General features: G+C 74.4%; 47 protein-coding genes and 3 pseudogenes (2 of these 50 only partly in view). 22 read left to right on the top strand and 28 right to left on the bottom strand.

Annotated elements, in window-relative coordinates:
- A protein-coding gene (locus tag STTU_RS35575) for a hypothetical protein (protein ID WP_234019279.1) crosses the window boundary here: on the top strand, positions 1–100 show its 3' portion. It extends 53 nt beyond the left edge of the window; 100 of the gene's 153 nt are visible here — the last part of the coding sequence; its start codon lies beyond the left edge, outside the window; the stop codon is at positions 98–100.
- A 10-nt stretch (positions 101–110) separates the two neighbouring features.
- Positions 111–1054, top strand: a pseudogene (locus STTU_RS20475) (ADP-ribosylglycohydrolase family protein).
- A gap of 249 nt (positions 1055–1303) precedes the next feature.
- Here the strand turns inward: STTU_RS20475 and STTU_RS20470 are convergent.
- A complete protein-coding gene (locus STTU_RS20470) occupies positions 1304–2473 on the bottom strand; it encodes an adenosine deaminase (protein WP_010261787.1) in 1170 nt (389 codons plus the stop codon).
- A 121-nt stretch (positions 2474–2594) separates the two neighbouring features.
- Between STTU_RS20470 and STTU_RS20465 the strand changes: the two genes are divergently transcribed.
- From STTU_RS20465 to STTU_RS34990, 4 genes are all read left to right on the top strand, one after another.
- Entirely contained in the window at positions 2595–3344 is a 750-nt protein-coding gene (locus STTU_RS20465; RefSeq protein ID WP_007826337.1) for a hypothetical protein, read from the top strand.
- Complete coding sequence (locus STTU_RS20460) at positions 3341–3820, top strand: hypothetical protein (protein WP_078519014.1); 480 nt, start codon at positions 3341–3343, stop codon at positions 3818–3820. The genes STTU_RS20465 and STTU_RS20460 overlap by 4 nt, the downstream gene beginning before the upstream one ends.
- Before the next feature lie 185 nt (positions 3821–4005).
- The gene (locus STTU_RS20455; protein ID WP_007826335.1) at positions 4006–5226 is read left to right on the top strand and encodes a helix-turn-helix domain-containing protein; all 1221 of its coding nucleotides are present in this window, start codon (positions 4006–4008) and stop codon (positions 5224–5226) included.
- A gap of 54 nt (positions 5227–5280) precedes the next feature.
- On the top strand, positions 5281–6072 hold the full coding sequence (locus STTU_RS34990; protein ID WP_234019278.1) for an ATP-binding protein: 792 nt from the start codon (positions 5281–5283) through the stop codon (positions 6070–6072).
- A 459-nt stretch (positions 6073–6531) separates the two neighbouring features.
- Here STTU_RS34990 and gdhA read toward each other — a convergent pair whose 3' ends face one another.
- Positions 6532–7863, bottom strand: a complete 1332-nt coding sequence (gdhA, locus tag STTU_RS20440; protein WP_043255819.1) for an NADP-specific glutamate dehydrogenase — start codon at positions 7861–7863, stop codon at positions 6532–6534.
- A gap of 126 nt (positions 7864–7989) precedes the next feature.
- A complete protein-coding gene (locus STTU_RS20435) occupies positions 7990–8973 on the bottom strand; it encodes a LysR family transcriptional regulator (protein ID WP_043255818.1) in 984 nt (327 codons plus the stop codon).
- Positions 8974–9141: 168 nt separating this feature from the next.
- Here STTU_RS20435 and STTU_RS20430 point away from each other — a divergent pair, with 168 nt between their 5' ends.
- Together STTU_RS20430 and STTU_RS20425 are read left to right on the top strand one after the other, a co-directional pair.
- The gene (locus STTU_RS20430; protein WP_007826328.1) at positions 9142–10413 is read left to right on the top strand and encodes an MFS transporter; all 1272 of its coding nucleotides are present in this window, start codon (positions 9142–9144) and stop codon (positions 10411–10413) included.
- A 209-nt stretch (positions 10414–10622) separates the two neighbouring features.
- Complete coding sequence (locus STTU_RS20425; RefSeq protein ID WP_007826327.1) at positions 10623–11624, top strand: sigma-70 family RNA polymerase sigma factor; 1002 nt, start codon at positions 10623–10625, stop codon at positions 11622–11624.
- A 112-nt stretch (positions 11625–11736) separates the two neighbouring features.
- Here STTU_RS20425 and STTU_RS20420 read toward each other — a convergent pair whose 3' ends face one another.
- Positions 11737–12639, bottom strand: coding sequence for a DUF3152 domain-containing protein (locus tag STTU_RS20420; RefSeq protein ID WP_007826326.1), 903 nt, complete (start codon positions 12637–12639; stop codon positions 11737–11739).
- A 159-nt stretch (positions 12640–12798) separates the two neighbouring features.
- On the opposite strand from STTU_RS20420, the gene STTU_RS20415 reads away from it, so the two are divergent.
- The 3 genes from STTU_RS20415 to STTU_RS20405 all read left to right on the top strand — a co-directional run bounded on the left by STTU_RS20415 (position 12799) and on the right by STTU_RS20405 (position 15724).
- Positions 12799–13482 (top strand): response regulator transcription factor, encoded by a 684-nt coding sequence (locus STTU_RS20415; RefSeq protein WP_007826325.1) that lies wholly within the window; start codon positions 12799–12801, stop codon positions 13480–13482.
- Between the two features lie 266 nt (positions 13483–13748).
- Positions 13749–15176, top strand: a complete 1428-nt coding sequence (locus tag STTU_RS20410; RefSeq protein ID WP_007826324.1) for a sensor histidine kinase — start codon at positions 13749–13751, stop codon at positions 15174–15176.
- Positions 15173–15724, top strand: coding sequence for a GerMN domain-containing protein (locus STTU_RS20405; RefSeq protein WP_043255816.1), 552 nt, complete (start codon positions 15173–15175; stop codon positions 15722–15724). Before STTU_RS20410 ends, STTU_RS20405 begins: the two co-directional genes overlap by 4 nt.
- Here the strand turns inward: STTU_RS20405 and STTU_RS20400 are convergent.
- Positions 15687–15980, bottom strand: coding sequence for an STAS domain-containing protein (locus STTU_RS20400; protein ID WP_043255814.1), 294 nt, complete (start codon positions 15978–15980; stop codon positions 15687–15689). The genes STTU_RS20405 and STTU_RS20400 overlap by 38 nt on opposite strands.
- Before the next feature lie 527 nt (positions 15981–16507).
- Between STTU_RS20400 and STTU_RS20395 the strand changes: the two genes are divergently transcribed.
- From STTU_RS20395 to STTU_RS20375, 5 genes are all read left to right on the top strand, one after another.
- Positions 16508–17431: an AEC family transporter gene (locus STTU_RS20395; RefSeq protein ID WP_007826321.1), complete on the top strand. Its 924-nt coding sequence runs from the start codon at positions 16508–16510 to the stop codon at positions 17429–17431.
- Between the two features lie 101 nt (positions 17432–17532).
- Positions 17533–17970, top strand: a complete 438-nt coding sequence (locus tag STTU_RS20390; protein WP_043255812.1) for an SRPBCC family protein — start codon at positions 17533–17535, stop codon at positions 17968–17970.
- A 72-nt stretch (positions 17971–18042) separates the two neighbouring features.
- Positions 18043–18690 carry an ArsR/SmtB family transcription factor gene (locus tag STTU_RS20385; protein WP_052862392.1) on the top strand — a complete coding sequence of 216 codons (648 nt, stop codon included), beginning with the start codon at positions 18043–18045 and terminating at the stop codon, positions 18688–18690.
- A gap of 7 nt (positions 18691–18697) precedes the next feature.
- Entirely contained in the window at positions 18698–19999 is a 1302-nt protein-coding gene (locus STTU_RS20380; protein WP_007826318.1) for an MFS transporter, read from the top strand.
- Positions 20000–20038: 39 nt separating this feature from the next.
- Entirely contained in the window at positions 20039–20728 is a 690-nt protein-coding gene (locus STTU_RS20375; protein ID WP_007826316.1) for a PIG-L deacetylase family protein, read from the top strand.
- Positions 20729–20783: 55 nt separating this feature from the next.
- Here STTU_RS20375 and STTU_RS20370 read toward each other — a convergent pair whose 3' ends face one another.
- From STTU_RS20370 to STTU_RS20310, 13 genes are all read right to left on the bottom strand, one after another.
- A complete protein-coding gene (locus STTU_RS20370; RefSeq protein ID WP_007826315.1) occupies positions 20784–22064 on the bottom strand; it encodes a thymidine phosphorylase in 1281 nt (426 codons plus the stop codon).
- Between the two features lie 76 nt (positions 22065–22140).
- Complete coding sequence (locus STTU_RS20365; RefSeq protein ID WP_010271774.1) at positions 22141–22545, bottom strand: cytidine deaminase; 405 nt, start codon at positions 22543–22545, stop codon at positions 22141–22143.
- Complete coding sequence (locus tag STTU_RS20360; protein WP_009065986.1) at positions 22542–23810, bottom strand: ABC transporter permease; 1269 nt, start codon at positions 23808–23810, stop codon at positions 22542–22544. The genes STTU_RS20365 and STTU_RS20360 overlap by 4 nt, the downstream gene beginning before the upstream one ends.
- Positions 23807–25036: an ABC transporter permease gene (locus tag STTU_RS20355; RefSeq protein ID WP_078519011.1), complete on the bottom strand. Its 1230-nt coding sequence runs from the start codon at positions 25034–25036 to the stop codon at positions 23807–23809. The genes STTU_RS20360 and STTU_RS20355 overlap by 4 nt, the downstream gene beginning before the upstream one ends.
- Positions 25033–26625: an ABC transporter ATP-binding protein gene (locus tag STTU_RS20350; protein ID WP_007826310.1), complete on the bottom strand. Its 1593-nt coding sequence runs from the start codon at positions 26623–26625 to the stop codon at positions 25033–25035. The genes STTU_RS20355 and STTU_RS20350 overlap by 4 nt, the downstream gene beginning before the upstream one ends.
- Positions 26626–26982: 357 nt before the next feature.
- Positions 26983–28047 (bottom strand): BMP family lipoprotein, encoded by a 1065-nt coding sequence (locus STTU_RS20345; RefSeq protein WP_007826309.1) that lies wholly within the window; start codon positions 28045–28047, stop codon positions 26983–26985.
- A 225-nt stretch (positions 28048–28272) separates the two neighbouring features.
- Positions 28273–29349, bottom strand: coding sequence for a BMP family lipoprotein (locus tag STTU_RS20340; RefSeq protein ID WP_043255808.1), 1077 nt, complete (start codon positions 29347–29349; stop codon positions 28273–28275).
- Between the two features lie 302 nt (positions 29350–29651).
- A complete protein-coding gene (locus STTU_RS20335; protein ID WP_007826307.1) occupies positions 29652–30953 on the bottom strand; it encodes an amidohydrolase in 1302 nt (433 codons plus the stop codon).
- A gap of 135 nt (positions 30954–31088) precedes the next feature.
- Positions 31089–32024 carry an aminoglycoside phosphotransferase family protein gene (locus tag STTU_RS20330; protein WP_043255807.1) on the bottom strand — a complete coding sequence of 312 codons (936 nt, stop codon included), beginning with the start codon at positions 32022–32024 and terminating at the stop codon, positions 31089–31091.
- A gap of 98 nt (positions 32025–32122) precedes the next feature.
- The gene (locus tag STTU_RS20325; protein WP_007826304.1) at positions 32123–33328 is read right to left on the bottom strand and encodes a hypothetical protein; all 1206 of its coding nucleotides are present in this window, start codon (positions 33326–33328) and stop codon (positions 32123–32125) included.
- A 13-nt stretch (positions 33329–33341) separates the two neighbouring features.
- Positions 33342–34313, bottom strand: a complete 972-nt coding sequence (locus STTU_RS20320) for an N-acetylneuraminate synthase family protein (protein WP_007826302.1) — start codon at positions 34311–34313, stop codon at positions 33342–33344.
- A gap of 14 nt (positions 34314–34327) precedes the next feature.
- Positions 34328–35617: an acylneuraminate cytidylyltransferase gene (locus tag STTU_RS20315; protein WP_043255805.1), complete on the bottom strand. Its 1290-nt coding sequence runs from the start codon at positions 35615–35617 to the stop codon at positions 34328–34330.
- A gap of 56 nt (positions 35618–35673) precedes the next feature.
- A complete protein-coding gene (locus tag STTU_RS20310) occupies positions 35674–36972 on the bottom strand; it encodes a DUF6716 putative glycosyltransferase (protein WP_007826298.1) in 1299 nt (432 codons plus the stop codon).
- A gap of 298 nt (positions 36973–37270) precedes the next feature.
- On the opposite strand from STTU_RS20310, the gene STTU_RS20305 reads away from it, so the two are divergent.
- Both STTU_RS20305 and STTU_RS20300 read left to right on the top strand, forming a co-directional pair.
- Positions 37271–38248: a glycosyltransferase family 2 protein gene (locus STTU_RS20305; protein ID WP_007826296.1), complete on the top strand. Its 978-nt coding sequence runs from the start codon at positions 37271–37273 to the stop codon at positions 38246–38248.
- A complete protein-coding gene (locus STTU_RS20300; protein WP_043255802.1) occupies positions 38245–39591 on the top strand; it encodes a polysialyltransferase family glycosyltransferase in 1347 nt (448 codons plus the stop codon). Before STTU_RS20305 ends, STTU_RS20300 begins: the two co-directional genes overlap by 4 nt.
- Positions 39592–39978: 387 nt before the next feature.
- Here the strand turns inward: STTU_RS20300 and STTU_RS20295 are convergent, their stop codons facing one another.
- Both STTU_RS20295 and STTU_RS20290 read right to left on the bottom strand, forming a co-directional pair.
- Entirely contained in the window at positions 39979–42354 is a 2376-nt protein-coding gene (locus STTU_RS20295; protein ID WP_007826292.1) for a glycosyltransferase, read from the bottom strand.
- A gap of 61 nt (positions 42355–42415) precedes the next feature.
- Positions 42416–43975: a glycosyltransferase family 29 protein gene (locus STTU_RS20290; RefSeq protein ID WP_007826291.1), complete on the bottom strand. Its 1560-nt coding sequence runs from the start codon at positions 43973–43975 to the stop codon at positions 42416–42418.
- A gap of 342 nt (positions 43976–44317) precedes the next feature.
- Here STTU_RS20290 and STTU_RS20285 point away from each other — a divergent pair, with 342 nt between their 5' ends.
- Positions 44318–45496 (top strand): acyltransferase family protein, encoded by a 1179-nt coding sequence (locus STTU_RS20285; protein WP_043255801.1) that lies wholly within the window; start codon positions 44318–44320, stop codon positions 45494–45496.
- Positions 45497–45644: 148 nt separating this feature from the next.
- Here the strand turns inward: STTU_RS20285 and STTU_RS20280 are convergent, their stop codons facing one another.
- Positions 45645–46307 (bottom strand): TetR/AcrR family transcriptional regulator C-terminal domain-containing protein, encoded by a 663-nt coding sequence (locus tag STTU_RS20280; protein ID WP_007826284.1) that lies wholly within the window; start codon positions 46305–46307, stop codon positions 45645–45647.
- 102 nt (positions 46308–46409) lie between these two features.
- Here STTU_RS20280 and STTU_RS20275 point away from each other — a divergent pair, with 102 nt between their 5' ends.
- On the top strand, positions 46410–47891 hold the full coding sequence (locus STTU_RS20275) for an FAD-dependent oxidoreductase (RefSeq protein ID WP_007826282.1): 1482 nt from the start codon (positions 46410–46412) through the stop codon (positions 47889–47891).
- 85 nt (positions 47892–47976) lie between these two features.
- Here the strand turns inward: STTU_RS20275 and leuE are convergent, their stop codons facing one another.
- Positions 47977–48630: a leucine efflux protein LeuE gene (leuE, locus tag STTU_RS20270; protein WP_007826274.1), complete on the bottom strand. Its 654-nt coding sequence runs from the start codon at positions 48628–48630 to the stop codon at positions 47977–47979.
- A 77-nt stretch (positions 48631–48707) separates the two neighbouring features.
- Positions 48708–49094 carry a hypothetical protein gene (locus STTU_RS20265; RefSeq protein ID WP_420713559.1) on the bottom strand — a complete coding sequence of 129 codons (387 nt, stop codon included), beginning with the start codon at positions 49092–49094 and terminating at the stop codon, positions 48708–48710.
- Positions 49095–49113: 19 nt separating this feature from the next.
- Here STTU_RS20265 and STTU_RS20260 point away from each other — a divergent pair, with 19 nt between their 5' ends.
- Positions 49114–49704 (top strand): L,D-transpeptidase family protein, encoded by a 591-nt coding sequence (locus STTU_RS20260; protein WP_007826271.1) that lies wholly within the window; start codon positions 49114–49116, stop codon positions 49702–49704.
- A gap of 194 nt (positions 49705–49898) precedes the next feature.
- Here STTU_RS20260 and STTU_RS20255 read toward each other — a convergent pair whose 3' ends face one another.
- From STTU_RS20255 to STTU_RS20235, 4 genes and pseudogenes are all read right to left on the bottom strand, one after another.
- Positions 49899–50957 (bottom strand): hypothetical protein, encoded by a 1059-nt coding sequence (locus STTU_RS20255; RefSeq protein WP_007826270.1) that lies wholly within the window; start codon positions 50955–50957, stop codon positions 49899–49901.
- Positions 50958–51618: 661 nt separating this feature from the next.
- Positions 51619–52165: pseudogene (locus tag STTU_RS20245) on the bottom strand (RNA polymerase sigma factor); the annotation flags it as partial.
- A 384-nt stretch (positions 52166–52549) separates the two neighbouring features.
- A pseudogene (locus STTU_RS20240) lies at positions 52550–53313 on the bottom strand (hypothetical protein).
- 68 nt (positions 53314–53381) lie between these two features.
- Entirely contained in the window at positions 53382–54239 is an 858-nt protein-coding gene (locus tag STTU_RS20235) for an IclR family transcriptional regulator (RefSeq protein WP_106432163.1), read from the bottom strand.
- Positions 54240–54328: 89 nt separating this feature from the next.
- Here STTU_RS20235 and STTU_RS20230 point away from each other — a divergent pair, with 89 nt between their 5' ends.
- Complete coding sequence (locus STTU_RS20230; RefSeq protein WP_106432162.1) at positions 54329–55336, top strand: amidohydrolase family protein; 1008 nt, start codon at positions 54329–54331, stop codon at positions 55334–55336.
- A gap of 48 nt (positions 55337–55384) precedes the next feature.
- Here STTU_RS20230 and STTU_RS20225 read toward each other — a convergent pair whose 3' ends face one another.
- Positions 55385–56621, bottom strand: partial view of a beta-N-acetylhexosaminidase gene (locus STTU_RS20225; protein ID WP_007826264.1) — the 3' portion only. It continues 431 nt past the right edge of the window; the window shows 1237 of its 1668 coding nt (coding positions 432–1668); its start codon lies beyond the right edge, outside the window; the stop codon is at positions 55385–55387.

Genomic DNA, 56621 nt, shown 5'->3' with positions numbered 1-56621 from the left:
GTTCGGCGTCAAGCCGCACATCGTGGAGACCTGGAGGCTGTCGACCGACCCGCAGTTCGTGACCAAGGCCCGCGACGCGGGCCGCATCTCCCTCGCGTGAGCGTGCCGGGATGGAACGCCTGGAGCGGGTGGTGGGGGCTGTCGTCGGCTCGGCGGTCGGGGATGCGCTCGGGGCACCCTTCGACTTCGGGGAGGATGGCGCCTTCTCCGCGCGGTTCCCGGCGGCGGGGGCGGGCGGGGAGATGTGCGGGGGCGGCGGGTGGGAGCCGGGGAAGCCACTGACGACACGCAGATGGCGGTGCTGGTCGGGGAGTCGCTGCGGGAGCGGGGCGGGCTCGATCTGCCGGACGTCTTCGAGCGGTTCCAGCGGTGGGCTCGGGGCGAGCCCAAGGACATCGGGCTCGAGACGGAGGGCGTGCTGACCAGTGGCGACCCGTGGGATCAAGCCGCCGCGCGGCACTTCCAGGTCACTATCCGCGCCGCGGGGAACGGTGCGCTCATGCGGGCCGCCCCTTCCGCCGTCCGCTTCGCGGGCGCCGGGCGGACGGCCACGATGGACGCGGGCCGACGGCTCGCGGCGCTCACGCACGGCGACCGGGCCGCCTGGGAGGGCACGGCGATCTTCCACGAGCTCGTACGCCTCGCACTGAGCGGCGCCGACCCGCTCGCCGCGCTCCCGGAAGTCCTCGGCCACGTGCATCCCGGGCACCGCGAGTGGTACGCGACCGTGCTCGCCCCCACGTGGCACCCCGACGAGGCCACCGAGTTCGACGGCGCCGTCTGGCCGTGCCTCGGCTCGGCGGTGTGGGCGCCGCGCACGACGGGCGGCTTCGAGGCGGCGTTGCGGGCCGCGATCGATCTCGGGGGCGACACGGACACGGTGGCGGCGGTGACGGGCGGGCCGGCCGGGGCCCGGTACGGCGCCGGGGCGATCCCCGCGCGGTGGACGGAGCCCTTGCACGTTCCGCTGCCGGGGTGGGACGGGCGGGTGCTGCGGGCGGAGGACCTGCGACGACTCGCGGAGGAGTGGGGGGGGGCCACGCGGGGTGAGTGAGCGCTCACCCACTCGACCGCTGCTCCCACCCCGCGCTTCCGGCCCCGCAGACGCGCCCCCAGCCCCGCAAGCGCATCCCCCGGCCCCACAGCCCCGCAGGTGCTCCCCCGGGCCCGCAGGTGATCCACCGGGCCCGTCGGCGCATCCCCGGCCCCGCAGGCGCTGCCCCCGGCCCGCGCAAGCCCCCCCCGGCCCGTCAAGCGCCATCCGCGCCCCTCAGCGCCGCCCGTCGCGCGCCATCAGCTCACCTCAGGCCCCCTGGAAGAGCCATTCCGCGCGCAGTTCCGCGTAGCGCGGCTTGATGACCTCGTTGATCATGGCGAGGCGCTGGTCGAAGGGGAGGAAGGCGGACTTCATGCCGTTGGTGGTGAACCACTGGAGGTCGTCGAGGGTGTAGCCGAAGACGTCGACGAGGTGTCCGAACTCGCGGCTCATCGTCGTGCCCGACATGAGGCGGTTGTCGGTGTTGACGGTGCAGCGGAACTTCAGGCGGCTCAGGAGGCCGATGGGGTGCTCGGCGTAGGAACTGGCCGCTCCGGTCTGGAGGTTGGAGGTGGGGCACAGCTCCAGCGGGATGCGCTTGTCCCGTACGTACGAGGCGAGCCGGCCGAGCGAGACGGTGCCGTCGTCGGCCACGGTGATGTCGTCGATGATGCGGACGCCGTGACCGAGCCGGTCGGCGCCGCACCACTGGAGGGCCTCCCAGATCGAGGGCAGCCCGAACGCCTCGCCCGCGTGGATCGTGAAGTGGTTGTTCTCGCGCTTGAGGTACTCGAAGGCTTCGAGGTGGCGGGTGGGAGGGAACCCGGCCTCGGCGCCCGCGATGTCGAAGCCGACGACGCCGCGGTCGCGGTAGGCGTTGGCGAGCGTCGCGATCTCCAGGGAGCGCGCCGCGTGCCGCATCGCGGTGAGCAGCGCGCCGACCTTGATGCGCCGGCCCTCGGCGGCGGCGAGGCGTTCGCCCTCACGGAAACCGTCGTTGACGGCCTCGACGACCTCTTCGAGGCCGAGCCCGCCTTCGAGGTGCTGCTCGGGCGCGTACCGCACCTCGGCGTACACGACGCCGTCAGCCGCGAGGTCCTGGGCGCACTCGGAGGCGACCCGGAAGAGCGCGTCGCGCGACTGCATGACGGCGGTCGTGTGCGCGAAGGTCTCCAGGTACCGCTCCAGGGAGCCGGAGTCGGCGGCCTCGCGGAACCAGATGCCGAGCTTCTCGGGATCGGACTCGGGGAGCCCCGTGTACCCGGCGTCGCGCGCGAGTTCGGCCACGGTCGCGGGCCGCAGTCCGCCGTCCAGGTGGTCGTGGAGCAGCACCTTGGGGGCACGCAGGATCTGGTCGGCTGTGGGCAGTGCGCGGGCGGCCTTGACGGCACGGTCGGTGGCCGCGCCCGGGGTACCGGAAGGGCTGGGGCGTGTCATGGCGGCACTCTAACCGTCCGGCGCCTACGCGCGTAGACGAAGGGCGGGAAACGTGCGCCGATATCCAACAGTGACCGTGCGGACGGGCAGCCTCCGGTCTCGTTTCTGTCAAGGTTCATCCATGGCACAGCGAACGACGCCCGAGGACGGACCCCGCCTGGGGCGGCTGACGGGAGCGGGCCCGGAGGCGGTGAACGCCGTCGCCCTGGTGCTGCCCTCGCGTACCGGGCGCGCCGGGGACGGATTCGGTACGGGGGCGACGGTGCGGCGCCTGGCGCGGGCGCTCGCGCGGCGCGGCGCGAGCGCGGGGCTCGCCACGTACACCGTGCGGGTGCCGGGCGGCGGGGACCCGGTGGAATCGGCGGAGCGGGCGGCTCGCTGGGCGGCGGACGAGAGCGTGCGGCGGCACGGCGACGTGCCGCTCGCGCTCGCGGGCGCGGGCAGCGGGGCCCGCGCGGCGCTGCGCGCGGCCGGGCACGAGGCCGTCACGACGGTGCTCGCGCTCGCTCCCCGTCTCCCCGAGGACGACGACCCGGCGGCGGAGCCCGAGCCGGTCAGGCACCTCGCGGGCCGTCACGTCCTCCTCGTCCACGGCACGGACGACCGCCGCACCGACCCCGAACTCTCCTTCCGCCTCGCGGAGCGCGCGAAGAAGGCGAACCGCGACGTGTGCCGCTTCGAGGCCCACACGGACGGCCACTCCCTGCGCCGCTACCGCTCCGAAATCCTCGCCCTCTCCTGCGACTTCACCCTCGGCTCGCTGTGCGGCCTCCCCTACGCCCGCACGGTCGAGGACGCCCTGGCGGCCCCGCCGCCGCTGGGCCTGCGGATGCCGCTGGCGGCGGGATTCGGGGAGACGCTGCGGGGGTGACGCCGGTGCTGACGACGGCGCTCGCGGTCCTGGGCACGCTGCTGGGCGCGACGGTGACGGGCTTCTTCCAGCATCTGGCGGCGGGCCGTACGGAGCGCGCGGCGGCCCGCGCCCGGTCGCGGCAGGACGCGCTCGACGCGGTGGCGGACCTCGTCGCGGCCGACTCGGCGCACCGTCAAGCGCTGCGGATGCGCCTGGAGGCCAAGCTCTCCGGCACGGCGACCGACGCCGAACTCTTCGAGCTGCGCACGGCTTCGCACGTCACGAGGGCCGCCACGAAGCGCCCGTACGCCCTCGTCCGCCTCCTCGTCCCGGACCCCGGGGTGAAAACGGCGGCCGACACGATGATCACAGCCACGTACGACATGGCGGACGCACGCACTCCGGACGAGCTGGACACAGCGCAGAAGCGGTCCCGCACGGCCCACGACCACTTCATCGACACGGCGGCGGAGTTCTTCGACACGGAGCGCTGAGGCGAGCGGGGGCGGGAGCGGCGCCCGCGCAAGGGGCGTAGGCGGGCGATGCGCCTCGCCCGCGCTGCGGGCTTTCCGCTCCACCCGCTCCTGACGGGCCGGTACCTTCATGAATACGGCGGTCCGCGACCAGGCATGCCGCCGCGACTGAGATCCGCACCGCACGGCGAAAGGGACGTGGCGTGATGCCCGACGAGGCGCAGGAGATCGGACGGCGAGTGCGGCGGGCGCGCTTGCGACTCGGGATGCCGCAGGCCGACCTCGCGGCGGCGCTCGGGAAAACGCAGGGATGGGTCTCGCGGGTCGAGCGAGGGCACATCGAGCTCGACCGGGTGAGCCTGCTCAACCAGATGGCCGCCGAACTCCACGTTCATCCGAACGACTTGATCGGCCGCCCGTACAACACCTCGCCCGCAGAGAACCAGTGGCAGGCTGCTGCCGCGTCGATCCTGCGCGAACTGCGGCGCTACGACCTCGTCCCGGTCTTCGACGGCACGCCGCGCGACGCCGCCCGCCTGTGGGAGGAGACGGCCCGGCTGCACCGCTTGCGGGACGCGGCGGCGAACACGTCGATCCTCCGCGTACTGCCCGATCTCCTGCGGGAGGCAAGGGCGTTGGCCGAGATCAGTGACGGCCGGGAACGCGAGGAGGCGTACGGGGTGTACGCGGTCGCCTGCAAGTTCGCGCACACGGCGGCGCACGCGCTCGGGCACCCCGAGCTGATCGCGATGACGTGCGAGCGTGCGGCCTGGGCGGCGGCCCGCTCCGGGGACCCCGTACTCCCCGCCGTGACGGACTGGATGCGCGTGTGGGACATGTGGGCCACGGCCGACTGGCACGACGCGCTGGCACTCTCGGACCGGGCACTGGCCCGGGTACAGCAACAGTACGAGAGTGGAGAGCAGTTGGCGGTACGCGTATGGGGCTCCCTGCAACTGCGGGCCGCCGTTTCCGCCGCCAGGGCCGGGAGCAGGACCGAGGCAGAGGAACGCGTCGCGCACGCCAAGGACGCCGCGGCACGCCTGAGCACCCGTCCCGTCCACGACCGCCACTCGCTCACCTTCTCGCCGGGCAACGTGCACCTCCACGCGATCAGCGTCGCCATGGAAATGGGCGATCACACAAGGGCATTGACCATAAACCGCCGCACTCCACCGGCCCTCGTCGAAGCTCTCCCGCATTCCCGCAGGGGCCACCACCACATGGACCTCGCCCGCGCGTGGATGTGGGACGGCCACCGCGACAACGCACTGCGCGAACTGGAGACGGCCGAGCGTCTCGCCCCCCAGCTCATCCGCAACCACCCCCTCGCCCGCGCGACCCTCCGCACCATCGTCCACGCCGAACGCGCGGCCACGCGCGAACGCCTGCGCAGCATGTCCAACCGCTTCCACCTGGACGGATAAGCCCGTATTCGCCCTGTTCATATTCACGTACGCACGGTCGTCGACACTGCCGTCATGGCAGACATGACGGGGCATCAGCCCCAAAATTGGCAATCCCTCGCACCCCCGGTCGGCTCCCCCTTCCGCCCCCGCCTCGGGGACCTGGCTCTCGACCTGGCCAAGGACGGCCGCATCGGCGTCGTGGTCGACATCCCCGGCGATACCGCGTCCTCGTACCACCTGCGGGAGCCCGGCGGGGGCGGCGACTGGCGGGCTCCCGGGACCGGGGCGACGCTGCGGCCCGTAGCAGTCCCCGTCACGCACGTGACCCTGAGAAGGGCGGAGCCGGTCCTCGACCGCAGGGCGCGGCAGGTGGGCCTGGCGGTCGGCGTCCACCACGAGGACGGCCACAGTACGGACTCCCTCATGGTTCTCTTGTGGAAGGAGGCGAAAGACCTCTGTCAGGCGCTCACTCGCATGGTCGCCGAGGCTGCTCCGCCTGTGAGCGCCGAACTTCCTCGTACCGCCGAATCGGCGGCCACCGCCCGCATGTTGATCCGCGAAGTGCTCACCTACTGGGACCTAGCCCACCTCACCGAGCCCGCCGCCCTCATCATCTCCGAGCTGGTCGGCAACGCGGTCACGCACACGGAGGGCGGCGTGATCCGCCTCGCCGTGAAGAAGCTCGATGTCGAAGGCGTGCGCATCACCGTCTCGGACTGCTCCCACGCCCGCCCTCTCCCTCGCACGCCGTGCCCCGAGGCGTTGAAGGGGCGCGGACTCACCCTTGTCGACGCCTTCGCGTCGGCCTGGGGGACGGATCCGGAGCCCGAGGGCAAGCGGGTCTGGGCGGAGGTACGGGCGTGAGCATCCCGCACCGTGAAGAGTGCCCGCGTTGCGTCGAGTTGAGGCGTGCGGAGCGGGCCGCCGAAGCCGTGGGGGACCACTCCCGTGCCACGGATTGCCGCGTGCTCGTCAAGCGGCATCCGCATCATCCGCCCCGCGCTTCCGCGTGTGCGCGGGGCGGACCTGCCGCGGCTCTCCGCGTCGGCCCTCCCGGTCCCCCGGCGGGCGCCCCTCGGGCCGCCGTGCTGCCCCTCCGCGCCGGATGCCCCTCGGGTCGCCCGACTGCTGGGGCCGCCGCGGTCCGCGCCGGACGCCCCCCAACGCCGCCCAGCCGCTAGGGCCGCCGTCCACGCCGGACACCCCCCAACGCCGCCCAGCCGCTAGGCCCGCCGTCCCCACGCCCCCCCAACCCCGCCCGGCTCCTGGGGCCGCCGTCCCCGCGCCGGACGCTCCTCAGGTCGTCCGGCGCGGAGGCGGGTGTCAGATCAGGCCCTGGGCCAGCATCGCGTCCGCGACCAGTTCGAAGCCCGCGATGTTCGCGCCGACCACGTAGTTGCCGGGGGCGCCGTAGCGCTCCGCCGTCGTGTAGCAGGAGTCGTGGATGTGGCGCATGATCCGGGCGAGGCGCTCCTCCGTGTAGGCGAAGGTCCAGGAGTCGCGGGAGGCGTTCTGCTGCATCTCCAGGGCGCTCGTGGCGACGCCGCCCGCGTTGGCCGCCTTGCCGGGGGCGAAGGCGACGCCCGCCTCCTGGAAGACGCGGACGGCTTCCGGGGTCGTCGGCATGTTGGCGCCCTCGGCGACCGTCTTCACGCCGTTGCGGACGAGCGTGCGCGCGTCCTCCTCGGTCAGCTCGTTCTGCGTCGCGCAGGGCAGCGCCACGTCGCAGGGGACGTTCCACACGCCCGTCCCGGGGACGAAACGCGCGCCGCGGCGCTCCGCGTACTCGGAGATCCGGCCGCGCCGCACCTCCTTGATCTCCTTGAGCAGGGCGAGGTCGATGCCCTTCTCGTCCACGACGTAGCCGTCCGAGTCGGAGCACGTCACGACGGTCGCGCCGAGCTGCTCGGCCTTCTCGATCGCGTAGATCGCCACGTTGCCCGAGCCGGAGACCGCGAGCGTCTGTCCGTCGAGGGACTCGCCGCGGCTGCGCAGCATCTCGGCGGTGAAGAGCACGCAGCCGTAGCCGGTCGCCTCGGTGCGGGCCTGGGAGCCGCCCCACGTCACGCCCTTGCCGGTGAGCACGCCGGACTCGTGGCGGTTGGTGATGCGCCGGTACTGGCCGAAGAGGTAGCCGATCTCCCGGCCGCCCACGCCGATGTCGCCCGCGGGGACGTCGGTGTACTCGCCGATGTGACGGTGCAGTTCGGTCATGAACGACTGGCAGAAGCGCATGATCTCGGCGTCCGAGCGGCCCTTCGGGTCGAAGTCCGCGCCGCCCTTGCCGCCGCCGATGGGCATCCCGGTGAGCGCGTTCTTGAAGATCTGCTCGAAGCCGAGGAACTTCACGATGCCGAGGTTCACCGAGGGGTGGAAGCGCAGTCCGCCCTTGTACGGGCCGAGCACGCTGCTGAACTCGACGCGGAAGCCCCGGTTGACGTGGATGTCGCCGGAGTCGTCCGTCCACGGCACCCGGAAGGCGATCTGCCGCTCCGGCTCGCAGAGCCGCTCGACGATCCGCGCGTCGACCAGCTCGGGACGCCGTTCGAGCACCGGGTCGAGCGTCTCCAGGACCTCGCGCACCGCCTGGTGGAATTCGTGCTCGCCGCGGTTGCGGCGGAGGATTTCGGCGTACAGCGGCTCGACAAGAGTCATACGGACAACCTTCCGTGGGTCGGCATCGCGCGTGTGGAGGCGCCCCGTCCCGGGGGCGCCGACGGTCCCCCTCGCCATTGAGGACGTCCGTGGTGACACTCGTATTGTCCCAACAGCACGCCCTGTTTACCCCTCCCCCCTCGGCAGCAGCCTCCCCCGCCGCCCCAGGAGGAACCGCTTGAAGGCCGCGACGGGCGCCGTGTCCGGGGCCCCCTCGCGCCAGGCGAGGCCGATCTCGCGCACGGCGCGGGGCGCGGTGATGCCCAGCTCGACGACCCCCGGGCGGGGAACGGCCGGCGGGGGCAGCAGGGCGACGCCGAGACCCGCCGCGACCAGCCCGCGCAGCGTCTCCGCCTCCTCCCCCTCGAAGGCGATACGGGGCCGGAAGCCCGCCTCCGCGCACAGGTCGTCGGTGATCCGGCGGAGCCCGTAGCCCGGTTCGAGCGTCACGAACGTCTCACCGGCCGCCTCCGCGAGCCGCACCCGGCGGCGCGGGGCCAGGGGGTGGTCGTCGGGGACGACGAGATGGAGGCGCTGTTCGTCGACGCGGCGGGCGACGAGGCCGGTCTCCTGGGGCACGGGCGAGGTCAGGCACAGGTCCAGCCCGCCCGCGCGCAGGCGTTCGAGCATGGCCTCGCCGTAGTTCTGCACGAGCGAGAAGCGCACGCCCGGGTGGTCGGCGCGGAAGGCGCGCAGGAGACCGGGGACGGTCTCGGGGCCGAGCGTGTGCAGGAAGCCGAAGGCGACCTTGCCCGCCGCCGGGTCCGCGTCGGCCCGTACCTCGTCCGCCGCCCGCTCCACCTCGCCGAGCGCCCGTTCCACGCCCGCCAGGAACGTCCGTCCGGCGGGGGTGAGCGCGAGCGTCCTGCCGCGCCGCGCGAACAGCGCGACGCCCAGGTCCTCTTCGAGGCGCGCGAGCGAACGCGACAGCGTGGACTGCGGCATGCGCATCTCGTGCGCGGCCCGCGTCACGTGCTCGCTGCGGGCCACGCCCGCGAAGTGCGCGAGGCGCGGGGCGAGCACGGTGGCCCAGGACTCGGGATCGAGCGCGGCGAGGGGGCGGGAGGGCGGCTCGGGGCGCGGGGGGAGCGGCGGGGGCGGGCTGGTCACGGGCGTCCTCGGCGGGGTGCGGCACGGATACGGCGGGGCGGGGGCGGAGATCCGGCGGCGGTCCGCACCGTCCCGTACCGCCTCCTGCCTGCTGTCATGCTGCCATGGATCGGTTTCGGCGTTTCCATGCATTGGACGCATGAGTGCGGGCCTCCGTACGTTCGGCTCATGCCCGCCGTCAGTACCGAGGCGCCCGAGGCCCCGCGCCCGGACGCCCTCCGCCCCGTCACCCGCCCCGCCTCCCCCGCCCCCGATCGCCGTCTGCGCCCCGGCGGTCCCGGCTTCCGGCGGATGTCGCTCGCGCTCTTCCTCGCGGGCGTCGCGACCTTCGCGCTCCTCTACGCCACGCAGGCCCTCCTCCCGCTCCTCTCCGCCGACTTCCACGCGAGCGCGAGCGACACGAGCTGGACCGTCTCGGCCGCGACCGGTGCCCTCGCGCTCGCCGTCGTCCCGCTCAGCGCGCTCTCGGAGCGCTTCGGGCGGCGCACGATGATGACCGCCGCGCTCTGCGTCGCCGTCCCGCTCGCCCTCCTCGCCCCCTTCGCCCCGACCCTCGGCACCCTCATCGCGCTGCGCGCCGTCCAGGGCGCCGCGCTCGCCGCGCTCCCCGCCTCCGCGATGGCCTACCTCGCCGAGGAGGTACGGCCCAAGGCGCTCGTCGCCGCGATCGGGCTCTTCGTCGCGGGCAACAGCGTCGGCGGCATGAGCGGGCGCGTCCTGACCGGCTGGGTCGCGCAGTGGTGGGGCTGGCGCGCGGCGGTCGGCGCGGTCGCGGTCCTCGCGCTCGGCTGCGCCCTCGCCTTCCGCGCCCTGCTCCCCGCGCCCCGTCACTTCACGCCCGCGCCGCTCGCGCCCCGCGCGCTCGTACGGACCGTGCGCGGCCACCTCGCGAACCCGCTGCTCCTGCGCCTGTACGCGATCGGCGGGCTCTTCATGACCGTCTTCGGCGCGGTCTACACGGTCATCGGCTACCGCCTCGCGGCCCCGCCACTCGCGCTCCCGCAGGGCCTCGTGGGCTCGGTCTTCCTCGTCTACCTCGTCGGTACGGGCTCCTCGGCCGCCGCCGGACGGCTCGTGCGGCGCACCGGGCGGCGCGGCGCGCTCTACCTCGCGGCGGGCACGACGGCGGCCGGGCTCCTCGTCTCGCTCGGCGGCCCGCTGTGGTGCGTACTGCCGGGGCTCGTGCTCGTGACGGCCGGTTTCTTCGCCGGGCACGCGGTCGCCTCCTCGTCCGTGAGCGACACGGCCCGTACGGGACGCGCCCAGGCGTCCGCGCTCTACCAGTCCGCGTACTACCTCGGCTCCAGCCTCGGCGGCACGCTCGGCGCGAGCGCGTACCACACGGCGGGCTGGAGCGGCACGGTCCTCCTCGGGCTGCTCGCGGTGGCGGGCGTCGTGGGCGTGACGCTGGTGGGGACGGTGACGGCACGGCGGGCGTGAGGGGCGCGGCGAGCGTGAGGGCACGGCGGGCATGGGCGGCACGGCGGGCGTGAGCGGTGTCGCGGCGGACGGGGGCGGCACGGCGGGCGCGGGCGCTGTCCCGGCGGGCGCGGGCCGTTGTCAGTGGGCTCTTGTAGCGTCCGCAGGACCGTCGTCGCGTCAGTGCGGGGGCGGCTTCCGCACGCTGTTTTCCGAGCCGGGGGTATGTCGTGGGCGAGGCCGGGGCGACCATCACGGACGCGCGTCTTGAGGAGTACCGCCGGGAGTTGACGGGGTACTGCTACCGGATGCTCGGCTCCCCCTTCGAGGCCGAGGACGCGGTGCAGGACACGATGGTGCGGGCGTGGAAGGCGCTCGACTCCTTCGAGGGCCGCTCCTCGCTGCGCTCGTGGCTCTACCGCATCGCGACCAACGTGTGCCTCGACGCGCTCAACGCGGGCAACAGGCGCGCGCTCCCCATGGACCTCACCTCGCCGCAGCCCGCCGCGAGCGCCGTCCTCAAGGAGCGCCCCGAGCCGACGTGGCTGGAGCCCGTGCCGGACGCGAAGGTGCTCCCCGCCCATCCGGACGACCCCGCCGAGACCGCGGCGCTCCGCGACTCCGTGCGGCTCGCCTTCGTCGCCGCGCTCCAGCACCTCCCCGCGAAGCAGCGCGCCGTGCTCATCCTCAGGGAAGTCCTCGCCTGGCGCGCGCAGGAGGTCGCCCACCTGCTCGGCACGACGGTCGCGGGCGTCAACAGCGCGCTCCAGCGCGCCCGCGCGACCCTCGCCGAGCACCCGGTCCGGCAGACCGACACCGTCGCCCCGCTCGACGCCGGGCAACGCGCGCTCCTCGACCGGTACGTGGCCGCCTTCGAGGGCTACGACATGGAGGCCCTCACGGCGCTGCTCCACGAGGACGCCGTGATGTCGATGCCCCCGTACGACCTGTGGCTCGTCGGCCCGGAGAACTTCACGGGCTGGATGCTCGGCACCGGCTCCGTCTGCCGGGGCTCGCGCCTCGTCCCGACCGTCGCCAACGGCGCCCCCGCCTTCGGGCACTACCACCGGGAGCCGGACGGCTCGGGCTTCACGCCGTGGGCGGTGCAGGTCATGGACCTGGACGCGGGCCGCGTCCGGGGCGTGCACTGCTTCCTGGACGCGGCCCGCTGGTTCCCGCTCTTCGGGCTGCCGACGCGGCTCGACGCGGAGGGGCGGGGGGTCGTGGGCTGAGGGGCGGACGGGTAGGACGGGTAGGACGGGTACGAGGGGGCCCGGTGGGCGCGGCCGGGGTCGGGCGCGGCGGGCGCGGTGGGCCCAATGGACGCGGTGGGCGCGGTCCGGGTCAGGCCACGGCGGGCCCGCCCAGGTACGTCCCGTTCCTGTCGTACGGCCACGCGTTGGGCGCGCAGCCCTTGAGCCCGTAGATCTGCTGCATCATCGCGGGCGCGGGGCGCCCTGCGCCGGGGCAGGTCTCGTGGCCGTGGCCGATGCGGTGGCCGACCTCGTGGTTGATGATCAGCGCGCGGTACTCCTCGACCGGGCCCGAGAACTCGGGTGAACCGGTCAGCCAGCGCTTGAGGTTGACGATGACCTGACTGCCGACGTCGCAGTTGACCTCGCCGTGCGTGTCGAGCCCGGCCTGCCCGCACAGCCGGTCCACGGTGTCGGGCGTCGCGATCTTCACCTCGAAGTCGTGCGGGCCCGAACCGACGAGCTGGAAGGAGTCGCGGCCGTTCGCGGTCCAGCCGCGCGGGTCGGCGAGCACGCGCTCGATCTGCCGCGCCGCCTCCGTCGCGGATATACCGCTGCCCCCCTCGACCTGCACGGTGTACCGGCGGACGGTGGCGCCGTGCCCGACGAGGCCGCCGCTCGCCGAGGCGGTGGTGAAGAGCCCGGTGCCGCTCTTCGGGCCGGGGCCCGGGGACGCGGACATTTCGGGGGACTTCGACGGCTTCGCCTTCGGGGACTTCCCCGCCCCGGTCGAGGCACTGGGCCTGCCGCGCGCCTCGGTGCGGACCGCCTCCGGCGAAGGGCTCGTACGGGACGTGCCCGCGCTCCCCGCCTCCGCACCCCCGTCGCCGCCGTGGCCGCCGTGGCCGCCGCGCGCGACGAGGCCGGCGGCCAGGAGGGTCACGACGGCGAGCGCGGCGAGCCCGAGGAGGCCGCGCCTGCGGCTCGTGGCCTTGCGCTCCTCCGAGCGGCGGGCGGTGCGGGAGTCGCGGGCGGCGGGTTTCTTCTGGCGCATGGGGCGGGCCGGGTTCCTCGGTGTCGGCGACGGGGCCGCTCCAGGCTGCACAGCGGGCGTCACCGTGCTTGGCCGCCCGTACGACCGTTCCGTAACAACCGCCCCGCGCGCACCCGCACCCGCACGGATGACCGCCCTGCGCACACGCATACTGGCCGCATGTCCCGCGTACTGCTCATCGAGGATGACGAGCCCGTCCGCCGGGCCGTCACCCTCGGGCTCCGGCGTCAGGGGCACGAGGTGCGGGCGGCGGCGAGCGGCGAGGAGGGGCTCGCGGCCTTCGCCGCGGCCGTGCCCGACGTCGTGGTGCTCGACTGGATGCTGCCGGGCATGGACGGGCTGGAGGTGTGCCGGAGGCTGCGCACGCCCGAGCGGGCGCACGTACCGCTGCTCCTCGTGACCGCGCGCGGCGATGACATCGATGTCGTCGTGGGCCTGGAGGCGGGCGCGGACGACTACGTGGTCAAGCCCGTACGGGCCCGTGTGCTCGACGCGCGCATCCGCGCGGTCCTGCGCCGCCTCGACACGCCGGGCACCCCGCCGCCGGAGACGCACGGCCCGCTCACGATCGACCGCACGGGCCTCCGCGTCGCCCACGAGGGCGCCCCGGTCCCGCTCGCCCCTTCCGAACTCCGCCTCCTGCTGACCCTCTCGGCCTCCCCGGGCCAGGTCCTCAGCCGCCAGCAACTCCTGGAGGCGGTCTGGGAGCACAGCTACCACGGCGACATCCGCCTGGTGGACGCCTGCGTGAAGCGCCTGCGCAACAAGCTCGCCGCGGCGGCGGACCGCGTCGAGACGGTCCGGGGCTTCGGCTACCGCTTCCGCGGGGGGAGTACGGGATGAGGGGCGCGGGGCCCCCGCGGGCCCGCCGAGACCGCGCGCCCGGCCCGACACGCACGCAAGCGCCGCCCACGACCTCGCCCGCCGCCGCCCCGGCCGACCAGGAGGCCACCGCCGGCAGCGAGGCCACCACCGGCGCGGAGGCCGTCGCCGAGCAGGAGACCACCGCCGACAAGGGAGCCACCGCCGACAAGGGGGCCATCGCCGAGCGGGAGGCCGCCGTCTCCCGTCGTCCCCGGCTCCCCTCGTTCGGCGGGCTGCGGGGCCGCATGGTGCTCGCCTTCGCGCTCGTCGCCGTCGTCAGCGCGCTCGGGACCGGGGCGCTGACCTTTCGCGAGGCGCGGAACGGGCTCCTGCAGCGGAGCCAGGACGGCGTGGTGGATCAGTTCAGGGACGAGGTCGGGCAGGTCGCGCCCGGCTTCGCGACGCCCGCCGACCAGGACACGCTGACAGAGCTCGCGAGCCGCCTCGTCTCGGGGCACCGCGCGCAGAGCTGGCGCGTCGTCGCCACGTACGGGGCCCTGCGGGCCGACGCGGGCAGCGGGCCGGCGCCCGAGCTGATCGGGCGGGAGCTGCGCGGCCGGGTGGAGACGCACTCGGTCGCGGTCTTCCAGCGGGTGCGCGCGCGCAGCGGCACCGTGCTCGTCGTCGGCCTGCCCGTCACGTACGCGGGCGACTCCCGCGGCCTGAGCGGTCTCTCGGTCTACCTCATCGTCCCGCAGTCGGGCGAGGAGGCGTACGTGGCGGCTCTCGTGAGCGCCGTCGAGCGGGCCGCGCTGCCGTCGCTCGGGCTCGCCGTGCTGCTCGCGCTGCTGCTCGCGCGCGGGGTGCTGCGGCCCGTGCGGGAGTTGCGGGGGGCGCAGCGGCGGATGGCCGAGGGGGACCTCGGGACGCGGCTGAGAGTGCAGGGCTCGGACGAACTCGCCGGGCTCGCGGGGGCGTTCAACGAGACGGCGGCGGCGCTGGAGAAGTCGGTCGCGGAGTTGCGCCGGATGGAGGCGCGGGCCCGGCGCTTCGCCGCCGACGTCTCGCACGAACTGCGCACGCCGCTCGCCGCGATGGCGGCGGTGACCGACGTACTCGCCGAGGAGGCACCGCGTTTCGACAAGGACACGGCGGACGCGGTGCGGCTCGTGACGGAGGAGACGATGCGCCTCGCGCGCCTCGTGGAGGACCTGATGGAGATCTCCCGTTTCGACGCGGGGGCCGTGGAGCTGCACGCCGACGATCTCGACCTCGCGGAGTCCGTGCGCCGCACGCTTTCCACCCGTGGGTGGACGGGCCGGGTGGAGACGGAACTCCCGGCGGGGGTACGGGCCCGCGTCGACCCGCGTCGCCTCGACGTCGTCGTCGCGAACCTCGTCGGCAATGCGCTCAAGCACGGCGCCGCACCGGTCCGCCTCGCGCTGCGCCCGCTGCCGTCCCCGCGAGGCGTCGAGATCGAGGTGAGCGACCGGGGCCCCGGCGTTCCCGAGGCCGCGCTCCCGCACCTCTTCGACCGCTTCTTCAAGGCCGGGGCGGCCCGCACCCGCAGCGAGAGCAGCGGCCTGGGCCTCGCGATCACGCACGAGAACGTCCGGCTGCACGGCGGTGACGTCACGGCGGCCAACCGCCCGGACGGGGGCGTGGTCTTCACCGTACGGCTGCCGCTCGCCCCGCCGGAGGACGCGGGGAAGACCCCGGAGGCACGGGCATGAGGCGGCCCCGCTCTTCGCGCACGCTCGGCGCTCTCGCTCTCGCCGCCGCGGGGCTGCTCGCCGGGTGCGGGGTGCCGCCCACGGACGTCATCGAGGTCGGCGCCCCGGCAACGGGCCTGCGTCTGGCGCACGGCGTCTACTTCCTCGTACGGGACGAGCCGGGCACTCTCCGCGCCGCGCCGCGCCCGGAGACCTCCGGGCGCGGCGCACTGCGCGCGCTCCTCGCGGGCCCGTCGCCCGCGGAAGGCCCGACGCTGATGACGGCGCTCCCGAAGGATCTCCCCCTCCCGGGCCTCGCCGTGCGGGACACGACCCTGGAGCTGCGCTTCCCGAAGCGGACGCCGCCGCTCTCCGCGGGCGCGAGCCGCCAACTGGCCTGCACGGCCCTCCTCAACACCTCCGTGCCGACCGCGCTGCCGCACGCCACCGCCGCCCCCGACCAGGGCGCCGCCCTCCCCGCGCCCCGCCTCACGACGGCGCGCGTGAGCGTCCCCGGCACGCCCGCCACGCTCACCGACCGCGCGGAGTGCCCGGGGCTGGCGGACTGACGCCGAGCACGTCCGCCAGGCCCAAGGCGCCCAACAGCGCGTCGAGTTCGTGCGGGGCGCCCCGCAGCCGCACCCCGCACCCGTGCTGCCGGGCCGTGAGCGCGAGCCGGGCGAGCAGGTCCACCGCGGCGAGCCCCCCGGCCGCGAACCCGTCGAGATCGAGCACGAGCGTGCCGGAGCGCCGGGCGAGCGCGGCGACCCTCCGGTGGAGCGCGGGCAGGTCGGCGGGGGCGGGGAGCGCGGGGAGCGCGAGCACGGGGACGCGGGGAGGGGGGTCCGCCGGCCCGCCGGGCCCGGGCGGTCCGCCCAACCCTTCGGACGCGCCCGGACCTTGGGACGCACCCGGACCTTGGGACGCACCCGGACCTTGAGCTTCGCCCGGCTCTGCGCATGAACCCGCACCTTGGGCCTCGCCCGACTCCCGGGACGCACCCGCACCTCGGGCCGCACCCGGACCCTGGGCCTCGCCCGGACCTCGTGGTTCGCCCGGGACCGGTCCCGGTGGACCACCCGGTCCTCGGGGTGGACGCGGGGCTGCGGGTTCGCTCGCTTCTTGGGCCACGAAGGGGTGACCGGACGGGACCGCCCGACTCATCGCGGCGCCACCGGGCCCGCGTTCGGGGCCCGCCCCGTACCGCCTCGCCCGCCCGCGCACCCGGGCCCCCGCCCCCGTACCGGCGCCCGCGCCCCACCTCGGACAATGACCCGTATGCGTGCACCCACCACCGAGCCCCCGGTCCCCCTCTCCGCCGCCCCCGAGGTCCCCGCTCCGGAAGGCTCCCCGTGCGTGGCGTGCTGACCGGGTTCTGGGTCATCGCCGCGGTCATCGCCGTGGGGTACGCGCTCGGGCGGAGCGGGCGGCTCGGGGAGGGCGGGCGCGAGACGCTGACGCGGCTCGCGTTCCACGTGGCGACGCCCGCGCTGCTCTTCACGACGCTCGCCGACGCCGATCTCGGCGTGCTGCTCTCGGCGAAGCTGCTGGTCACGGCGGGGAGCGTCGTCGCCGTGGGCGCCGTGTACGGGGTCGTCGCCGCCGTGCGCGGCTGGGGGGTCGGGCCCGGCACGATCGGCGCGCTGTGCTCCGGGTACGTCAACGCCGGGAACCTCGGCATCCCCATCGCCGTGTACGTGCTCGGCGACGCCTCGCTCGTCGCGCCCGTCCTCCTCTTCCAGCAGATCGTGGCGACCCCCGTCGGGCTCACGATCCTCGACCTGCGGCGCCCCGACCGTACACGGGGCGGCCTCGTGCGGCAGGCCCTCACGCCGCTGCGGAACCCGGTCGCGGTCGGCTCGCTGAGCGGGGTCGCCGTCGCGGCGCTCGGCCTCGACGTCCCGGGGCCCGTCATGGACCCGCTCACGCTCGTCGGCAACATGTCGGTGCCCGCCGTGCTGCTCGCCTTCGGCATCTCGCTGCGCGGCTCGGCGCTCCCGGCCCGGGGGCCGGAGGCAGGGCAGGTGCTGCTCTCGGCCGGGCTCAAGGCGGTCGGCCAGCCGCTCATCGCGTGGTTCCTCGCGGCGTGCGTCTTCGGGCTGCGGGGGCACGACCTCCTCGCGGTCGTCGTGACCTCGGCGCTGCCCGCCGCGCAGAACCTCTACACGTACGCGGTGCGGTACCGCGTGGCCGAACGCCTCGCCCGCGAATCGGTGTTGCTCTCGACAGTGCTCTCGGTACCGGTGCTCGTGGGGGTGGCGGCGGCGCTGGGGTGAGTGTGGCGGGGGGTGGTACGGGGAAGAGGTGCAGTCCACGGCGGACGGCGGGCCCCATCCCGTACCCCGCCTCCCGCAGCCCTCGTACGAGGAGAGCCGCCATGATCCGAGTGACCCGCACGCTCGCAGTGCCCTACCCGCAGGCGAAGGTGATCGCCTACCTGGCCGACTTCGCCCACGCCGTGGACTGGGACCCCGGCACGGTCTCGTGCGAACGCCTCGGCGAGGGCACGGTCGGCGAGGGCTCCCGCTGGCACAACGTGACGGAGTTCCGGGGGCGCCGCACCGAACTGACGTACCGCCTCGACACGTACACCCCCGACCGCCTCGTCTTCTCCGGCGTCAGCAAGACGGCCGAGACGACCGACGACCTCAGCTTCACGCCCGGCGCGGGCAGCACCGTCATCACCTACCACGCCACAATCCGCTTCAAGGGCCTCAGCGCCCTGGCCTCGCCCGTCCTCCACCGCGAGTTCGAACGCCTGGGCGACGAGATCACGACGACGATGCCGAGGGCGGTGGCACAGGCGCTGGGGTAGCGGAACCTGATTGCCAAGACTTCTTCGCGAAGAACTCTTTGCGAAGGAGTCTTCGCGGTCTACGCTGCCCGTATGAGCGCAGAAGACACGCCCACGCCTCCCACCGCCTTGCCACCCGTCGCCCCCGTCGACCTCGACGCCAAGGGCCTGCGGGCTCTCGCGCATCCCGTTCGGGTGCAATTGCTCGGAGCGTTGCGGCGGTTCGGGCCGTCCACCGCGACCGCGCTCGCGCAGCGGCTCGGGGTCAGTTCGGGGACCGCGAGCTACCACCTGCGGCAGCTCGGGGGTGCCGGCTTCGTCGTCGAGGACAGCGAGCGGGGCAACAACCGCGAGCGGTGGTGGCGGGCCGCGCACGGCGGGACGCTCTTCGACTCCAGTACGTACGTGGAGCGGGAGCCCGAGGCGACCTTCCTCTACCACCAGGCCGTCGCCGCCGCGCACGCGCGCCGGATGCAGGACGCCGTGAACGAGTACGCGACGCTGCCCGCCGAGTGGCGCGAGGTCTCCGACATGAGCGACTACTCGCTGTGGCTCTCGCCCGGGGAGGCGCTGCGGCTCGGCGAGGAGGTGCGCGAGGTCATCGCCCGCTACCGGCAGGCGGGCGCGGGGGAGGCACCCGACGGCACCGGACGCGTCTCGATGATCGTGCACGTCATCCCCGAGGTGGACGGGTCCCCCGCGAGCGACGTCCCTCCGCCGGCCGCCTCCGGCGAGGAATGAGCCCGCCATGACCACCGCACCCCGCTCCCTGCGCCCCCTGATCGGCGTCCTGCTCGCCCTCGGCGTCGCGCAGACCGCGACGCGCATATCCGCGATCGCGCTCCCCTGGTACGTACTCGCCACGACCGGCAGCGCGACGCAGACCGGTCTCGTCGCCTTCTGCGAGATGGGCCCGTACGTGCTCGCGCAGACCTTCGGCGGACCGCTCGTCGACCGCGTCGGGGCGCGCGTGGTCTCCGGGACGACCGACCTCGTGAGCGCCCTCGCGGCGGCGGCGATCCCCCTGCTGGACGTCAGCGGCGGCCTGAACATCGGCGTCCTGCTCGCACTCGTCGCCGTGATCGGCACGGCGCGCGGGCCCGGCGACCTCGCCAAGCACGTCATGGTGCCCGAGGCCGCCGACCTCGCGCGGGTCCCGATGGAGCGGGCGACGGGGCTGTCCGGCACCGTCGAACGGCTCGCGAGCACGCTGGGGCTCGCGGGCGGCGGCGCGGTCGTGGCCCTCCTCGGCGCGCTGACCTCGCTGACCGTCATGGCCGGGCTCTTCGCGCTCGGTTCGCTCGTCGTGCTGACGACGCTGCCGCGCCGGGCCACGGCCCCCGCGCACCACGCGACGGAGACGGAGGAGGACGAGGGCTACTGGCGGCGGCTGCGCGCGGGCGCCGCCTTCCTGCGCCGGGACCGGCTGCTGCTCGCGGTGTGCGTCGTGGTCGGCGTCACCAACCTACTCGACGCGGCCACCTCCAGCGTGCTGATCCCCGTGTGGGCGCGGGACTCGGGCGGCGGGGTCGGGTCGATCGGGCTCGTGGGCGCCGCGATGGGGATCGGGGGCGTCGCGGGGAGCGTCGTGGCGGCGATGTACGCGCACCGGCTGCGCAGGCGGCCCGTCTTCTTCTTCGGCTACCTCATGGCGGGCGCGCCACGCTATGCCGTCCTCGCCCTGGACGTGCCGCTGTGGCTCGTGGTCACCGTCTTCGTGGCCTCCGGCCTCGGCGCGGGCTTCCTCAACCCGATCCTCGGCGCCGTCCAGATCGAACGCGTGCCGCGCCCGCTCCTGGGCCGGGTCAGCGGCCTCGTCACCGCCTTCGCCTGGGCGGGCATCCCCTTCGGCGGCCTCGTCGCGGGCTCCCTGCTCGGCGCGACGGCCCTCGTCCCGGCACTCCTGGTCTTCGGCGCGCTGTACTTCCTGACGACGAGCCTGGCGGGACTCCTCCCGGAGTGGCGCGAGATGGACCGGCGACCGCGCTCGGCGGTGGCGGGGGCCGTTCCGCGTACCGGCGACCACGAATCAAGCCCTTCCGGGGTTTGAGGAGCGGGGGCCGGGGGGCGCGCCCCCTACGCTGCCCCCATGCCCGCTCTCCTCGCTGTCTTCGCCCATCCCGACGACGAGTCCCTGTCCGCCGGTGGTCTGCTCGCGCGGGCGGCCGACGCGGGCTGGCACACGGGGGTCGTGACGGCCACGTGGACGGCGGGGACGCATCGCGAGCCCGAACTCCGCGAGGCGCTGCGGGTGTTGGGGGCCGGGGCGCCGAGGTTCCTCGGGTACGCGGACGCGAGGGTGCCGGAGTCGGCGCCGGGCGAGGTGCGGTTGCTGGACGCCGCGCTCGAAGACGCGGTGGCGCGGCTCGGCGGGTACGTGTCCGAGTTCGGGCCCGACGTGATCGTCACGCACGACGCGCTCGGCGGGCTGACCGGCCACCCCGACCACGTCCGGACGCACGAGGTCGCCGCCGGGGCGGCCGAGGCGGCGGGCGTCCCGCTGTGGTGCGCGACGCACCCCGGGTCGGCGCTGCGGGACTGGGGCGTCCTGCTGCGGGCCGGGCAGGCCGCGCACGTCCTGCCGGAGGAGCGGGTGGACCTGCGGGTGGACGTACGGCCCTGGCTGGAACGGAAGTGGGCGGCGGTTCTCGCGCATGCGAGTGAGGTGGAGCGGGGGGCGGCTCCCGGGCGGCTGGCCGCCATGTCGGCGGAGGAGCGGGGGCGGTTGCTCGGGACGGAGTGGTACGAGACCGGCGGGGCCGGGCCGGAAGTCCCCTGACACCCGGGCGGGCCTTTCCCGGGGCTCCGCCCCGGAAGGGACGGCCCGTTGGGGGTCAGCCCGCCGCCACCCGGTCCAGCACGATCGGGCGGGCCATCAGGCCACCCGTTTCCTCGATGTCGTACGAGCCCTCCACCGACTCCAGCGCGTACGCGAAGCGGTCCGGGGTGTCCGTGTGCAGCGTCAGCAGCGGCTGGCCGGCCCGGACCGGTTCCCCGGGCTTCGCGTGGAGTTCGACGCCCGCCCCGGCCTGTACCGGGTCCTCCTTGCGGGCGCGGCCCGCGCCCAGGCGCCAGGCGGCCACGCCGATGTCGTAGGCGTCGAGGCGGGTCAGGACGCCGTCGCGCGGGGCCGTGACCACGTGGGTCTCGCGGGCCACCGGCAGATCGGCGTCCGGGTCGCCGCCCTGCGCCGCGATCATCCGCCGCCACACGTCCATCGCCGAGCCGTCCGCGAGCGCCTTCGCCGGGTCCGCGTCCGTCAGGCCCGCCCCGTCCAGCATCTCCCGCGCCAGCGCGAGCGTCAGCTCGACGACGTCCGCCGGGCCCCCGCCCGCCAGGACCTCCAGCGACTCCCGTACCTCCAGGGCGTTGCCCGCCGTCAGGCCGAGCGGCGTGGACATGTCGGTGAGCAGCGCCACCGTCCGTACCCCGTGGTCCGTGCCCAGGCCGACCATCGTCTCGGCGAGTTCGCGTGCGTCGGCCGCGTTCTTCATGAAGGCACCGGACCCGCACTTCACGTCCAGGACGAGCGAGCCCGTGCCCTCCGCGATCTTCTTCGACATGATCGAGGAGGCGATGAGCGGGATCGCCTCGACCGTCCCGGTCACGTCGCGCAGCGCGTACAGCTTCTTGTCGGCGGGGGCGAGGCCGTCGCCCGCCGCGCAGATGACGGCGCCCGTCGAGTCCAGTACGTCCATCAGCTCGGCGTTCGAGAGGCTCGCGCGCCAGCCGGGGACGGCCTCCAGCTTGTCGAGCGTGCCGCCCGTGTGCCCGAGCCCGCGCCCGCTGAGCTGCGGCACCGCCGCCCCGCACGCCGCGACGAGCGGCGCGAGCGGGAGCGTGATCTTGTCGCCCACGCCGCCGGTGGAGTGCTTGTCGGCGGTCGGGCGGCTGAGCGAGGAGAAGTCCATGCGCTCGCCCGAGGCGATCATCGCGGCGGTCCAGCGCGCGATCTCGCGGCGCGTCATGCCGTTGAGCAGGATCGCCATCGCGAGCGCGGACATCTGCTCGTCCGCGACGGCGCCCCGCGTGTACGCGTCCACGACCCAGTCGATCTGCGCCTCGCTCAGCTCCCCCCGGTCGCGCTTCGTACGGATGACGGAGATGACGTCCACTGACGGCTCCCAACATGAAGAACGGTACGGGCCCGGCGCGTGCGCCGGGCCCGTCATGACGTGTGCCCACTACGGGTCAGAGCTTGTGCGGCCCGAAGGCGTCGGGCAGTTGCTGCGCGAGGGTGCGGACACCGGCCGCCGTCTCCAGGAGCAGCGCGTCGCCCCCGTGCTCGTGGAGGAGCTGGCGGCAGCGCCCGCACGGCATGAGGACCTGGCCCTCGCCGTCCACGCACGTGAAGTGGGTGAGCCTGCCGCCGCCCGAGAGCAGGAGCTGCGAGACGAGCCCGCACTCGGCGCACAGGCTCAGCCCGTAGCTCGCGTTCTCGACGTTGCAGCCGGTCACGGTGCGGCCGTCGGCGACGCGCGCGGCGGCTCCGACGCGGTAGCCGGAGTACGGCGCGTACGCCTGGAGCATCGCCGTACGGGCGGCCTCGCGCAGCCCGTCCCAGTCGAAGTCCGCGTCCGCCCGCGTCACCGTCATCCGCCCTGGCCCTTCCGGTACGGCATCCCGTCCGCCTTCGGCATCCGCAGCCGCTGCGCCGAGAGCGCGAGCACCAGGAGCGTCACGACGTACGGCGTCATGGAGACGAACTGCGAGGGGACCTCGTCGCTCAACAGGTACCACACGAGCAGCAGCGCCCCGACGACCGTCGTGACGGCCGCCGCGAGCCACTTCTTGCGCCACACGAGCCACGCCACGGCGAAGACGAGCAGGATGACGAGGAGGAGGAGCACCGCGTGCACGTTCTCGCCGCCGCCGCGCAGGCGGAGCGAGTCGGTGTAGCCGAAGAGCCCGGCGCCGAGGGCGAGTCCGCCCGGCATCCAGTTGCCGAAGATCATCGCGGCGAGGCCGATGTAGCCGCGCCCGCCGGTCTGGCCCTCCAGGTAGATGTTCGAGGAGACGAGCGCGAGGAAGGCGCCGCCGAGCCCCGCGAAACCGCCGGAGATGATCACCGCGAGGTACTTGTAGCGGTAGACGTCCACGCCGAGGGACTCGGCCGCGACCGGGTTCTCGCCGCAGGAGCGCAGCCGCAGGCCGAAGCTCGTGCGCCACAGCACCCACCACGTGAACGGCACGAGGAGCAGGGCGATCAGGGTCAGCGGCGAGAGGTCGGTGAGGACGCCGCCGACCAGTCCGGCGAGGTCCGAGACCAGGAACCAGTGCTTGTCGGCGAGGTCGCCGAGCCCGTCCGCGATCCCGGGCACGGTCCAGGTGCCGAGCGAGTCGATCGGCGGGGACTGCTTCGACGTGCCGCCGTCCGCCTCGGCGAAGGTGAAGATCGAGAGGTAGCGCGTGACGCCGAGCGCGAGGATGTTGATCGCGACACCGGAGACGATGTGGTTGACGTTGTACGTCACCGTGATGATCGCGTGCAGCAGGCCGCCGATCGCGCCGCCGACGACGCCCAGCAGGATGCCGGTCCACGGGCCCCACTGGTAACCGGCCCAGGCGCCGAACCAGGTGCCGAGGATCATCATGCCTTCGAGGCCGATGTTGACGACGCCCGCGCGCTCCGCCCACAGGCCGCCGAGCCCGGCGAGGCCGATCGGCACGGCGAGGCGCAGCGCGGCGGACATCTGCCCGGTCGAGGTGATGCCGTCCGCGCCCGTCACGAGGCGGACGACGGAGACGATGATCAGCAGCCCGGCGACGAGCAGCAGCGCGACGGGCCAGGTGAGTGTGGTGCGGGGACGGGCCGAAGCGGCCCGCGCCTTCTCCGGTGCGGTGGTGGTGGGCGTACTCATCGGGCCGCCGCCTCCTTCTTGACCTCGGTGGACGGGGTGGCGGCGGCAGCGGCTGCCGCGAGTTCGAGCCCGACGCGGCGCTGCTGGCGGCGCAGGCCCCACAGGCGTACCTGCTCGTAGGAGACGACGACGGCGATCACGATGATCCCCTGCATGATCGTCGCGATCTCCTTCTCGTAGCCGTTGTAGTCCAGGACCGAACTGGCCTTGTCGAGGAAGGCGATCAGGAGCGAGGCGGCGGCGATGCCGAGCGGGTTGTTGCGGCCGAGCAGGGCGATCGTGATGCCGGTGAAGCCGAGGCCGCTGGGGAAGCTCTGGCTGTACGTGTGCGTGTCGCCGAGCAGGATCGGCAGGCCCGCGAGCCCGGCGACCGCGCCGGAGAGGAGCATCGCGGTGAGCGTCATGCGCTTGGCGCTGACGCCGCTCGCCGCCGCGGCCTCCTCGGAGGCGCCCGAGGCGCGCAGGTCGAAGCCGAAGCGGGTGCGGTTGAGGACGAGCCAGTAGACGACGCCCGCGAGGACGGCGACGAAGACGAAACCGTAGATCTCGCCCGCGTCGCCCATGCCGATGCCGGGGAACCAGCCGGCCTTGTCCATGGCGCCCGTCGTCTGGTTGTTGCCGACGGGGACGCCGAAGTTGTCGGTGAGGCACAGCCACACGATGAGCGCGGTCGCGATCGAGTTGAGCATGATCGTCGCGACGACCTCGCTCACGCCGCGCGTGACCTTGAGGACACCGGCGACCCCGGCCCACAGCGCCCCGGTGAGCATCGCGATGATCAGCAGCACGGGGATCTGGAGGACCTGCGGCAGCGCGAGGTGGAAACCGGCGATCGCGGTGACGCAGGCGGCGAGGCGGTACTGGCCGTCCACGCCGATGTTGAAGAGGTTCATGCGGAAGCCGACGGCGACCGCGAGCGCGGCGAGGTAGTAGACGCCCGCCTGGTTGATGATCAGGACCTGCTGGTCGGAGTAGCCGATCTGCTCGAACATGAGCTGGAACGGCTCGACCGGGTTCTTGCCGGAGGCGAGGAGGACGACGCCGGTCACGACGAGGGACAGCACGAGGGCGATGACGGGGCCCGCCGCGGCCAGGATCAGGCGCTCGGAGTCCCACTTCTTGCCGGAGGGGCCGTGCGCCGTGCCGGTGGGGGCCTTGCCCGGCGCTCCGGGCTTGCCCGGCTCCAGCGGCGACTCGTCCGGCTTCTTCGCGGAGAGGTTGCTCATCGGGGGGTGTCCTTCTCCTGCCGGGCCTTCGCGGTCTGCGGGGGTACGGGTTTCTGCACGGCGTCCGGCGCGGGGGCGTCCGGCGCGGGGGCGGCCGGCGCGGGGGCGGCCGTCGTGGGCGCCGCCTCCTCCAGGTGGCCGCTGCTCGCGCCCGTCATCGCGGAGCCCAGCTCCTCGGGGGTGATGTGCGCGGGGTCGGCGTCGGCGACGAGGCGGCCCCGGTAGATGACCCGCAGCGTGTCCGAGAGGCCGATGAGTTCGTCGAGGTCGGCGGAGATGAGGAGGACCGCGAGTCCTTCGCGGCGTGCCTCGCGGATCTGGTCCCAGATCTGCGCCTGCGCGCCGACGTCCACGCCGCGGGTGGGGTGCGCGGCGATGAGGAAGCGCGGCTTGTGGCTCATCTCGCGGCCGACGATGAGCTTCTGCTGGTTGCCGCCGGAGAGCGAACCGGCCGTCACGTCGATGCCGGGCGTACGGACGTCGTACTCGGCGACGATGCGGCGCGTGTCCTCCTGCGCGGCCTTCGGCGTGAGCCAGAAGCCCTTCGCCGAGGGCTCCTCGGTGACGTGCCCGAGCATGCGGTTCTCCCACAGCGGCGCGTCCAGGAGGAGGCCGTGGCGGTGGCGGTCCTCGGGGATGTAGCCGACGCCGTGCTCGCGGCGCTTGCGCGTCGGCCACGGCGTGATCTCCTCGCCCGCGAGGAGGATGCGGCCCGAGTCGGCGCCCTTGAGGCCGATGAGCGCCTCGATCAGCTCGGTCTGCCCGTTGCCCTCGACGCCCGCGATGCCGAGGACTTCGCCCTCGTGGATCGTGAAGCCGATGTCGTCGAGCACGGGGCGCCCGCCGTCGGCGCACAGCCGCAGGCCCTCGACGCGCAGCAGCTCGCGCTCCGTCACGGTCGACTCGGCGGTCTCCGGGGTCGGCAGTTCGCTGCCGACCATCAGCTCGGCGAGCTGCTTGGGGGTCGTCTCGGCGGGGACGGCGGTGCCCACCGTCGTACCGCGCCGGATGACGGTGATGTCGTCGGCGACGGAGAGGACCTCGCCGAGCTTGTGCGAGATGAAGATGACGCTGAGGCCCTCGGCCTTCAGCTCGCGCAGGTTGCCGAAGAGCGCGTCGACCTCCTGCGGGACGAGCACCGCGGTCGGCTCGTCGAGAATGAGCGTCGTCGCGCCCCGGTAGAGGACCTTGAGGATCTCGACGCGCTGCCGCTCGGCGACGCCGAGGTCCTCGACGCGCGCGTCGGGGCGGACCCCGAGCCCGTACCGCTCCGACAGCTCGATGATCCGGCGGCGCGCGGCCCCGCCGATGCCGTGCAGCTTCTCGCTGCCGAGGACCGTGTTCTCCAGGACCGTGAGGTAGTCGGCGAGCATGAAGTGCTGGTGCACCATGCCGATGCCGCGCGCGATGGCGTCGGCCGGGGAGCCGAAGGCGGCCTCCTGGCCGTCCACGCGGATCGTGCCCTCGTCGGGCTTCTGCATCCCGTAGAGGATCTTCATGAGCGTCGACTTGCCCGCGCCGTTCTCGCCGACGAGCGCGTGCACGGTGCCCTTGCGGACGCTGAGGTGGATGTCGTGGTTGGCGACCACGCCCGGGAAGCGCTTGGTGATGCCCTGGAGCTCGACCGCGGGCGCCTGGCCGCCGGACGGGGGGCTTTGAGACGCGTTGATGGCGCATTCTCCTCGGAAGGGGGCCCGCGTGCGGCGGCCCGGGACGTGTCGGGAGGGGTGGTGCGGGTGCCGGGCGGCCCCGGGGCGGGTTCAGCCTCCCCGGGGCCGGTGACGGCACCGTTGCGTGGCGGTATCCACTGGTTCAGTTGTGGCGGTACGGGGACCGCCGCGCGGTGGTACGGGCTCCCCCCGGTCCCGTACAGGCTCCGCTCGGCCCCGTACCGCCTGCGCGTGCCGTGCCCGGACGATACGCGCCGTCCGGGCCCGGCGGACGGGTCAGCTGGTGGTCTTGACCTTGATCTTGCCCGCGGCGATGTCGGCCTTGGCCTTCTCGATGGCCTTCTGGAGCTTGGCGTCGCCCTTGAACTCCGGGTTGGAGTCGGCGAGGCCGACACCGTCGGAGCCGAGGTCGGCGCGGACGACGCCGGTCGCGGGCTTGCCGTCCCGGACCGACTTCACGAGGTTGTAGACCGCGCCCGCGACGTCCTTCGTGGCGGAGGTGAGGATGTGGTCCTTGTACTTCGCGAGCGGCTTCTGGTTGTACTGGTCGGAGTCGACGCCGATCGCCCACTTGTCGGCGGCGGCAGCGGCCTCGATGACGCCCTGGCCCGAGAGACCTGCGGCGGCGTAGACGACGTCCGCGCCCTTGTCGATCTGGCCCTTCGCGGCCTCCTTGCCCAGGTTCGGGCTGGAGAAGCCGCCGTCCTCGGCCTTCTCGGTGAGGTACTGCTTCTCGATCTTGATCTTCGGGTTGACCGACTGGGCGCCCTGGACGTACCCGGCCTCGAACTTGTGGATGAGGGGGACGTCCACGCCGCCGACGAAGCCGATGTGGTCGCTCTTGCTGGTCATCGCGGCGGCGATGCCGGCGAGGTAGCTGGCCTGCTCCTCGTGGAAGACGAGGTCGGCGACGTTCTTCTCCTGGACGGTCTCGTCGTCCACGATGCCGAAGGTCGTCTTCGGGTGCTTGGCCGCGACCTCCTTGATGGCGGGCGCGTAGGCGAAGCCGACACCGATGACGGGGTTGTAGCCCTGCTTGGCGAGCTGGTCGAGACGCGCGACCTTGTCGGCGTCGGACTCGCCGTCGGTGGGCTCGACGTCCTTGCCGGTGAGCTTGAAGTCCTGCTCGGCCTTCGCCATGCCCGCGTGCGCGGCATCATTGAAGGACTGGTCGCCGCGGCCACCGACGTCGTAGGCGAGGGCGAGGCCCTTGGCCTTGGAGTCGCCGCCCTTGTCCTTGTCGGCGGCGGCGTCGCTGGAGGTACCGCCACAAGCGGTGACGGAGACGGCGAGAGCAGCGGTCGCAATGCCTGCGGCAGCGATTCGGGACAGGCGGCGCATGAGCGGGACTCCTTGTGTGGCGGCGCCCCGATGGGCGCTGGTTCCGCCGCAGCGTAACGCGCGTAGATCGCACGGAAAACCCCCGCAGGTCACCCGTTATCCACCTGTGCCCCGCAGGGGCGGGCCGTTTTCGGGGCGTCCGCCCCGGACCCCGCTCCTCAAACGCCGGAGGGGCCGGGTGTTCGCGCGACAGCGCATGCCCAGCCCCTCTCGTGCGCTACCGCGTCAGGACGTCGGGACCTTGATCTTGCCCGCCTTGATGTCCGCTTCGGCCTTCTCGACCGCCGCCGTCAGCTCCGTCATCTTCCCGTAGGCCGGGTTCGACTCGGAGAGTCCCACGCGGCCCGAGGACAGGTCGAAGCGGGTCTCGCCCGTCTTCGGGGAGCCGTCCACGACCGACTTCGTCAGGTCGTAGACCGCGCCGCCCACGTCCTTCAGGACCGACGTCAGGATGCACTCCTTGTACTTCGCGAGCGGCTTCTGGCGGTACTGGTCGGAGTCGACGCCGATGACCCATTTCTTCGCGGCGGCGGCCTCCTCGATGACGCCCTGGCCCGAGAGCCCGGCCGCCGCGTAGAGGACGTCGGCGCCCTTGTCGAGCTGGCCCTTCGCCGCCTCCTTGCCCAGGTTCGGGCTGGAGAAGCCGCCGTCCTCGGCCTTCTCGGTGAGGTACTGCTCCTCGACCTCGATCTTCGGGTCCACGGAGGCGACCCCCGCCTTGAAGCCCGCGCCGAACTTGTGGATGAGCGGCACGTCGACGCCGCCGATGAAGCCCACGTGCTTCTTCTTCGTCGCCTTCGCCGCCGCGACGCCCGCGAGGTAGGAGCCCTGCTCCTCGTGGAAGACGAGGTCGGCGACGTTGTCGCCCTTGACGGTGTCGTCGTCGATGATGCCGAAGGTGAGCTTCGGGTACTTGGGCGCGACCTCCTTCAGGGCGGGCGCGTACGCGAAGCCGACGCCGACGATCGGGTTGTAGCCGTTCTTGGCGAGCTGCGTGAGGCGCGCGACCTTGTCGGCGTCCGACTCGCCGTCCTGCGGCTCCACGTCCTGGCCGCCGAGCTTGAACTCCTTGCGGGCCTTCTCGAAGCCCGAGTACGCGGCGTCGTTGAAGGACTGGTCGCCGCGCCCGCCGACGTCGTACGCGAGACCGATGCCCTTGGCGGCGGCGGAGGAGGCGGAGTCGCCCTTCTTCGCGTCGTCGTCCTTCCCGGCCTCACCGCTCGTCTTCCCGCAGGCGGTGGCGGCGAGCGCCAGCGCGGCGACTCCCACGGCGACCCGGGTGAACCTCGACTTGTGACCCACGGGGAACTCCCCTTCTCCAGGCGCTTGTTCGACGCGTTCGTCGGCGCTCTCCAACGCGCCGCACAGTAACGCGCGTAGAAGCGGTGGCGAAGGGCTTCGGCGAGGCGTTACCTATTCGTGCCAACGCCCCGTTACGGCACGGTGAACGAGCGTGACGAAGGGGGGATTTGGGCGCCAGGCCGAAAACCTCGGTCCAAAAATCCAGCCCCTCCGGGGGGCACCTCCCGGCCGAAGGCTGGGGGAGATCGAGGAGCGGGGTGTGGGGCGGAGCCCCACAAGGGGCCCGCCCCGCCCTCGGGGGCTCAGCTCGTCCGCTCCCCCGCCGCGTCGAGCAGCGCCGCCGCCGTGAAGAGCTCCACGCCCACCGCGATCGCCGATTCGTCCACGTCGAAATCGCCCTGGTGCAGGTCGCGCGAGAGGCGGTCGCCCGGGGTGCGGACGCCGAGCCGGGCCATCGCGCCCGGGACGTGCTGGAGGTACCAGGAGAAGTCCTCGCCGCCGAGGCTCTGTTCGGTGCTCTCGACGGACTCGGCGCCGTGCCGCGCGGTCATCGCGTCGCGCAGCAGGTCCGCCGCCGACGCCTCGTTGACGACGGGCGGCACCCCGCGCACGTAGGTGATCTGCGTCTTCGCGCCGTAGAGCGCCGCGACCTCGTCGATCGCGGCGTACACCGCGTCGGGTGCCGTCTCCCACGTGCGCTGGTCCAGGCACCGTACGGTCCCGGCGAGTTCGGCGTGCTGCGGGATGACGTTCGTGGCGTGCCCGGACTCGATGCGGCCCCACGTGATCGCGAGCCCGGCGCGGGTGTCGACGCGGCGGCCGACGAGCGCGGGGACCTCGGTGGCGACCTTGGCGACGGCCGTGACGAGGTCGGTCGTCAGGTGCGGGCGCGCGGTGTGGCCGCCGGGGCCGTCGAGCGAGATCTTGAGGCTGTCGCACGCCGAGGTGATGGGGCCGTGGCGCAGCCCGATGCGGCCCGCGTCCACCTTCGGGTCGCAGTGCACGGCGAGGATGCGGCCCACGTTCTCCAGCACTCCGTCGCGCACCGCGTCGGCGGCGCCGCCGGGCAGGACCTCCTCGGCGGGCTGGAAGACGAGCCGGACCGGGCGTGGGAGCAGGCCGCGCCGCTGGAGGTCGGCGAGGACGAGGCCCGTACCGAGCACGACGGTCGTGTGCACGTCGTGGCCGCAGGCGTGCGCGCGCCCGGGGACGGTGGAGCGGTAGGGGGTCGTGACCTTGGTGTCGGGGATGGGCAGCGCGTCGATGTCGGCACGCAGCGCGAGCATCGGGTGCCCCCCGTCCCACTCGCCGATGTCGCAGACGAGCCCCGTGCCGCCCTTGAGCACGCGGGGGCGCAGCCCCGCCTCCTCCAGTCTGGCCTTGATCGCCCCGGTCGTGCGGACCTCCTGGTTCCCCAGCTCGGGGTGCGCGTGCAGATCGCGCCGGAAGGCGATCAGCTCCTCGCACAGCCCGGCGGGGAAGTCGGCGCGCGCCCCGGGCAACGCGGCTCCCGGCGCGGCGGGGGCCGTGACGGAGGGTGCGGTGAGGGCGGCGACGGGAGTCGGGACGGGGGCTTCGGTCTCGGGCGCTTCGAGGTGGCTCACCCTTCGAAGGGTAAGGCGGTGCGGGGGGCAACTATCCAGTCAAACGTCAAAGTTCACCGGGAAAGGCGTAAGAAAATTCATGCGATCCCGCATGGTGGACGCTCAAGGTGGGTATGGCTCCCCTTTACCCACGCTTCACCGACACTGCGCGTGTTCGTCGAGCACCGCTGCGACGATCCGCCGGCACTCCGGTACGGCGCCGGAGTCCTCGCGCTCGCCGCGCAGCGTCTCCGCCAGCACGAGGAGCGCCTTCCACAGGGCCCAGCCGCGCGCCCGCGCCCACGTGCCCGTGTCCTGGGCGACCGCCTCGCGGAAGGCTTCGCGCGCCGCGCCCTCGAACATGCCCCAGGCGGGGACGAGGTCGCAGGCCGGGTCGCCGACGCCCGAGGTGCCGAAGTCGATGACGGCGGCGAGTCCGCCCTCGCGCAGCAGGAGGTTTCCGGGGGCGAGGTCGCCGTGGAACCAGCCGGGGCGCCCTGTGAAGGGCGCGGCGAGCGCGGCCTCCCAGACCTCGGTCGCCGCGCGGGTGTCCACGACGCCGTCGAGCGCGGCGAGGCAGGAGCGGGTCTCCCCGTCGTAGTGCGCGGGCGAGGCGCCCCGGTACCAGCTGTGCTCCCCCGCCGCGGGGCCGTCGACCGGGGCTTCCCACAACGCCCGCGCGAAGGCGGCGAGTTCGCGGGCCAGGGTGGTACGGGAGCGGGGCTCGGCGCCGAGCAGCGTCTCGCCGTCGAGCCAGCGCCGTACCGACCACGGGTACGGGTATCCCTCGCCGGGCCGGCCCTCCCCGAGCACCTGCGGCACGGGCAGCGGCAGGTGGGGGGCGAGGCGGGGCAGCCAGGTGTTCTCCTTGGCGACGGCGGGCACGTAGCCGGGCCCGGTGGGCAGCCGGACGGTGAGCGCGTCGCCGAGGCGGTAGGTGCGGTTGTCCCAGCCCTCGGCCGGTACGGGCGCGAGCGGGAGGCCGGCCCATTGCGGGAACTGCGCGGCGAGCAGGCGCCGCACGAGCGCGGCGTCGATCCCGGCGCGGCCGTCGGGGGGTGTGGGGGCTGTGGGCGTGGCGGCGGGGGGCATACGGGGATCGTCGGCCCCGCGCCCGTGGCGCCGCAACGGCATTTCGGCGCGCGGAGCCCGCTCGGGCGCCGCTCCGGGGCCGTCCCTTTCCCCCCGTCTCAGACCCCGCCGCCCACGCCTATCCGCCGCACCCCTCGTGCCGTCCCCGTCACCCCGGCGAGGAAGCCGGGGGCGCGGGGGGAGGCGTGGGGGGTGAGCCAGGCGGGGTCGATGTCGCAGACCGCGACGCGGACGCCCGTGCCCGTCAGCGCGAGCGGGAGCGTGTGGACGACGGTCGAGGGGAAGCTCAGGATCGTGGCGCCGATCGGGCCCCGTCGCGCGATGAGTTCGAGCGGGAGGTCGGGGCGGACGATCTGGAGGCCCGTCTCGACGGCGAGGCGGTGGAGCTTCGTGGTGTTCTCCCTGCGGTGGGCGAAGTAGCGGACCGCGCCGTGGTGCCGCACGAGCGCGTCGACCGCCGCCACGTAGTGGTCCTCGGCGACGACCCCGGTCTCGACGAGCGAGGTGCCGACGAGGTCGGCGCCCGCGCGCACGGCGGGCGGCCCGAAGGCGGTACGGGTCCAGGCGAAGTCGTGCGTCGTGACGGTGACGCCCTCCGGGACGCCCTCGACCGGCATGCACGTGAACAGGGCGACCCGGCGCCCCTGGCCCGGGGTGAGCTTGCGCCGCGCCGTGCGCGCGAAGGGCGCGAAGGCGAGGTCGCGGGGGCCGCCGCGCCCGCCCCGGTGCCAGCGCACGAGGGGTTCGCCGCGCGCGAGCAGCGCGATGAACTCCATCGTGGCGGTCCCATCGTCCACCACGACCAGCTCCCGCGCGCGGGCGAGCGTCAGCAGGAGCTGCACGTACCGCGAGAACGGGTCGCCGATGACGATCCGGCGCGCGCCCCGCAGCAGTGGCGCGAGCCCCCGCACCGTGTGCACGGGCGCCGCGCTCCCGCCCCGCGCCTCCTCCCACCGCAGCCGCATCCCCGCCTCGCGTGCGAACTCGGCCATGCGCCGCAACTGGCCGCGCGACATGGGGTCGGTGGGCGAGAGCACGACGAGCAGCACGTCGGCGGGGTCGGCGCCGGGGGTGGCGTGGGCCCATTCGAGGACGTTGAGGAGCTGGACGGGGCTCTCCACGAAGGCGAGCGTGGCGGGGGCGGGGGACGGCGGGTCCGCCGGGGCGGCGGAGGTGCCCGCCGTCGGGGCGGAGGTTCCCGCCGGGGTGGCGGAGATTCCCGCCGGGGTGGCGGAGGTTCCCGCCGGGGTGGCGGCGGGGGCGGGCCCCTCCGCGTCCGGGCCCGCCGCCCCCGGGATCGTCATGCGCTGACCGCGCTCAGACGCGGGCCGAGGCCACGGCCTCGTCCGCCGCCTCGTCCGCCGCCAGGACGGCCTCCTCGGCCTCCGCGACGACGCCGGGCACCCGGCGCAGCTTCTTCATCGGGCCCAGCTCCGACTCGTACACCTTCTTGACCCCGTCGCCGAGCGAGTGCTCGATCGTGCGGATGTCGCGGACGAGGCGCGCGAGGCCCTGCGGCTCCACGGAGGCGGCCTGATCGGAGCCCCACATGGCGCGGTCGAGAGTGATGTGCCGCTCGACGAAGGTCGCGCCGAGCGCGACGGCGGCGAGCGTCGTCTGGAGCCCGGTCTCGTGGCCCGAGTAGCCGATCGGGACGTTCGGGAACTCGGCCTGGAGGGTGTGGATGACCCGCAGGTTCAGCTCCTCGGCCTTCGCCGGGTAGGTCGACGTGGCGTGGCACAGCACGATGTTGTCGCTGCCGAGCACCTCGACCGCGTGCCGGATCTGGCGCGGCGTGGACATGCCCGTCGAGAGGATGACGGAGCGGCCCGTGGCGCGCAGCGCGCGCAGGAGTTCGTCGTCGGTGAGCGAGGCCGAGGCGACCTTGTGCGCGGGCACGTCGAACTTCTCCAGGAAGGCGACGGCCTCGGTGTCCCACGGCGAGGCGAACCAGTCGATGCCGCGCTCGCGGCAGTGCGCGTCGATCGCGCGGTACTCGTCCTCGCCGAACTCGACGCGGTGGCGGTAGTCGATGTACGTCATGCGGCCCCACGGCGTGTCGCGCTCGATGTCCCACTGATCGCGCGGGGTGCAGATCTCGGGCGTGCGCTTCTGGAACTTGACGGCGTCGCACCCGGCGTCGGCGGCGATGTCGATGAGCGCGAGGGCGTTGTCCAGCTCGCCGTTGTGGTTGATCCCGATCTCGCCGGTGACGTAGACGGGCCGCCCGGGGCCGACCTCGCGGGAGCCGAAGGCGCGGAGGCGGGGGGTGGTGGTGACGTTGCTCATTGCGGGTCCTTGGGTCAGTGCTGGTGGGTGTGGGGGGTTCGGGTGGACTCGGTTGTTTCCGGGGTGGGTTGGTCCGTAAGGGCGTCCCGCGCCGCCGGGTCGCCGGGGGCGCTGCGCGTGCCGAGGTCGCCGCCGAGGAGCCAGCCGGCCACCTCGCGGATCGCCCCGGAGCCGCCGGGCACGGTCGTGACGGCGCGCGCGGCGCCCTTCACGGCGTCGTGGGCGTTCGCGACGGCGACGGGCCAGCCGACGAGGCCGAAGCAGGCCAGGTCGTTGGCGTCGTTGCCCGCGTAGAGGACGCGTTCGGGCGCGATGCCCTGCTCCTCGCACCACTGCTTGAGCGCCAGGTCCTTGCGGTCGACGCCGTGCAGGACGGGGACGTGGAGTTTGCGGGCGCGCGCGGCGACGACGGGGTTCTGCTCGGTGGAGAGGATGAGCAGGGCGAGCCCGGAGCGGCGCAGCGCGGCGATGCCGAGGCCGTCGCCGCGGTGCACGGAGACGAGTTCGCGGCCCTCGGCGTCGATGTGGACGCGGTCGTCGGTCTGCGTGCCGTCGAAGTCGAGCACGACGGCGTCGACGTCCGCGCGGCTCGGCAGCGCGCCGGGGCGGTGCGCGTCGAAGTGCGGGGCGAGGAGGCGGGCGCGCTCCAGCTCGTGGAGGTCGTCGATCTCCAGCACCCGTGCGGGGTCGGTCCGTACGAGCTCGGTACGGCCGAAGAAGCGGTGCTTGTGGGCACGGAACCCGGCGACGTCCATCGCGTAGGCCGCGCCGGTCTCGACGAGGTCCTCGGGGCGGTCCTGGCGGCGGGGGCGGGTGCGGCGGTCGTGGTTGACGCCGTGCGCGCCCTCGTCGGTGTCCTCGCCGCGGCGCCACACGAAGCCGTGGAAGGGCGCGGCGGTGAGCGCGGAGTCCGCGTCGCCGTCCACGACGGCCTTCGCGACGCCGTCGACGTCGGAGGCGAGGAGGAAGGGGCTCGTGCACTGCACGAGGAGGACGACGTCGGGCGCGGTGCCGTGCCGCTGCTCGTACGTGTCGAGCGCGTGCAGGACCGCGGCCTCGCTGCTCGCGAGGTCGCCGGACAACTCGGCGGGCCTGCGGACGACTTCGGCCCCGGCCTCGCGGGCCGCGCGGGAGATCGCGGGGTCGTCGGTCGAGACGTGGACGTCGCTCACGTACCGCGCGGCCAGGCACTCGCGCACGGCGCGGACGACGAGCGGGACGCCGCCGACGGGCGCGAGGTTCTTCGCGGGCACGCCCTTGGAGCCTCCCCTGGCGGGGATGACGGCGAGGACACGAGGGGTCATTGCGGGGCCTTCGGTGGCTGAGGGGGCTTCGGTGGCGGTGCTGTCGTGCGCGGCGGTCACAGGTCCCCCATGCGGCGGATGACGGGCGCGACGCGCTGGACGCCGTGCCGGTAGGCGCCGCGGGCGGCCTGGCGCACGACCTGCTTGAGCGGCCCCGGCGGGCGGGCCTCGCTCGGCGCGCCCGGCAGCGGTGAGCCGTCCGGGGCGAGGTGGTGGCGGGCGAGGATGCCGGGCAGGTAGCCGGGGGCGGTCGCGAGTGTGTAGTACGGGGAGAGCGGCGGCAGTTGGGGCCGGGCGAGCAGGGCGGCGATGCGGGCGCGCGCCGCGTCGAAGGCGCTCTCGTACGGGCGGTCGCTCGCGACGCCCTGCCGCGCGGCCCACGCGGGGTCGGCCTTCGGGAGGTGCCCGGCGTCGAGCGCGTCCCAGGAGGTGAGGCACCCCGAGCCGAGGAAGGCGTGGTTGCCGAGGGCTTCGCGGATGCCGAGGTCCGTGAGGACCGCGGTGGGCACTCCGCGGTGCAGGGCTTCCAGCGCGGCCGTGGAGCTGACCGTGACAAGGAGGCTCGCGGTGTCGAGAATGGCGCCCATATGGCCGTATTCGAGGCGGCAGTTGGGCGGCAGGTCGAGCGAGCGGGCGAGCTTCTGGTACGGCTGTTCCTCGATGTGCGTCGTGTGCTCGCCGGGGCGGGAACGGAGCTTGACGAGGACCTCGCGCCCGGGGTGGAGCCGGGCGTGCTGGGCCGCGCGGCGCAGCAGGTAGAGCCGGTCGGCGCGGCGCTCGGGCACGGAGGGCTGCACGGCGAAGACGACGGGGCCCTCGCCGTCCCCCGTGGCGGGTTCGCCCTGGAGGAAGGGGAGCGCGCACTCGACGACGCTCGCGCTGTCGGCGCCCACGCCCTCGTACACGGCGCGGAAGCGTTCGGCGTCGTCGCGCGAGTTGGCGAGCACGACGTCGGCGCCGTGGCGCAGGAGGAGCCCGTCCGCGAGCTTCTCGTAGACGACCCCGACGTACCCGGTCACGAGCACGGGCCGCTTGACGGCTTCCTGCCAGGCGTACCGCAGCCCGTGCACGAGGGCCTGCACGCCGCCCCCGACGAGCGCGAGCACGACGACGTCGTACTCCGTCTCGCCCATGGCCCGTACGAACCCGTTCGCGGTCACTTCACGGAGCGAGGCGGCCCGCACCCCGACCTCGCGGAGCTGCCGCGCGGTGGGGGTGGCGCGTCCGCGCAGCAGGAACCCGTCCGGCTCCTCGCACCCGGTGACGCGGGCGGCCGTGAGGGCGCCCCACTTCCACCGCGTGTCCGAGTCGGCGAGCACCGCGACGCGCGGGGGCTTCGGCTTGCTTATCGACACACCCCGGACGCTAGGAACCGATTCCGAGGGGACACCGAACTTGACTGCAACGGGGGGTGAACAGCGTGGATCGAGTGGGGGGAGGGGCGCGCCCGGCTCACCCCGGACGGGCCGACGGGGCGGCCCCCGGGGGCCTGCCGGGGCACCGGGACGGGCCCCGGGACCCTTGCGGGACGGGCCCCGCGGGCCGGGCTCGGCCCTGGTTCACGCGGACCTCCCCCGCGCCGCCCCCTCGATTTCACCTCCCGTACGCCCGCCCTTCAGGCGCCCGCTCGGCGCGCGTCCTAGCGTCGCGGCCGTGCTCAAGCTCTCCGTCATCGTGCCGTTCCACAATGTGCGGCCCTATGTGTCCGAGGCGCTGCGTTCGCTGCGCGCCAATGCCCGGCCGGACTACGAGTTCGTCTTCGTGGACGACTGTTCCGACGATGGGACCGGGGAGGTGGTGGCGGAGGCTCTCGGAGGGCTCGGGGCGCCCGCGAGAGTCGTGCGGCACGAGGTGAACAGCAGTATCGGGACGGCCAGGAACAGCGGGCTCGCCGCCGCGCGCGGGGAGTGGCTGACGTTCCTCGACGGGGACGACTGGCTCGCTCCGGGGTATCTCGCGCGGCTCGTCGCCGATGCCGAGCGGCTCGGCGTCGACTTCCTGCGCGTCGACCACGTGCGGTGCACCGCACGGGCGCGTTCGCTCTACCGGGCGCCCATCGGGCGGCGCGGGGTCGTCCTCGATCCGCGCGCGCTGATCCTGCCGGCCGAGCGGTCCACATCCGTCGACTACCCCTACTCCTGGGCCGGGTTGTACCACCGGCGGCTCCTCGAACAGGGCCTGCTCGACTTCCCCGAGGGGCTGCACACCGCCGAGGACCGGCCGTGGATCTGGCGGCTGCACCGGGAGGCGGAGAGCTGCGCGGCCGTGAACACGCTCGGCTACTTCTACCGGCGCGGCGTGGGGAGTTCGCTGACGCAGATCGGCGACGTGCGCCAGCTCGACTTCCTGCCCGCCTTCGACCAGGTCGTGGCGGAGACCGCCGCCGATCCGGAGGCCGCCGCGCTGCTGCCGAAGGCCGTCCGCACGTACTGCGCGATCATCGCCCACCACCTCGGCCGCGTCGAGTATTTCCAGCCCTCCGTGGCACGGGAGTTGCGGACGCGGAGCGCTGCCGCGCTGCGGCGGCTCCCGCAGGACGTGCTCACCGCCGCGCTCGCCTCGATGGACGTCGAACGCGCGGGCCTGATCCGCCGCTTGCGGCGCCGTCCGGCCGCGGGGGTGGCCGCGTGAGCGCCCGCATCCTCCTCGCCTCGACGCTGTACGGGACGGCGACGCTCGCCGCCGCGATCGACGCGGGGCAGTTCGCGCCCGTGGACCGTACGATCCTGCTGCTCAGCAACAACGCGGCGAACCCCGAGACGACGCCGGGCCCCGACGCGCTCGCGGGCTTCGCGCGCCTGCGCACGCGCTTCGACGAGGTACGGCACTGGAACGAGGCCATCGCGCCCTTCCACCCCGGCGCGTGGGAACCCGCGCCGGACGATGTGCCGCTGTGGGAACGGTACTTGCGGCTCCTGTGGGGACTCGGGGCGGACGAGGAGGTCGAGTTCGTCGTCGAGTCGATCCAGGTCGTGCCCGCGCTCGCCGTCACCACGATCTTCACGGGCGCGCGCGTGGACGTGTACGCGGACGGGCTCATGAGTTACGGGCCGACGCGGAACAAGCTCGACCCGCTCCTCGGCACCCGCGTCGAGCGCCTGCTGCACCTGGACCTCGTGCCGGGCCTGGAGCCGTTGCTGCTTAGCGAGTTCGGGGTGCGGCGCGAGGTCGTGGACGCGGAGGCGTTCGTACGGGTGCTCGCCGAGGTGGCGGAGGAGATGCCCGGCCTGCCGGAACTCCCTTCGTCCCGGCCCGCGTTGCTCCTCGGCCAGTACCTGTCGGCGCTCGGCATCCTCACCGCCGAGGAGGAGGAGACGCTGCACGCGGACATGGTGCGCGGCGCGGTCGCGCTCGGCCACCGGCACCTCGTCTTCAAGCCGCACCCGACGGCGCCCGCCCGCTGGGCCCGGCTCATGGAGGCGGAGGCGGAACGACTCGGCGCCGAACTCCTCGTGCTGGACGTGCCGTTGCTCGCCGAGACGCTGTACCCGGTGCTCCGGCCCGCGCTCGTCGTGGGCTGCTTCTCGACGGCGCTGCTCACGGCGGCGACGTTCTACGGGCTCCCGGTCGCGCGGACCGGGACGGGCCGGCTCCTGGAGCGCCTGACACCGTTCGAGAACAGCAACCGCGTCCCCGTGACGCTCGTCGACGCGCTCCTCCCCGAGCTGTCGGACCCCGAGGCGGTCGCGGCCCAGGATCTCGCGGCGGACCCCGCGACGCAGGAACTCCTCGTCGCGGTCGGCTTCGCGATGCAGCCGAAGATCCACCCCGGCCTGCGGGCCCGCGCCGAGGCGCACCTCGCGGCCTGCGGCGAGGAGACGGCGAGGCGCTACATCAAGCGCAAGCGCCTCACGGCGCTGGGCCTCCCCGGCGGAATGCCGCAGCAGCTCGGCTTCCTGCCGCGCAACGCGACGGTCCGGAAGGTGGCCCGCCGCACCCGGGCCCTGCGCTCGCGGGTGGTGCGCAGGAGGTAGGGGGTACGAGGGGCGGGGCGGCCCGGATGGCGGGGCGGGCCCGTCGCGGGAAGGACCTGTCGCGGGCCCCCGCGAGATGCCCCCTCGCGGAGCACCCCCGCCGCGAGCGTGCCCGTCGCCCGGACCGCACCGCCCCGTCAGGCGTCCCCCACGCCCGGTCAGCCCACGCCCCCGCCGCCCGCCGGACCTTCTCCCGCGGCTCGGGCCCTCGCGCCGCTGCCCCTCGGACGCGGCACCACCCCCACCGGCCCGCGCTCCCCACCGACGCGGTGCCGGGAGGCACAGCTTCCGGTCGGGGGCCGCCGAGGCGCCGCCCCACACCCGTCACCAGCGCTCCGGCCCGGCCCCTCCGCCCCGTACCCCGCGGCGCGGGCCGCCCCGTACCCCTCAGGCCAGCACCGCCCGGATGTCCGCCCCGTTCGCCCGGGTCACCTCCCACAGCGCCCGCTGGCGCTCGTGCACGTCCGCCACGCTCGCCGCGTGGTCGGCGAGGAGGGTGCGGGCGGCCTCGGTGAGGTGGTCGGCCAGGTGGCGGTCGTGGACGCTGATGCCCCACTCGGGGCGGTCGATGTCGGCGAGGAAGTACGCCATCTTCGGGTGCGAGACGAGGCTCAGGATCGGTGTGCCGCAGCCGAAGGGGATCATGCCCGCGTGGCCGCGCATCCCGATGACGAGGCGGGTCTTCGCGTAGGCCGCGCGGATCTCGTCGTTGTCCCAGTCGTACATCGGCAGCACCGGCAGCGAGATGCCGTGCGTGCGGCGCAGGTCGTGAGCGAGGCGTTCGTCGTCGAGCGCGTGCGCGGCGATCTTCACCTGGGCGAGGGCGCCGAGGCCGCGGACGGCGCGGGCCATCTGGTCGAGGAAGTACGGGTAGTCGTGCCCGAAGCGCAGGCCGGCGCGGTCGTAGGCGGCGTTGAGGAGGATCGTGTCCTCGCGCGCGACGGGGTCCGTCCAGCCCGGCACGAGGTGCCGCGTGACCGTCGTCGGGCAGGGCTGCCAGCGCACGCGCTCGCGCAGGTGCGGCGGGAGCAGCGCCCGCACCTTCTCGACCGAACCGTGGTTGCGCAGGCCGAAGAAGGAGGACTGCTCGGCGAGGAGCCGCAGGCTCTCGTGGAAGCGGCGGTGGCGGTAGGACTGCCCGTCGAAGGCGTTGAAGCCGACCGCGTGCACGATGACGGGCACGTCGATCGCGCGCAGGTGCTCAGGCGGTACGTTCCACTGCCAGCCGCTGTTGCCGTTCGGCGCCGTGTCCGGGATGAAGAGGCCGCCGCCGCCGATGACGAGCCCGCGCCGCCGGTTGACCTCGGCGAGCGCGGCGCGGTCGAAGAGGCGGTGCGCGTGCAGGGAGTGCCAGCGGCGCGCGGAGGGGTCGGCGTCCAGGGCGAGGCGCACCGACTCGGGGAGCACCTTGTCGCCCGCGTTGCCCTGGCCCTCCATGTAGAAGGCGACGTGGGCGAGTTGCTCGTGCGCGGGGCCCTCCGGCTGCTGGGGCAGCGAGGCGCCGGGGGCCGCGTGGCGGGTGCGCTGGTGCCAGATGCGCGCGGCGCGGTGCGTGGGGTCGACGGAGAGGCCCTTCCCGGCGTAGGCGTGGGCCTCCTCGTCGCGGTGGTGTATCCAGGCGATCTGCGCGAGACGGCTGTACGCGGTCGGGGCGCGGTGCGGCGACGTGGCCGCGAGGAGCAGGTGGCTCGTGGCCTCGGCGTAGCGCGAGACGCTGAGCAGGGCGTGGCCCAGGACCTCGTGCGGCCACGCGTCGTGCACGGGCACGCGGACGGCGCGCAGGATCTCGACGGCTTCCTCGAAGTGCCCCGCGCCGATGTGCGCCGTGGCGATCCTGCGGGCCGCCTCGACCTCGCCCGTGCGGTGGACGTACGGGGTGCCGAGGTGGACGAGGAGATCGGGGTGCTTCGCGCCGGGCAGGGCGAGGTACGCGTCCTGGAACTCCCGCTCGGTCAGGTGGAAGTCGCGCCAGCGGGCCTCGGCCTCCGCGTAGCCGTTCTCGCCGCCCTGCCAGGGCTTGTGGCGCCCGGTGAAGTGGAGCACGGCGGTGTCCTCGGGGACGGGCTTGTCGCCCGAGAGGCGGCGCTTGACGAAGTTGTAGCGCGCGGGCAGGCGCACGAAGTCCCCGTCGAGCACGGCGTTGAGGATGCCCTGGTCGTGCTTGTCGAGTTCGTAGGTGCCCGCGAGGCCCGTCTCGTCGATGCGCTCGCAGAAGGCGTCCGAGAGGAATTCCCGCTGGATGACGAGGAGTCCGCTGTTGAGCTTGTGGGTGCCGTAGAAGAACTGCGGTACGGCGGCGAGCCCTTCGCGCAGGCGCAGGAGTTCGGAGAGGTCGCCGAGGACGACCATGTCCGTGTCGAGCGTGATGATCGTGTCGTAGTCGCGGACGCGGAAGACGTCGAGGAGGAAGTACGCCTTGCGGACGAGGTAGTTGTTCTGGTCGCCCTTGGCGTAGGCGTCGTAGCGGGCGGCGTCCACGCGGCGCGGCCTGATGCGCGGGTGGAGGGCGCGGATGCGCGCGAGGGAGGCGGGGCGCAGGCCGTCGTGGAGGACGAGGAAGTCCTCGCAGACCTCCGGGTTGCTCAGGGCGAGGGAGCGCAGCAGGGCGAGGAAGCCGGGGAGGTAGTTCTCGTCGACGAAGCTCGCGAAGGCGACGCGGCGCTTGCCCGTGAGGTCGCGCACGTCGTCCGCGGCGGCCTCGCGCACGGGCGCTGCGGGGGTGTGGACGGCGGGCGGGGCGGCGGAGGCGGTGGTACGGGACATGGCGGGGTGAAGTCCTCAGGTCTGCGGCGGAGTACGGGGGTCACGGGTGCCGGGCGGCGGCTCAGCGCAGGCTGATCCGGTGCTCGGTCACCTTCGTCGCGCGGTCGAGCACCCACGTCTTCTCGTCGGCGTACTCGTGGACCGAGGTCACCGGCATCCGCATGGCCTCGCTCGTGCGGTAGGCACCCGACTCGTAGAAGTCGAAGCCGATGAGGTCGATGACGGGGTTCACGTCGAGGAAGTCGAGGAGGAAGAGCGTGTTGAAGCCCGTGGTCGGGATCGCGGGCCACTCCTCGGGGCCGACCTTGCCGATCTCGCGCAGCGGCCACCGCAACGAGTCGTCTCCGAGGTGTACTTGGGCCCCGGGGACGAGCCGGTTGCGCAGCGAGGAGCGCCAGGCGCCCACGTCGCCGCCGAAGACGAGGCGGGTGTCGACGTGCTGGTCCCAGTTGAAGGCGTGCTTGTGGATCGTGACGTGGATGTCGGTGCGCGCGCCGGTCGCCCGCGGGTCGATGCGGTACGAGTTGAAGCGCACCACGAGGTCGTACGCGTCGATCTCCGCGCCGAGCGAACCCGTGCCCACGCGACCGGAGTTGGCCACGAGGCAGACCGACTTGCCCGCGATCCTGTTGCGGAACTCGCCGAGCGAGAGCCACTTCGCGCCGCCGAAGGTCGGCTCCTCGACGGGGCCGCGCTGCCGCGAGCGGGCGAGGTCGGCGTAGTGCGCGAGGAGCGCGTTGAGCGCGGCACGGGGGCCGCCGTCCGTGCCGCCGCCGACCGGCGCGTCCGGCCCCGGCGTCGTGACCCGGCTGTCGAGGTCGTGGAGGCTCACGTCGAGCGTGCGGCCCAGGGCGTCCTGGAACTCACGCCACTCGCCCCGGTCGGCGAGACCGAGCAGCGCCCCGGCGAACCGGTCGTGCGCGCCGTCGAGTTCACCGCGCGCGACCAGCTCCAGGCCGTCGAACCAGGTCTCCGTGAGGGGCTCCTCGCGGTACGCCCCGGCCCCGGGGCGGGCGGCGGCGAGGAGCCCGGCGAGTTCGCGTTCGCGCTCCGCGGCGACGCGCAGCCCCGCGACGCGGGCCCGCACCCCGAAGCCGTCCTCCTCGGTCCTGGACAGGTACTCGTCGTAGGCGTCGGCCGCCTCCGCGTACGCGCCCTGCGCCTCCAGCACGCGCCCGCGCAGCCGCCACGCGGCACGGGAGCCCTTGCGCAGGGCGACGAGGCAGCGCGAGACGACGTCCGCGAGGGCCCGCTCGTCCTCGTACCCGCAGTCCAGCGCCTTGCCGCCGACGGCGAGGAGCGCGTCGAGGAGCGCGTTGTCGAGCGTGAGCGGACCGGGCGTGGCGGCGGGCGCGGCCGAGGCGGTGGCCTGGGCGCGGCGCAACAGCGCGGAGACCGGGCCGCGTTCGGCGCGCGGCGCCCCGGCGGGAAGCGCGCGCGAGGCGTGCAGGGCGAGCAAGGCCCGGAGTGCCTCGGCGAGTTCGCCGCGCCGCCGGTCGAGGCCCGCGACGAGCTTCCCGCTGTGCGTGGCACAGGCCCGCAGGCACTCCTCCAGCGCGGGCGGCGGCTCCTCGACGGCGCCCCGCTCCTCCTGCGGACTGAGGGCTCGGCTTCTCGGCATGGCTCTCCTGGCGGTTCGGTGGTGCGGATGTGCGGTGCGCCACGGGCGCGAAGTCCCGCCCCCGGGGCGCGTGGACGCGGACGGGGGGCGTGCGGCAGTCTTCGGCGCGCGGGGTAAAGCGCCGCCACGTGAAGGTGAACGGACGGCGAAGGGGTGGCGAATCCCCTTCCCACCGCGATCGCCGCGCACGGGCGCTGCCGGTGAACTCTCGCCGAAGACCTGGCGAACGGTCCCGTCAGGGACGTACGGGACGCCGTCTTGCTCCCTACGCTGCCAGGGCCGCCGTACCTCCCCGACCGGGAACGGCGGCCTCGTCGTCCACCCGTCCCGAAGAAGGCGCGCATGTCCGCACCCGCCGAGCCCGTCCGCGTGGCACCGCTCCACCGCGCGCTCCCCACCGAGGCGGCGCCCCCCATCCCGGCGGCGACCGACCCCGCGCCTCCCCGGCGCCCCCGCCTGCGCGCCCTCGACGGCCTGCGCCTGCTCGCCGCGCTCATGGTCGCGTGCTACCACTACGGCGGCCGGGGCGGCGACATCACGCGGGCCTGGGGCGCCTCGCCCGCCGCCCAGTTCCCGCGCCTGCACGAGTGGTTCGCCTACGGTCCGCTCGGGGTGCAGATCTTCTTCGTCATCAGCGGGTTCGTGATCTGCATGAGCGGCTGGGGGCGCGGCCTCACGGACTTCTTCGCCTCGCGCGTGGCGCGCCTCATGCCCGCGTACTGGGTCGCGATCCTGCTGGTCAGCGGTGTGTTCGCGCTGCCGTGGGTGCTGTGGCACGCGCTCTCACCGAGCGACACGCTCCTCAACCTGACGCTGCTCCAGATGCCGCTCGGCGCGCCGCGCGTGCTCGGGGTGTGCTGGACGCTGTGGGCCGAGGTCCGGTTCTACGCGCTGTTCGCGGTGTGTGTCGTCCTGCCCGGGGTGACGCGGCGCAGGGTCGTCCTCTTCTGCGCGCTGTGGACGCTCGCCGCCGCGCTCGGCGACGCGGCGGACTCGGCGCTCCTGGACCAGGTTCTCATGCCGCGCTACGCGCCGTTCTTCGTCGGCGGCATCGGCCTCTACCTCGTGCACCGCGACCGCCGCGACGTCCTCGGCTGGGGTTTCGCGCTGCTCGGGCTGCTCCTCGGCCAGCACTACGCGGTCGGCGACCTGTGGCACCCGGACGGGCCCGACGCCTTCTCGTACCGCTCGACCGTCGTGATCATCGCGATCGTGACGCTCGGCTTCGCGGCCGTCGCGGCGATCGCCGTGGGCTGGCTCGACCGCGCCAATTGGCGCTGGCTGACGGTGGCGGGGGCGCTCACGTACCCCTTCTACCTCGTCCACGAACACCTGGGCTGGGTCGTCGTGCACGCCCTGCACGTCTCGCTCGGCGTCCCGGCCGCCGTCACGTTCCCCGCGACGATCGCCGCGATGCTGCTCCTCGCCTGGCTCCTGCACCGCTGCGTGGAGCGGCCGTTGACGCCGAAGCTGCGGCGGGCGGTGGCGCGGGGGGTCGCTCAGGCGCGTACGGGGCGCTGACGGGGCCGGTTCCGTACGGGTGCGACACGCGCCCGGTACCCGTGGGGCGTCGCCCCGTGCTCGTGAGCGCCCGCCCCGTGCTCGTGCGCCCGCCCCGTACCGTGAGCGCCGCCCCGTACCGCCGTGTGAGCCCCGCCGGGCGCCCCCCTCACGCCACCCCGTACCGCGCCCCCGCCCCCGTCACGAGCAGTGCGACGCCCTCCGTGAAGCGGGCGTCGTAGTCGCCGAAGACGAGGGGGCCGGCCTCGGCCGCGAGGGGGGTCGCGGCGAGGCGGCGCTCGCGTTCGGCGATGTCGAAGGCGGGGCGCGGGTCGTCGGCGTACGTGATCATGCCCTGCTCCTCGGTGACGAAGCCCAGGACGTACGTGAAGAGCGCCGTGCTCGTCGTGGCCGCCTGCGCGAGGGTGAAGCCGGCCGCCGTGAGGGCCGCGAGCTGGGCCTCCAGGCCGGGGCCGTGCTCGTCGCCGGTGAAGCGGGTGCCCGAGAAGACGCGGGCCCCGTCGCGCCAGGAGAGCAGGCCCGCGCGCAGCCCGCGCGCGGTCGCGGTGAGCCGCCCGCGCCAGTCCCCGGCGGCGGGTCCCGACGGTTCGTCGCCCCCCGCCGTCATCCGCCGGTACATCTCCGTGGCCATCTCGTCGAGCAGTTCGCGCTTGTCGCGGAAGTGCCAGTAGAGCGCGGGCGCCTTCACCTCCAGCTCCCCCGCGATGAGCCGCAGGCTGAGCCGGTCGAGACCGACTTCGTTGAGCAGTCGCAGCGCGGTGTCCACGACCTGTGCCCGGTCGAGCCGGGGCGTCTGATTCTTGCTGGCCACGCCCCCAATGTAGACGGCCGCGAAGAGCATCGCTTGACTCCTTAACGCCGTTAAGCGCATCCTTGCGGACACCAGCGCTTAACACCGTTAAGGAGTGAGTCCATGAACACCTACGACGTCGCGGTGATCGGCGCGGGCCCCACCGGGCTCACGCTCGCGATCGACCTCGTGCGGCGCGGCGCGCGGGTCCTGCTCGCCGAGCGCGGCACGGACCTTTTCGCGGGCTCGCGCGGCAAGGGCATCCAGTCCCGCACCCTCGAAGTCCTCGACGACCTCGGCCTCGCGAGCCGCTTCCTGGCGGCGGGCGGCCCGTACCCGCCCAACCTGCCGTGGACGGCGGGCACGCCGGGCGACGAGTTCCGCATGATCGAGGAGGCGGAGCCGACGGAGAGCGAGCCGTACGGCGGCACGCTCATGCTGCCGCAGTGGCGCACGGCCCGGCTCCTTCGCGAGCGGCTCACGGAGCTGGGCGGCGAGGTCTCGTACGGGCACGAGCTGACCGGCCTGGAGCAGGACGCCGAGGGGGCGCGCCTGCGCTTCGCCGGGCGCGCGGGGAGCGTGCGGGCCCGGTACGCCGTCGGCACGGACGGGGCGCGCGGTGCCGTGCGGCGGCTGCTCGGGATCGGCATGACGGGCGGGACGGTGGACCCGAAGCCGATGCTCGTCGCGGACGTGCGGCTCGCGGAGGGCGCGCTGCCCCGTACCCACTGGCACGTCTTCCCGGGCGCGGACGGGGGTTTCGCGGCGCTGTGCCCGCTCGCCGGGACCGACGACTTCCAGTTCGTCACGGCCTTCCCCGAGGGCACCGCCGTCGAGACGGACCCCGAGGCGGTACGGGCGGCGATCGCCGCGCGCACGCACCTCGCGCCCTCGCGGGTGACCGCCGTGGCGTGGGCCTCGGCCTTCACCGCCCGCGCGGCGCTCGCCGACCGCTTCCAGGACGGCCGCGTGTTCCTCGCGGGGGACGCGGCGCACGTGCACTCACCGGCCGGGGGCCAGGGCCTCAACACGAGCATCCAGGACGCGTACAACCTCGGCTGGAAGCTCGGCGCCGTCCTCGCGGGCGCCCCGGAAGCGCTGCTCGCCACGTACGAGGAGGAGCGCCGCGCGGTCGCCGCCGGGATGCTCGACCTCTCCACGCGCGTCCACAGGGGCGAGACCCGCAGGGGCAAGGAGACCCGCCAACTGGGCCTCCACTACCGGGAATCGAGCCTGAGCGAGCACACGAGCGGAGCGGATGCCCCGCTCCGCGCGGGGGACAGGGCGCCGGACGGGCCGTTCGGGGACGCCCCCGGCGAACGCCTCTTCGACGTCTTCCGGGGCCCGCACTGGACCTACCTGGCGGTGGGGCTGGGCCGCACCCCCGACGAGGTCGCCCTCCCCTTCCCCAGCACCCTCCCCGCGCACGTCCGCACCCACGCCATCGGCCCCTACGCCCCCTACGGCCAGGGCCTCTTCCTCATCCGCCCCGACGGCTACGTGGCCTGGACGGGCGGCGGCGAGGGGCTGGCCCCGGAGGGGGCGGTGGCGTGGCTGGAGCGGCACCTGGGAGCGGCGGCGCACGCGGCGCCGGACGGGGCCTGAGATCCCGACTCCCGGGGCGGCTCAGATGGAGGAGCGGCGCCCGAAGTCCGCTGCGGGCCGCACGCGTTCGGGTGTGCGGAGGCGTTCAGACGCCGCTCAGCGAGAGCTTCACCGCGAAGCCCAGGAAGAGGGCTCCCGCCGCCGAGGTGACCGTGGCGCGGAGGCGACGGCGGCGGGTGAAGGCGGCGGCGAGGCGGGTGCCGGTGAAGATGAGGACGCTGAGGTAGAGGGCGCTGGCGAGCTGGGCGAAGAAGCCGAGCACGACGAAGGAGAGCGCCGGGTGGGCGTAGGCCGGGTCGACGAACTGCACGAAGAACGCGATGAAGAAGAGGATCGCCTTCGGGTTGAAGAGGCTGATCACGAAGGCCCGGCGGAAGGGCCGCTCGCGTCCGGCGGGCACCTCCTCGCCCGCCGCCCCGGCGGCCCGCTCCCTGCGCGTGCGCCACAGCGCGAGCGCGGAGCGGATCATCCCGTAGGCGAGCCACGTCAGGTAACCGGCGCCCGCGTACTTGACGATCGAGAACAGCACCTCGTTCGCCTGGAGCAGCGAGGCGACCCCGGCCGCCGACAGCGTCATGAGCACCGTGTCCCCGAGGAACACCCCGGCGGCGGCCTTGTACCCGGTCCGCACCCCGCGCCGCGCGCCCACCGAGAGCACGTAGAGCGAGTTGGGTCCGGGCAGCAGGACGATGAGGGCAACGCCCGCGAGGTACGTGGGGAGATCTATGACGCCGAACATGGCGGCAGTGTCGCACGCGCGTACCCACGCGAACACCCCCTTTCCGGCAGCCGGACAGCCCCGCCGGACCGCCCGCCTCAGTCGCCGTCGAGCAACGTGTCCACCGGCAGGAGGCACGGGGGGTTCGTCCCGTCCTGTCCGGGGCATTCAGAAGGCGTCCGGACGACGAGGGGGATGCGGATGCGGCGCGGATCGGTGGTCGTGGCAGGGGTGTTGGGTGTGCTCGTGCTCGCCGGGTGCAGGGTGGACGGGGTGGCCGGGGCCGGCGTCTCCGGCGAGGCGAAGGCGCCCGGCTCCGTCGCGACGCCCGCTCCGGCCCGGTCTAGCCCCGCCCGGACGAGTCCCGCCCCCACGCGCCCGGCCCCGGTGAACCCCGCGCCCGCCCGTACGAGCCCCGCGCCCCGCGCCAGCGCCCCGCGCCCGAGCACCCCGCCGCGCTCGACCGCCCCCGCCCTCCCCCGCAAGGGACAGCGCACCTCCGACGTGCGCGCCCTGCAGGCCCGGCTCTGGTCGCTCGGGTTCTTCCGGCAGCAGCCGACCGGGTACTTCGGGGACGTCACCGCGCAGGCGCTCGCCGCGTTCCAGCGCGACCGGGGGCTCGCGGCGAGCGGCGTGCTCGACGCCGCGACGTGGGCGCGGCTCAGGGCCGCGGGACCCGCGCCGACGAAGGCCGCGCTGTATCCCGAGACGACGCTGCCGCCCACCAGGCCCGATCCCCGCTGCCTCACGGGACGCGCCCTGTGCGTCAGCAAGAAGAGCCGGACCCTCGCGTGGATGGTGGACGGGCGCGTCGTCTCCGTCATGGACGTCCGCTTCGGCTCCGCGTACACGCCGACCCGTGACGGCACCTTCAAGGTCTACTGGAAGTCCCGCGACCACGTCTCGACGATCTACCACACGCCCATGCCCTACGCGCTCTTCTTCAGCGGCGGCCAGGCCGTGCACTACTCCCCCGACTTCGCCGCGCGCGGCTACGCGGGCGCCTCGCACGGCTGCGTCAACGTACGGGACAAGGCGAAGGTCGCCGCGCTCTTCGACACGGTGCGCACGGGGGACAAGGTGATCGTGTACTGAACGTCCGCTCAGTATGTGCCGAGGCGCGGACGGGACCGGGGGAACGTGTCCCGCCCGCGCCGGTGGCAACGAGCCGGTGGTACGGGGGGAACCCCGGCTCGTGCGACAGCCGATGACCAGTCGGCTCACTTATCTCTGCGTCAAGGGCGCGAAAAGTGTCACACCCCGTTCGCGCGCGCCCCCGCGCGGCGGGATCAGGGCTGGTCCCGGAGGTCCCCGGTGGGCGGTGCGGAGGGCGCCGGGGAGTCGGCCGGGGCCGGGGCCTCCGGGGAGTCGGGGGGTGGTGACGGGGCGTCCGTCGGCGGGGCGGGGCTCGTCTCGTGGGGTCCCCACGTCGGCGTCCCGCTGCCGTCCGGCTCCTCGGTGGCGGAGGGGGTCGGGCTCGGGCTCGGGCTGCCGGTGGGCTCCTCGAAACCGTAGGTGGGGTACGTGGTGGGGAGGCCCGGGAGCCCCGGGAGGGTCAGCGAGGGGGCCGCCGGGGCGGGGACCGGCAGGCTCGGGCCCGGGACGTGGGTCCCGCCGCGCAGGAGCGAGGCGCAGTACGCCTCGATCCGCCCCGTCCCGCCCGCGAGCGCCGCGAGCCGCCGCTCCGTCGCACGTACGACGTGCCCGCGCAGGTGCGCGCGGCAGGCGTTCGCGGTGCCGGAGGCGGCGGTGCCGGTGGCGGCGGGGCCGCTCCGGGTGCCGCTCGGGGAGGGGCTGGGGGACACCCCGGACGGTTGGCCGGAGGGGGCGAGCAGTTCCCGCGCCGGGTCGGGGGACGAGGTGGCTCCCGGGACCGCGCCCTCGGGGGTGCCGGAATCGTCGGGGGCGGGGCCGGGGTCGCGCGGCTGGACCGTCCTCGGGAAGCTCGGGAAGGAGGTGAGCGCGCCGGTGCCGCCAGCGACGGCGACGCCGCCGACCATGCCGAGGCTCAGCACCCCGGCGGCGAGCAGCCGCGCGCGCCGCGCCCCGAAGCGCGTCCCGGCGGGCGCCTCCGCCCCCCGCGCGTCACGCGCGGCGCCCGCGCGGAAGACCGCGAGCAGTTCGGCGGGCGGCTCCGGGGGGCCGGACGGCCCTCCGGGGCGCGTCAGGGTGCCGAGCGCCGCCTCGACCCGGCGGGCCTCGGTCCGCGCCCGGGGGTCGAGCGACTCGTACGGGCGCTCCGCGAGCAGCGCGGCCCGCGCCGTACGGGCGAGGGCGCGCTCGGTGCGCGCGGGACGGCCGCCGGGCGGCGCGGCGCCCGTGCGGCGCGTGCCGGACTCCTGTGCCATCACGCCTCCTTCCGCACGACGCCGGGGCAGGGGCTCGCCCCGGCGGGCACCGACTGCCGCCCGCCCTGCCCCTCGCCCCGCCGCTGCGCGGGAACGGCGGCCCGCCGGGCGGGCGGGACGGGGGCGGGGTGACCGGAAGCGGGGGCGGGGTGACCGGGGGCCGGGTGGCCGGGGGTGGAGTGGCCGGAAGCCGGGGCCGGGTGGCCGCCGGTGGGATGGCCGGGGGACGCGGGGTGCGGGCGGGCGTGGGGGCGCTCGCCCTCGTACGGGGCGGCGTCTCCGTACGTCGCCGCCTCGCCGTACGTCGCCGCCTCGCCGTACGTCGCTACCTCTCCGTACGTACGCGCCCCGCCGCGCTCGTGCTCGTGCTCGCCCTCGCCGGACGGGCGGCCCGTGCCGTCGTGGACGCTGTCGCGGACCGCGCCCGTCGTGCCGCGCGGGCCGCCGGGCAGGCGCCCGCCCGCGCCGCGCACACCGCCGGGCACCCGGGCCCCGCCGGGGCCGCCCGCTCCGCCCGCTCCCCCGGCGCCGCCGGGTCCGGCCGGGCCGCCGGGGCCGGTGCCGCCCACGGAACCGGCGGGCCCCGGGCCCTCGCCCGCGTCGGCGATGCCCGTCCCGCCGCCGGTCGTCCCGCCGCGCCCGTCCGCCCCGTCCGCCTCGCGCCCGCCGAGGAGTTCGGCCAGTTTCTTCAGTCCCCGGTGGGCCGCCGTGCGTACCGCGCCCGGACGTTTGCCGAGGGTCGCTGCGGCGCTCTTCGCGTCGAGGCCCACGACGACGCGGAGGACGACGGCCTCGGCCTGGTCCTGCGGGAGGCGGGCGATGAGGGCGAGGGTCTCGCCGGTCGCGAGCGCCTCGATGGCCTCGCCCGCCGTGTCGGAGTTCCCCGGCCGCACGGTGAGTTCGGACTCGTCGCCGCCGACGGCGGGGCGGCGGCCCCGCATCCGGATGTGGTCGAGGGAGCGATTGCGCGCTATCCGCGCGGCCCAGCCCCGGAAGCGGTCCGCGTCGCCGTCGAAACGGCCCAGGTCACGGGCTATCTGGAGCCAGGACTCGGAGGCCACGTCCTCGGCGTCGGCCTCGCCGACGAGGGTCCGGATGTAGCCGAGCAGGCGCGGCTGCACCTCGCGGTACACCGTACGGAAAGCGGCCTCGTCCCCCCGCTGAGCCGCGAGTACCGCGGCGGTCAGCTCCGCGTCGTCCCCCAGCACCCCTCAGCCTGCCCCCACTCGCGTCCCCACCGGGCCCGTGTCCGGTCCGGCGCGAATCAGCACGCTACCGGTCACTTGGCCAGTACTCCACCCTTTCAGGCCGAGCCGGACCTTCGGCCCTGCCCCGCGCACCACGAAGCGTTACCGACACGTGACCGTCCGGGTGTGACGTCTCGGGAGACCATGGCGCTGTAGGAAGTACGGGCCCTCAAGCGGCCCGTGCCGTGCGACGGCCGGGTCTCTCCTGTGGGGGGTGGCGACCCGGCCGTTCGCCTGTCCCCACCCTCCGCGACCGGGCGGGACACGGGCGTGCGCGCGCGGGCGCGAGCTCCCGCGCGCGGCCGTGCGACAACGCGTCCGGATCTCGCCGGTCGGCGGCGGCCCTCAGGTGAGCAGCACAGCGGGGGGGGCGGGGCCGGGCCCGCTCCCGCGATCGTCGCGGCCACCGGGGCCGAGGACGAGACGACGTCCCGCACGAACTCCCGCCGCGTGACCCCGCAGCGGCGCAGGGCCGCCCCGTGGTCGGCCGCGACCACGCAGACCGCTCCCGCGAGCAGCGCGCGCCAGCCCGCCGTGACGAGGCGGCGCGCGGGGCCCGGGAGGTGCGCGAAGCCCTCGCGCAGGCGCGCGCAGTGGAAGGGGACGTGGCGCTCCTCGTCCGCCAGGACGCGCCCCGCGACCTCGGAGAGCAGGGGATCGACGCGGCCGTCCCGCAAGGTCCGGTAGTAGCGCAGGGCCACGACCTCGGCGACCATCAGGACGAGCAGTTCGAGCCGGAGCCCGAGCAGTCGGCGCAGGCGCACGAAGGCCGTGTCGCTCCAGTGCGCCTCCAGCGTCCCCGCCCCGCCCGCCGCGAGGAGTTCCGCGAGCAGCCGGGCGTGGTTCCGCTCCTCCGCGACGAACAGCCGGGCCGCGGCGGCGTAGGTGGGGTCGCCCGCCCGGTCCGCCTTGCCGATCAGCTCCGCGCCGTCCCCGTTCTCGCCGACCTGGAAGCGGCGCAGGCTGCGCACGAGCGCGGGCGGCAGCGCCGCGCCCCGCGCCCACTCCGGGTCCCCCTGTCGCGCCCTGCGCTCCCGCTCGGACTCGAAGTCCCTTGTCCAGGAGGCGTATCGGCCGCCCCCGCCACCGTCCCGCGTGTTTTTGAACATGCTCAAAAACTAGAGATTTTTGAGCGCGTTCAAAACCCTGCGGATGTCCCGACTCCGCAACAACCCGCTCAGCCCGCCGCCGGGGCCTCCTCAGCGTCCGCGCGCAGGGCGCGGGAGACCGCGCGGGCGGTGGCGCGGACGGCGGCGGCGTAATCGGTGGCGGGGAAGGAGTCGCTGGGCGCCACCACCGAGAGGGCCGCCACGACGCCCGAGGCGTCGCGGACCGGGGCCGCGACCGTGCTCATCGGCCACGGCGTGGTGAGCCGGCCCCGGGCGAAGCCGGTCCTGCGCACCTCGGCGAGGAGGCGGCGCAGGTCGGCGGGGGTGCGGACGTCGTCCAGGCCCGGTCCGGGCACGTACGAGGCGATCAGGCAGTCCTGGAGGGTGGGCGGCGCGAAGGCGAGCAGGACGAGACCGACGCCCGTGTGCGTGAGCGGCACCCGCCCGCCGACCCGGTACCGCACGGGGCTCGCCTCGCGCGCCGAGAGCCGTTCGACGAGCAGCGCCTCCGCCTCGTCACGCACCGCGAGAAGCGCGTGCTGGTGGGTGACGTGGACGAGGTCGTCCAGGTACGGCATCGCGACCGCCCGCAGCCCGTGGCCGCGCGGGGCGAGCGACGCCGTCTCCAGGAGGCGCAGGCCCACGACGAAGACGCCGTCCGCGCGGCGTTCGAGCGCCCCCACCCGGACGAGGGAACGCGCGAGGCGCAGCGCCGAGGAGCGCGGCATCCCGGCGCGCTGGGCCAGCTCGGCGGGGGTCAGCGCCCGGTGCCCGCTGTCGAAGGCGTTGAGCAGCGCGAAGGCCCGGTCGATGACGGGGCTGCCCGCCGCGGGCTTGCCCCCGCGCCGCCGCGGGGCGCCCTCGTCGCGGGCCGTGCCGTCCGCCCCGCCGGGTTCCCCGGCGCTTCCCTCGGATCGTGCGTTCACAGGTGTTCCATTCATTGGCACCGCTCCTGCGGCTCCCGCTCCGTCTTCCTAGATTCGCAGGCGAGCCACCACCGATGGAGGAGCGCCGCATGAGTCCGCACCGCACCCACGCCCCCGACGCCGGGGCCCCGACCGGCCTGGTCGACGTCCACGCCCACTTCGTCACGGACCGTTACGTCGCCGAGGCGCGCGCGGCGGGCGTCGCGCACCCGGACGGGATGCCGGGCTGGCCCGACTGGTCGCCCGAGTCGCACCTCGACCTCATGAGGCGCGGTGACATCACCAAGTCCTACCTGTCGATCTCCTCACCCGGCGTCCACTTCGGCGACGACACCGCGGCACGCGCCCTCGCACGCGACGTGAACGAGTACGGGGCGCGGGTGCGCGACGCGCACCCCGAGCGGTTCGGGCTCTTCGCCTCGCTGCCGCTGCCCGACGTCGAGGGCTCCCTCGCCGAGGCCGCGTACGCGCTCGACGTGCTCGGCGCGGACGGCGTCGCCGTCGAGAGCAACCACCACGGCGTCTACCTCGGCGACGCGCGCTTCGCGCCGCTGTGGGAGGAGCTGAACCGGCGCGGCGCCCTCGTCTTCGTCCACCCCACCTCTCCCCCGCACGCCGACGCGGTCGACCTCGGGCGCCCCCGTCCCATGCTGGAGTTCCTCTTCGACACGGCCCGCACGGCGAGCGACCTCGTCTTCCACGGCGTCCTGACCCGTACCCCGGACATCCGCTGGGTCCTGACCCACGGCGGCGGCGCGCTGCCGCTCCTCGCCGACCGCATGGACCTCTTCCGCAAGGGGGTCATCGGGGGTGAGGGCCCCGACGTCGTGGAGCAGCTCGGCGCCCTCTGGTACGACATGGCGGGGACGCCCTTCCCGCGCCAGATCCCGGCCCTCGCCGCAGCGTTCGGCACGGAGCGGCTGCTGTACGGCAGCGACTACTGCTGGACGCCCGCCTCCGGAGCCCTCGATCAGATCACCTCCGTGGACGGGGCAGCGCCGCCCTCCGGCGGCGGCACCTGGCGGGACCTGACGAGTCGCAACGCCGCGAAGCTCTTCGGCGGCGGTGGCGGCGACGGGGCGGCGGAGCAGCGCTGAGCCCTCACGCCGGGCGGGGTGCGCGCCCGGCCCGTACCCGACGCCCCCTCAGCCGATCGCCCGTGAGAGGGCCTGGAAGTCCGTCCAGCTCCGGGACGGTTTCGCGGCCTCGGGCCACAGCTTCTCGGACAGGGCGCGGAGCGGCATCCGGATGCCCGTCGCGACCTGGTCCGGTGTCTGGGCGTTCGGGAAGTCGCCCCAGACCGCGAAGCCGCCGCCCTCGATGAGGTGGTCGTAGCTCGCGGGCACCGCGCTCGTGCCGCGCAGCACGCGCGGGGTCCAGGACTCGTAGATGCGCTGCCCGGTCGGGTACGTGAAGGTGTTGGGCTGGCCGAGGACGTAGTAGAGGAACTCGTCGTTGTAGTTGAGGACCTGGCGGCCCTCGGCGAGGTAGGCGGCGGGCGGGCGCGCGCCGAGTTCCTTGCCCGTCCAGTAGACGACCTCGACCTTCCGGTCGGCCACGACCTGGCCCTCCGCGAAGAAGCCGTCGTTCCACGCCCGCGCGATCCGGCCCTCGCGCGCGTCCCGCACCGTCTTCGCGCGGTCGTTCAGCCACGCCTCGGCGAGGTCCTGGACGCGGCCCTTCGCCCCGTACCTCTTGCGGGCGAGCGCGGCCAGTTCGGGGAAGGACGCCTCGGGGTCGGAGCGGACGAGGGCCTGGTACTCGTCGGCGCCGAGGTGCCACCAGCGCCCGGGGAAGAGGCTCGCGTACTCCTTGAGGAGGTCGTCGACGATGCGGGCCGACTCCGGGTTCCCGATGTCGACCGCGCCCTCGACCGGCTTGCCCGCCGCGTCCCGCAACTGGAGCTTCGGGTGCGCCTTGATGACCGTGCCGAGGTGGCCGGGCGAGTCGATCTCGGGGACGACCGTGACGTGCCGGGCCGCCGCGTACGAGACGATCGAGCGGACCTGCGCCTTCGTCAGGTGCTGCGCCGAGACGATCTCGGGGTGCGAGGAGGACTCGACGCGGAACGCCTGGTCGTCGGAGAAGTGCAGGCCGAACTGGTTGTACTTGAGGTCCGCGATCTCGGCGATCCGCGCCTTGATCCACGCCTCGTCGTACCACTTGCGGGCGATGTCGAGCATGAACCCGCGCTGCGGCTTCGCGGGCCGGTCGCGCACCGTGCCCTCGGGCGCCGTGCCATCCGCGCGCACGGCCTGCTTGAGCGTGCGGGTGCCCCACCACACCCCGTCCTGGCCCGCCGCGGTGATGCGCGCCTGACCCGCGGCGACGCGCAACGTGTACGCCTCGTCACCGCCCTGCCCGCCGTCCCCGCCGTCGCCC

Source organism: Streptomyces sp. Tu6071 (assembly GCF_000213055.1).
Classification (GTDB): domain Bacteria; phylum Actinomycetota; class Actinomycetes; order Streptomycetales; family Streptomycetaceae; genus Streptomyces; species Streptomyces evansiae.
The sequence above is the reverse complement of the archived record's forward strand: the minus strand, read 5'-3'. Positions and strand labels throughout refer to the sequence as shown.

What these genes read in the sequence shown, in the direction of transcription:
- gdhA (WP_043255819.1), bottom strand. Translation starts at nt 7,863, where the DNA reads ATGACTCTTGTCGAGCCGCTGTACGCCGAAATCCTCCGCCGCAACCGC.
- STTU_RS20455 (WP_007826335.1), top strand. Translation starts at nt 4,006, where the DNA reads ATGCCCGACGAGGCGCAGGAGATCGGACGGCGAGTGCGGCGGGCGCGC.
- STTU_RS20315 (WP_043255805.1), bottom strand. Translation starts at nt 35,617, where the DNA reads ATGACCCCTCGTGTCCTCGCCGTCATCCCCGCCAGGGGAGGCTCCAAG.
- STTU_RS20375 (WP_007826316.1), top strand. Translation starts at nt 20,039, where the DNA reads ATGCCCGCTCTCCTCGCTGTCTTCGCCCATCCCGACGACGAGTCCCTG.
- STTU_RS20355 (WP_078519011.1), bottom strand. Translation starts at nt 25,036, where the DNA reads ATGAGCAACCTCTCCGCGAAGAAGCCGGACGAGTCGCCGCTGGAGCCG.
- STTU_RS20290 (WP_007826291.1), bottom strand. Translation starts at nt 43,975, where the DNA reads ATGCCGAGAAGCCGAGCCCTCAGTCCGCAGGAGGAGCGGGGCGCCGTC.
- STTU_RS20390 (WP_043255812.1), top strand. Translation starts at nt 17,533, where the DNA reads ATGATCCGAGTGACCCGCACGCTCGCAGTGCCCTACCCGCAGGCGAAG.
- STTU_RS20330 (WP_043255807.1), bottom strand. Translation starts at nt 32,024, where the DNA reads ATGCCCCCCGCCGCCACGCCCACAGCCCCCACACCCCCCGACGGCCGC.
- STTU_RS34990 (WP_234019278.1), top strand. Translation starts at nt 5,281, where the DNA reads ATGGCAGACATGACGGGGCATCAGCCCCAAAATTGGCAATCCCTCGCA.
- STTU_RS20345 (WP_007826309.1), bottom strand. Translation starts at nt 28,047, where the DNA reads ATGCGCCGCCTGTCCCGAATCGCTGCCGCAGGCATTGCGACCGCTGCT.
- STTU_RS20385 (WP_052862392.1), top strand. Translation starts at nt 18,043, where the DNA reads ATGAGCGCAGAAGACACGCCCACGCCTCCCACCGCCTTGCCACCCGTC.
- STTU_RS20325 (WP_007826304.1), bottom strand. Translation starts at nt 33,328, where the DNA reads ATGACGATCCCGGGGGCGGCGGGCCCGGACGCGGAGGGGCCCGCCCCC.
- STTU_RS20295 (WP_007826292.1), bottom strand. Translation starts at nt 42,354, where the DNA reads ATGTCCCGTACCACCGCCTCCGCCGCCCCGCCCGCCGTCCACACCCCC.
- STTU_RS20465 (WP_007826337.1), top strand. Translation starts at nt 2,595, where the DNA reads ATGGCACAGCGAACGACGCCCGAGGACGGACCCCGCCTGGGGCGGCTG.
- leuE (WP_007826274.1), bottom strand. Translation starts at nt 48,630, where the DNA reads ATGTTCGGCGTCATAGATCTCCCCACGTACCTCGCGGGCGTTGCCCTC.
- STTU_RS20275 (WP_007826282.1), top strand. Translation starts at nt 46,410, where the DNA reads ATGAACACCTACGACGTCGCGGTGATCGGCGCGGGCCCCACCGGGCTC.
- STTU_RS20380 (WP_007826318.1), top strand. Translation starts at nt 18,698, where the DNA reads ATGACCACCGCACCCCGCTCCCTGCGCCCCCTGATCGGCGTCCTGCTC.
- STTU_RS20430 (WP_007826328.1), top strand. Translation starts at nt 9,142, where the DNA reads ATGCCCGCCGTCAGTACCGAGGCGCCCGAGGCCCCGCGCCCGGACGCC.
- STTU_RS20470 (WP_010261787.1), bottom strand. Translation starts at nt 2,473, where the DNA reads ATGACACGCCCCAGCCCTTCCGGTACCCCGGGCGCGGCCACCGACCGT.
- STTU_RS20360 (WP_009065986.1), bottom strand. Translation starts at nt 23,810, where the DNA reads ATGAGTACGCCCACCACCACCGCACCGGAGAAGGCGCGGGCCGCTTCG.
- STTU_RS20410 (WP_007826324.1), top strand. Translation starts at nt 13,749, where the DNA reads ATGGTGCTCGCCTTCGCGCTCGTCGCCGTCGTCAGCGCGCTCGGGACC.
- STTU_RS20230 (WP_106432162.1), top strand. Translation starts at nt 54,329, where the DNA reads ATGAGTCCGCACCGCACCCACGCCCCCGACGCCGGGGCCCCGACCGGC.
- STTU_RS20320 (WP_007826302.1), bottom strand. Translation starts at nt 34,313, where the DNA reads ATGAGCAACGTCACCACCACCCCCCGCCTCCGCGCCTTCGGCTCCCGC.
- STTU_RS20365 (WP_010271774.1), bottom strand. Translation starts at nt 22,545, where the DNA reads ATGACGGTGACGCGGGCGGACGCGGACTTCGACTGGGACGGGCTGCGC.
- STTU_RS20420 (WP_007826326.1), bottom strand. Translation starts at nt 12,639, where the DNA reads ATGCGCCAGAAGAAACCCGCCGCCCGCGACTCCCGCACCGCCCGCCGC.
- STTU_RS20255 (WP_007826270.1), bottom strand. Translation starts at nt 50,957, where the DNA reads ATGGCACAGGAGTCCGGCACGCGCCGCACGGGCGCCGCGCCGCCCGGC.
- STTU_RS20415 (WP_007826325.1), top strand. Translation starts at nt 12,799, where the DNA reads ATGTCCCGCGTACTGCTCATCGAGGATGACGAGCCCGTCCGCCGGGCC.
- STTU_RS20405 (WP_043255816.1), top strand. Translation starts at nt 15,173, where the DNA reads ATGAGGCGGCCCCGCTCTTCGCGCACGCTCGGCGCTCTCGCTCTCGCC.
- STTU_RS20285 (WP_043255801.1), top strand. Translation starts at nt 44,318, where the DNA reads ATGTCCGCACCCGCCGAGCCCGTCCGCGTGGCACCGCTCCACCGCGCG.